General features: G+C 65.0%; 48 protein-coding genes (1 of these 48 running past the window's edge). 14 read left to right on the top strand and 34 right to left on the bottom strand.

Features of this window, described 5'->3' with window-relative positions:
• The 3 genes in view from G3O00_RS00235 to G3O00_RS00225 are tightly spaced (at most 53 nt apart) and all read right to left on the bottom strand, a layout consistent with a single transcriptional unit that may run on beyond the window.
• On the bottom strand, positions 1–370 hold the beginning of the coding sequence (locus G3O00_RS00235; RefSeq protein ID WP_206141616.1) for an acyl-CoA dehydrogenase family protein. It extends 617 nt beyond the left edge of the window; only the first 370 of its 987 coding nucleotides appear in the window; its start codon is at positions 368–370; its stop codon lies beyond the left edge, outside the window.
• Between the two features lie 35 nt (positions 371–405).
• Positions 406–1563 carry an acyl-CoA dehydrogenase family protein gene (locus tag G3O00_RS00230; RefSeq protein ID WP_206141615.1) on the bottom strand — a complete coding sequence of 386 codons (1158 nt, stop codon included), beginning with the start codon at positions 1561–1563 and terminating at the stop codon, positions 406–408.
• 53 nt (positions 1564–1616) lie between these two features.
• A complete protein-coding gene (locus G3O00_RS00225) occupies positions 1617–2414 on the bottom strand; it encodes a crotonase/enoyl-CoA hydratase family protein (protein ID WP_206141614.1) in 798 nt (265 codons plus the stop codon).
• A 394-nt stretch (positions 2415–2808) separates the two neighbouring features.
• Here G3O00_RS00225 and G3O00_RS00220 point away from each other — a divergent pair, with 394 nt between their 5' ends.
• The 3 genes from G3O00_RS00220 to G3O00_RS00210 all read left to right on the top strand — a co-directional run bounded on the left by G3O00_RS00220 (position 2809) and on the right by G3O00_RS00210 (position 6389).
• The gene (locus G3O00_RS00220) at positions 2809–4116 is read left to right on the top strand and encodes an MFS transporter (RefSeq protein WP_174930271.1); all 1308 of its coding nucleotides are present in this window, start codon (positions 2809–2811) and stop codon (positions 4114–4116) included.
• Between the two features lie 41 nt (positions 4117–4157).
• Positions 4158–5462: a CaiB/BaiF CoA-transferase family protein gene (locus G3O00_RS00215; protein ID WP_206141613.1), complete on the top strand. Its 1305-nt coding sequence runs from the start codon at positions 4158–4160 to the stop codon at positions 5460–5462.
• A 93-nt stretch (positions 5463–5555) separates the two neighbouring features.
• Positions 5556–6389, top strand: a complete 834-nt coding sequence (locus G3O00_RS00210) for an IclR family transcriptional regulator (protein WP_241024855.1) — start codon at positions 5556–5558, stop codon at positions 6387–6389.
• A gap of 155 nt (positions 6390–6544) precedes the next feature.
• On the opposite strand, the gene G3O00_RS00205 is transcribed toward G3O00_RS00210, so the two are convergent.
• Positions 6545–7615, bottom strand: a complete 1071-nt coding sequence (locus G3O00_RS00205; protein ID WP_277399237.1) for an FAD-dependent monooxygenase — start codon at positions 7613–7615, stop codon at positions 6545–6547.
• Between the two features lie 461 nt (positions 7616–8076).
• The gene (locus G3O00_RS00200; protein ID WP_206141611.1) at positions 8077–9030 is read right to left on the bottom strand and encodes an aldo/keto reductase; all 954 of its coding nucleotides are present in this window, start codon (positions 9028–9030) and stop codon (positions 8077–8079) included.
• Between the two features lie 172 nt (positions 9031–9202).
• On the opposite strand from G3O00_RS00200, the gene G3O00_RS00195 reads away from it, so the two are divergent.
• Complete coding sequence (locus G3O00_RS00195; RefSeq protein ID WP_206141610.1) at positions 9203–10099, top strand: AraC family transcriptional regulator; 897 nt, start codon at positions 9203–9205, stop codon at positions 10097–10099.
• Between the two features lie 409 nt (positions 10100–10508).
• On the opposite strand, the gene G3O00_RS00190 is transcribed toward G3O00_RS00195, so the two are convergent.
• Both G3O00_RS00190 and G3O00_RS00185 read right to left on the bottom strand, forming a co-directional pair.
• A complete protein-coding gene (locus G3O00_RS00190; RefSeq protein ID WP_206141669.1) occupies positions 10509–12479 on the bottom strand; it encodes an FAD-dependent oxidoreductase in 1971 nt (656 codons plus the stop codon).
• A complete protein-coding gene (locus G3O00_RS00185; RefSeq protein WP_174930345.1) occupies positions 12476–13258 on the bottom strand; it encodes an SDR family oxidoreductase in 783 nt (260 codons plus the stop codon). Before G3O00_RS00185 ends, G3O00_RS00190 begins: the two co-directional genes overlap by 4 nt.
• Before the next feature lie 774 nt (positions 13259–14032).
• On the opposite strand from G3O00_RS00185, the gene G3O00_RS00180 reads away from it, so the two are divergent.
• Positions 14033–14773 (top strand): carboxymuconolactone decarboxylase family protein, encoded by a 741-nt coding sequence (locus G3O00_RS00180; RefSeq protein ID WP_206141609.1) that lies wholly within the window; start codon positions 14033–14035, stop codon positions 14771–14773.
• 10 nt (positions 14774–14783) lie between these two features.
• Here the strand turns inward: G3O00_RS00180 and G3O00_RS00175 are convergent, their stop codons facing one another.
• From G3O00_RS00175 to G3O00_RS00170, 3 genes are all read right to left on the bottom strand, one after another.
• Positions 14784–15695, bottom strand: coding sequence for an NAD(P)-dependent oxidoreductase (locus G3O00_RS00175; protein ID WP_206141608.1), 912 nt, complete (start codon positions 15693–15695; stop codon positions 14784–14786).
• Between the two features lie 63 nt (positions 15696–15758).
• The gene (locus G3O00_RS43850; protein WP_277399236.1) at positions 15759–15893 is read right to left on the bottom strand and encodes a hypothetical protein; all 135 of its coding nucleotides are present in this window, start codon (positions 15891–15893) and stop codon (positions 15759–15761) included.
• Between the two features lie 6 nt (positions 15894–15899).
• A complete protein-coding gene (locus G3O00_RS00170) occupies positions 15900–17567 on the bottom strand; it encodes an NAD(P)/FAD-dependent oxidoreductase (protein ID WP_206141607.1) in 1668 nt (555 codons plus the stop codon).
• 12 nt (positions 17568–17579) lie between these two features.
• On the opposite strand from G3O00_RS00170, the gene G3O00_RS00165 reads away from it, so the two are divergent.
• Positions 17580–18704: an IclR family transcriptional regulator gene (locus tag G3O00_RS00165; RefSeq protein ID WP_241024853.1), complete on the top strand. Its 1125-nt coding sequence runs from the start codon at positions 17580–17582 to the stop codon at positions 18702–18704.
• Between the two features lie 36 nt (positions 18705–18740).
• Positions 18741–19523 (top strand): IclR family transcriptional regulator, encoded by a 783-nt coding sequence (locus G3O00_RS00160; protein WP_206141606.1) that lies wholly within the window; start codon positions 18741–18743, stop codon positions 19521–19523.
• Positions 19524–19584: 61 nt separating this feature from the next.
• Here the strand turns inward: G3O00_RS00160 and G3O00_RS00155 are convergent, their stop codons facing one another.
• Positions 19585–20700: an acyl-CoA dehydrogenase gene (locus G3O00_RS00155; protein ID WP_206141605.1), complete on the bottom strand. Its 1116-nt coding sequence runs from the start codon at positions 20698–20700 to the stop codon at positions 19585–19587.
• Between the two features lie 9 nt (positions 20701–20709).
• The gene (locus G3O00_RS00150) at positions 20710–21906 is read right to left on the bottom strand and encodes an acyl-CoA dehydrogenase family protein (RefSeq protein ID WP_206141604.1); all 1197 of its coding nucleotides are present in this window, start codon (positions 21904–21906) and stop codon (positions 20710–20712) included.
• A 4-nt stretch (positions 21907–21910) separates the two neighbouring features.
• On the opposite strand from G3O00_RS00150, the gene G3O00_RS00145 reads away from it, so the two are divergent.
• Both G3O00_RS00145 and G3O00_RS00140 read left to right on the top strand, forming a co-directional pair.
• Entirely contained in the window at positions 21911–23407 is a 1497-nt protein-coding gene (locus G3O00_RS00145; RefSeq protein ID WP_346778944.1) for a nitronate monooxygenase, read from the top strand.
• A 493-nt stretch (positions 23408–23900) separates the two neighbouring features.
• A complete protein-coding gene (locus G3O00_RS00140) occupies positions 23901–24815 on the top strand; it encodes a transporter (RefSeq protein ID WP_206141602.1) in 915 nt (304 codons plus the stop codon).
• A gap of 336 nt (positions 24816–25151) precedes the next feature.
• Here G3O00_RS00140 and G3O00_RS00135 read toward each other — a convergent pair whose 3' ends face one another.
• The 9 genes from G3O00_RS00135 to G3O00_RS00095 form a co-directional block, all read right to left on the bottom strand.
• On the bottom strand, positions 25152–25598 hold the full coding sequence (locus G3O00_RS00135; protein WP_206141601.1) for a nuclear transport factor 2 family protein: 447 nt from the start codon (positions 25596–25598) through the stop codon (positions 25152–25154).
• Between the two features lie 170 nt (positions 25599–25768).
• A complete protein-coding gene (locus G3O00_RS00130) occupies positions 25769–26986 on the bottom strand; it encodes an acetyl-CoA C-acetyltransferase (RefSeq protein ID WP_206141600.1) in 1218 nt (405 codons plus the stop codon).
• Between the two features lie 76 nt (positions 26987–27062).
• Positions 27063–27269 (bottom strand): hypothetical protein, encoded by a 207-nt coding sequence (locus tag G3O00_RS00125; protein ID WP_174930283.1) that lies wholly within the window; start codon positions 27267–27269, stop codon positions 27063–27065.
• A gap of 114 nt (positions 27270–27383) precedes the next feature.
• Positions 27384–27836, bottom strand: a complete 453-nt coding sequence (locus tag G3O00_RS00120; protein ID WP_011349840.1) for a MaoC family dehydratase — start codon at positions 27834–27836, stop codon at positions 27384–27386.
• Between the two features lie 20 nt (positions 27837–27856).
• On the bottom strand, positions 27857–28732 hold the full coding sequence (locus tag G3O00_RS00115) for a CoA ester lyase (RefSeq protein WP_174930348.1): 876 nt from the start codon (positions 28730–28732) through the stop codon (positions 27857–27859).
• Positions 28733–28769: 37 nt separating this feature from the next.
• Positions 28770–29057, bottom strand: a complete 288-nt coding sequence (locus G3O00_RS00110) for a hypothetical protein (protein ID WP_206141599.1) — start codon at positions 29055–29057, stop codon at positions 28770–28772.
• The gene (locus G3O00_RS00105) at positions 29054–31060 is read right to left on the bottom strand and encodes an AMP-binding protein (protein WP_206141598.1); all 2007 of its coding nucleotides are present in this window, start codon (positions 31058–31060) and stop codon (positions 29054–29056) included. The genes G3O00_RS00110 and G3O00_RS00105 overlap by 4 nt, the downstream gene beginning before the upstream one ends.
• A gap of 315 nt (positions 31061–31375) precedes the next feature.
• Positions 31376–32860 carry an aldehyde dehydrogenase family protein gene (locus G3O00_RS00100; protein ID WP_174930285.1) on the bottom strand — a complete coding sequence of 495 codons (1485 nt, stop codon included), beginning with the start codon at positions 32858–32860 and terminating at the stop codon, positions 31376–31378.
• Positions 32861–32918: 58 nt separating this feature from the next.
• Complete coding sequence (locus G3O00_RS00095) at positions 32919–33197, bottom strand: hypothetical protein (RefSeq protein ID WP_206141597.1); 279 nt, start codon at positions 33195–33197, stop codon at positions 32919–32921.
• 339 nt (positions 33198–33536) lie between these two features.
• On the opposite strand from G3O00_RS00095, the gene G3O00_RS00090 reads away from it, so the two are divergent.
• Positions 33537–34697 carry a CaiB/BaiF CoA-transferase family protein gene (locus G3O00_RS00090; protein WP_206141596.1) on the top strand — a complete coding sequence of 387 codons (1161 nt, stop codon included), beginning with the start codon at positions 33537–33539 and terminating at the stop codon, positions 34695–34697.
• A complete protein-coding gene (locus tag G3O00_RS00085) occupies positions 34694–35935 on the top strand; it encodes a CoA transferase (RefSeq protein WP_011349846.1) in 1242 nt (413 codons plus the stop codon). The genes G3O00_RS00090 and G3O00_RS00085 overlap by 4 nt, the downstream gene beginning before the upstream one ends.
• Positions 35936–36010: 75 nt before the next feature.
• Here G3O00_RS00085 and G3O00_RS00080 read toward each other — a convergent pair whose 3' ends face one another.
• The 6 genes from G3O00_RS00080 to G3O00_RS00055 form a co-directional block, all read right to left on the bottom strand.
• Positions 36011–36769: a glucose 1-dehydrogenase gene (locus G3O00_RS00080; protein ID WP_174930288.1), complete on the bottom strand. Its 759-nt coding sequence runs from the start codon at positions 36767–36769 to the stop codon at positions 36011–36013.
• Positions 36770–36868: 99 nt separating this feature from the next.
• Positions 36869–38239 (bottom strand): MFS transporter, encoded by a 1371-nt coding sequence (locus G3O00_RS00075; protein ID WP_206141595.1) that lies wholly within the window; start codon positions 38237–38239, stop codon positions 36869–36871.
• Positions 38240–38615: 376 nt separating this feature from the next.
• Positions 38616–39569 carry a LysR family transcriptional regulator gene (locus G3O00_RS00070; protein WP_206141594.1) on the bottom strand — a complete coding sequence of 318 codons (954 nt, stop codon included), beginning with the start codon at positions 39567–39569 and terminating at the stop codon, positions 38616–38618.
• Between the two features lie 333 nt (positions 39570–39902).
• Positions 39903–40370, bottom strand: a complete 468-nt coding sequence (locus G3O00_RS00065; protein ID WP_174930291.1) for a MaoC family dehydratase — start codon at positions 40368–40370, stop codon at positions 39903–39905.
• Positions 40371–40850: 480 nt separating this feature from the next.
• On the bottom strand, positions 40851–42548 hold the full coding sequence (locus G3O00_RS00060; RefSeq protein ID WP_206141593.1) for a M4 family metallopeptidase: 1698 nt from the start codon (positions 42546–42548) through the stop codon (positions 40851–40853).
• A gap of 612 nt (positions 42549–43160) precedes the next feature.
• A complete protein-coding gene (locus G3O00_RS00055) occupies positions 43161–44750 on the bottom strand; it encodes an MFS transporter (RefSeq protein WP_241024852.1) in 1590 nt (529 codons plus the stop codon).
• A 14-nt stretch (positions 44751–44764) separates the two neighbouring features.
• Here G3O00_RS00055 and G3O00_RS00050 point away from each other — a divergent pair, with 14 nt between their 5' ends.
• On the top strand, positions 44765–45295 hold the full coding sequence (locus G3O00_RS00050) for a toxin (protein ID WP_206141592.1): 531 nt from the start codon (positions 44765–44767) through the stop codon (positions 45293–45295).
• A gap of 18 nt (positions 45296–45313) precedes the next feature.
• Here the strand turns inward: G3O00_RS00050 and G3O00_RS00045 are convergent, their stop codons facing one another.
• Positions 45314–46063 (bottom strand): SDR family oxidoreductase, encoded by a 750-nt coding sequence (locus tag G3O00_RS00045; protein WP_206141591.1) that lies wholly within the window; start codon positions 46061–46063, stop codon positions 45314–45316.
• Between G3O00_RS00045 and G3O00_RS00040 the strand changes: the two genes are divergently transcribed.
• Positions 46063–46293, top strand: coding sequence for a hypothetical protein (locus G3O00_RS00040; RefSeq protein WP_206141590.1), 231 nt, complete (start codon positions 46063–46065; stop codon positions 46291–46293). The two genes, G3O00_RS00045 and G3O00_RS00040, sit on opposite strands and share 1 nt — an antisense overlap.
• A gap of 23 nt (positions 46294–46316) precedes the next feature.
• Here G3O00_RS00040 and G3O00_RS00035 read toward each other — a convergent pair whose 3' ends face one another.
• From G3O00_RS00035 to G3O00_RS00015, 5 genes are all read right to left on the bottom strand, one after another.
• Positions 46317–46724 (bottom strand): VOC family protein, encoded by a 408-nt coding sequence (locus tag G3O00_RS00035; protein WP_206141589.1) that lies wholly within the window; start codon positions 46722–46724, stop codon positions 46317–46319.
• A 209-nt stretch (positions 46725–46933) separates the two neighbouring features.
• Positions 46934–47455 (bottom strand): hypothetical protein, encoded by a 522-nt coding sequence (locus G3O00_RS00030; RefSeq protein WP_206141588.1) that lies wholly within the window; start codon positions 47453–47455, stop codon positions 46934–46936.
• A 58-nt stretch (positions 47456–47513) separates the two neighbouring features.
• Positions 47514–48437, bottom strand: coding sequence for a hypothetical protein (locus tag G3O00_RS00025; protein WP_206141587.1), 924 nt, complete (start codon positions 48435–48437; stop codon positions 47514–47516).
• 160 nt (positions 48438–48597) lie between these two features.
• A complete protein-coding gene (locus G3O00_RS00020) occupies positions 48598–48738 on the bottom strand; it encodes a hypothetical protein (RefSeq protein ID WP_206141586.1) in 141 nt (46 codons plus the stop codon).
• 503 nt (positions 48739–49241) lie between these two features.
• Positions 49242–53561 (bottom strand): YadA-like family protein, encoded by a 4320-nt coding sequence (locus G3O00_RS00015; RefSeq protein ID WP_241024867.1) that lies wholly within the window; start codon positions 53559–53561, stop codon positions 49242–49244.
• A gap of 1171 nt (positions 53562–54732) precedes the next feature.
• Here G3O00_RS00015 and G3O00_RS00010 point away from each other — a divergent pair.
• Positions 54733–55539: a response regulator gene (locus tag G3O00_RS00010; RefSeq protein WP_174930302.1), complete on the top strand. Its 807-nt coding sequence runs from the start codon at positions 54733–54735 to the stop codon at positions 55537–55539.
• Positions 55540–55560: 21 nt separating this feature from the next.
• Here the strand turns inward: G3O00_RS00010 and G3O00_RS00005 are convergent.
• On the bottom strand, positions 55561–57671 hold a 2111-nt coding region (locus G3O00_RS00005; protein ID WP_206141584.1), incomplete at its 5' end, for a TonB-dependent siderophore receptor.

Below are 57671 nucleotides of genomic sequence, written 5' to 3'. Positions count from 1 at the left end.
CGTCGGCGATCGTCCCGTACGGCACGATCGGACAATACGTCGCGCCGTCACGGTCCGCCTTGCATGCGGATGAAAACGTGATCATGCCGTCCGGCACCGGTACATCGTGTTCGGTCAGCAGCGCGCGGGCGAGGATGCTCTGCGCAACGGGAACGGGCACCGCGTGGCGGCCCAGGCATTCGATCACCGGAAACACCGCGGCCAGCGACAGCCCAGCGCCACCGGCGGCTTCCGGGGTCAGCATTTCCAGGAAACCCGATTCGGCGATCGCGCGCCACAATGCCGCCGGCGACGCGCCGGCCTCGATGTTGCGGACGATCGACGGCGTGCAGCAGTCGGCCAGAATGGCCTCGATAGCTTCGACAAACATAGGCTCTCTACTCTCTCTGTGCGTGGTGGGCGCGTTCAACGCAGGCCGAGCCCGCGGGCGATCATGCCGCGCAGGATTTCACGGGTGCCGCCGCGCAACGAAAAGGTCGGCGAAATCTGGCTGAGATACGCGACGGTCCGATACAGCTCGGCATCGATGTCCGCGCCCGGCTGCGCCGCGAGCGCGGCCTCGATCGCCGCGGGAATTCCCTGCTCGAACTCGGTCCCGATATCCTTGACCAGCGCCGCCTCGACGACGGGGCTTTCACCACGCGCGAGTTTCGTCGTTACCGCGATCGACATGTTGCGCAACGTCGCGAGATGCGTGGCAAAGCGTCCCGCAACGGCCTTGTCGGATGCGCTTGCGCCATGACGCCGCAGGAAGGCAAGCCAGCAGTCCAGCAGCACGACGCTCGAATAGATCCGCTCCGGGCCGCTGCGCTCGAACGCAAGCTCGGCATTGACCTGCGCCCAGCCGCTGCCTTCCTCGCCGATCAGTGCGCCTTCAGGCAGCAGCACATCGTCAAACGTGACTTCGGAGAAGTGCGCATCGCCGGTCAGATCACGGATCGGGCGGACCTCGACGCCCGGCTGCTTCAGGTCGATGATGAATTGCGACAGCCCCTTCTGGCGATCCTCCGGCGCGCCGGATGTGCGAACCAGCGCGATCATGTAGTGGCAGTGATCCGCATTCGTCGTCCAGATCTTGCGGCCGTTCAGACGCCAGCCGCCGTCCACCCGCAGCGCGCGGCTGCGCACGCTCGCGAGGTCGGAACCTGCATTCGGTTCGCTCATGCCGATGCAGAAGAATGCGTCGGCCGCGCAGATACGCGGCAGGTAGAAGCGCTTCTGCGTATCGCTGCCGAACTTGAGAATCAGCGGGCCGCTCTGCCGATCGGCAATCCAGTGCGCGGAGACCGGCGCTCCCGCCGCGAGCAATTCCTCGACCAGCACGAAGCGGCGAAACGCATCCATGCCCGCGCCGCCATACTCGGCCGGCAGCGTCAGGCCGACCCAGCCCCGCTGCGCGAGACGGCGGCTGAATGCCGCATCGAATCCCATCCAGGTCCGGGCGCGCACGTCGGCGGGTGTTGCCGGCATGTGCTCGTGCAGGAACGCTTTGACGTCACTGCGAAAAGCTTCGGCATCGGGCGGCAGCGCCGCCAGACGAAATACATCCAGTACGTTATCCAAAACCGCTACTCCTGAGTCGGAAGATCACGGGCATGCCGCCCGCGTTGTCGTGACTAGTTGCCGGAAAACACCGGCGGGCGCTTCTCGAGAAACGCGGCGACCGACTCGCGATGGTCTGCTGTCTGATGCGACAGCGCCTGGTACGTCGACGACAGTTCGAGCAGCGTGTCCAGCCGCGAATGCAGCGCCTCGCGCAGCAGACGCTTGGCGAGCCGCACCGCATGCGGCGGATTCGCGGCGATGCGTGCCGCGATCTCGTTCGTGGCCGGCAGCAATTGCTCGTGCGGTACGACGCGCGACACGAGATTCCATTCGAGTGCGGTGGCCGCATCGATGGGATCGCCGGTAAACGTGAGTTCCGCGGCGCGTGCGAGTCCGATCACGCGCGGCAGCAGCCACGCGCCGCCGTCGCCCGGAATGATCCCGAGCTTGACGAAGCTCTCGGCGAACCGCGCCTGCTCCGATGCGATACGCAGGTCGCACATGCACGTCAGGTCGAGACCTGCGCCCATCGCCGGGCCGTTCACCGCGGCAATCACCGGCACCTCCAGATTGAACAGCGCCAGCGGCAAACGCTGAATGCCCTGGCGATACTCTTCGCGAATCTGCAATCCCGGCACCGTGCCGCTCGCCTGCCGCTCCATGTCGCGGATATTGCCGCCGGTCGAGAACGCCTTGCCCGCGCCCGTAATGATCACCGCGCGGACGCTCCGGTCTCCCTGGATGCGTTCGATCGCCGCCAGAAATTCGGCCACTGCCGTATTGCCGGTCAGCGGATTGCGCCGCTCCGGATCATTCATCGTGAGGGTTACGACGTGACCTTCTTGTTCGTAAAGCAGGAACGGGTTCATGGATGCCTCTTCATAGGATTGACTGACGATTCTTATGGATGACGCACGCAGGGAGGCGCGCTTTGCGGTCCCTGCCACACATGCATCGACGCCCGGCAACATCTGCACCACTACCGGATGTCTGTTCGTATTTTAGAACCACATTCTTATATCGGCAAAGCAGATTGCGCTCGAATCGACTGCCGAAAATCTCGAAATGTCGCTTTATATCGTTGATAAATATAGACAAAGTCCGGATTTACTCGCTGTGGTAAGGGTAAACATCACCCATCATGTCGTTCGTATTTTCGAATACTATTCCGATGTCGGAACATAAGGCGACTGATGGCAAGCTGCCTGGATCGATGAGCAGCGTTGTCGCATACAACAACCCAGATACCGGAGACAAACCTGGATGAGCGCAACTCCCGAGATCACGCAGGCGCTTGCGGGCACGCGAGGCACCCCGCGACAAACCGCGAAAATCATCTTCGCTGGCAGCGTAGGCAACGTGGTGGAATGGTTCGACTGGTCCGTGTACACGGCCTTCGCGATCTATTTCAGCAAGCAGTTCTTTCCGGCGGATAACGAAACGGCGGCCCTGCTCGCCACCTTCGCCGTGTTTGCCGTCGGTTTCGGCATGCGCCCGCTCGGCGGCTGGGTCATCGGCGCGTTTTCCGATCGCTTCGGGCGGCGCAACGCGCTGACGTTGACCGTCATGATGATGGCGGGCTCATCGCTGCTGATCTCGATCCTGCCGACCTACGCATCGATCGGCTGGCTGGCACCGGCATTGATGACGGTGCTCCGGATGATCCAGGGGCTGTCGGTCGGTGGCGAGTACGGCGCGGCGACAACCTTTCTCACGGAATCGGCGCCGCCGCACCGGCGCGGGTTCTACGGCAGTTTCCTGTTCTTCAGCATCGCCGCCGGATTGCTGATCGCGGCGGCCGTCGCGAGCGCCATGACGCACTGGATGCCGAGGGCCGAACTCGAGGCATGGGGATGGCGCGTGCCGTTCTTCATCGGCGGCTGCGGGTCGCTGATCGGTTTCTGGATGCGCCGCAACGTCGGCGAAACCGAAGCATTCGAAAACCTGCGCCGCAAAGGCGAAATCGAAGCTCGCTCGCTGCGCTGGACCTGGACCCATCACCGCGATGCGCTGCTGAGGCTTGTCGGCATCAGCGTGCTCGGCGCGTTCAGCTTCTATCTGTTCATCAGCTTCATGCCGGTCTACGCCATCCGGCACGCCGGTGCGCACCCGGAAGACGCATTCGCGGCCAGCACCGCCAGCATTGCGATCTTCATGCTCGCCCAGCCGTTGTTCGGCGCCTTGTCCGACCGTCTGGGCCGGCGTCCGCAACTGATCGTGTTTGCGGCGGCCTACCTGCTGCTCCTTTATCCGGTCGTCACGTCGATCGGCCCCGGCTTCCGCTCGATGCTGCTCGTCGAGTGCTTCGGATTGCTGACCTATGGCCTGTATTCGTCGATCGCGCCCGCCGTGATGGCCGAACTGTTCAGCACCGAAGTGCGTGGCATCGGTATCGGCACCGCATACAACATCGTCGTCGCCCTGTTGGGCGGAACGACCCCGTACCTGATGACGTGGCTGCAATCACAGCATCGCGAAGGCTGGTTTCTCGCCTATGTCTGCGTCGGCGCTGCGATCAGCCTGATCACGTTCCTGCGCATGCCGGAAACGCGCGGCGCCGGGATCGGCTGAATTCCACGGGCATCAAGCAACACCGCACAACAGGAACCTACATGCAAGACACCGCCATTCGCACTCCGTCCACCGGCGACACGCCGGCCGGGCATCGCCCGAAGCCGCTCGCCGGCATCAACGTGCTCGACCTGTCGCGCATCCTCGCCGGCCCGTGGTGCACGCAGAACCTTGCGGACCTCGGCGCCGACGTGACCAAGATCGAACGCCCGGGCACCGGCGACGACACGCGCACGTGGGGGCCGCCCTTCCTGCACGATGGCGAAGGCCGCGCGACGAGCGAAAGCGCGTACTACCTGTGTACGAACCGCGGGAAGCGATCGGTCGCGATCGACATCGCGTCGCCCGAGGGCGCGGCGTTGATCCGTTCGCTCGCGGAGCAGGCGGACGTCCTCGTCGAGAATTTCAAGGTTGGCGGGCTCGCCAAGTACGGGCTCGACTATCCGAGCCTCGCCGCCGTGAACCCGCGCCTCGTCTACTGTTCGATCACGGGCTTCGGCCAGACCGGGCCGCTCGCGCATCGCGCAGGCTACGACTTCCTGATTCAGGGGATGGGCGGCCTGATGAGCTTTACCGGCGAGCCGGACGAAGCGCCGGGCGGCGGCCCGGAGAAGGTTGGCGTCGCCGTCACCGACCTGATGTCGGGCATGTATGCGACCACGGCGATCCTCGCGGCGCTGATGGAACGCGAACGCAGCGGCCTCGGCCAGCACATCGATATCTCGCTGCTCGACAGCCAGTTCGCAATGCTCGCCAACCAGGCGTCGAACTACCTGACCACCGGCGTCGCGCCACGGCGGCTCGGCAATGCGCATCCCAACGTCGTCCCGTATCAGACGTTCGCTGCCCGCGACGGCCACCTGATCATCGCGTGCGGCAACGACGGCCAGTTCAAGGCATTGTGCGCCGCCATCGGGCTTCCGGGGCTCGCCGAGGACAGCCGGTTCGCGACCAATTCGGCCCGCAGCGTCAATCGCGCGCTGTTGCTGCCGACCCTCGTCGATGCGTTCCTCGCCCGCCCGCGCGACGAGTGGATCGAGATCTTCGAATCGTGCGGGGTACCGTGCGGGCCGATCAATGACGTCGCGCAAGCGCTGGCGTCGGAGCAGGCGCGTGCGCGCGAGGCCGTCCGCCATATCGCTCACCCGCTGGCCGGCAGTGCGCCGGTGGTCGCGAGCCCGCTGCGCCTGTCCGCCACGCCGGTCGAGTATGATCGCGCGCCGCCGCTGCTCGGCGAGCATTCGGCCGAGGTGCTGCGGGAACGACTCGAGTTGAGCGACGCACGCATCACCGCGCTGGCCGAAGCCGGCGTGATTGCGCTGCATTCGGCGCCGCAATCCGCCTGACGCCGCCGGGTGGACGTTTGCGGTGCCCTCCGGGCCGGTGGCGGTAGTGCATCTGGCTATAATCGTTGCCTTCTTTCACCTGCGATGACAGACATGCATTCCGCCACCGACCCTCAGGACGCGACCCCGGCCACCGAACTGCCCGGGCCGCGCGCGACCACGCGCATCGTGCATATCCTGCGGCTGCTGGCCGAACTGCCGGACGGCGCGACGCTGACCCATCTGTCGGAACTGACTGCCACGCCGAAGACCAGCCTGCTGGCGCTGCTGCGGGCGCTCACGTTCGCCGAGTATCTCGTGCACGCCGATGGCAAGTATTCGCTCGGGGTCGAGGCGTTCAAGCTCGGCGCGGCGATCGTCGCGCAGCGGCGCTTTCCGGAAATCGCGCGGCCCGTGATGGAGCGCATCGCGCTGGAAGCCGGCGAGACCGTGCTGATCGGGCAACTGGCCAGCGACCGCCCGTCGCTCGTGTACATCATGTCGGCGGAAAGCCGTCACGCCATCCGCTTCATTGCCGGCATCGGCGAGCGCCGCGAACTGTACTCGTCGTCGGGCGGGCGAATCCTGCTGGCGTTCATGCCGGCGGAAAAGCGCGAGCAGTACCTGAAGTCCGTCACGCCCACGCTGCTGACACCCTATACGACCACCAACAAGCGCGACCTGCGCCGCTTGGTCAGCGAAGCAGCCAGCTCGGGCATTGCGATTACCGTCGATCAGAACGATCTCGACGTGGTGGGATTCGGCGCGCCGATCTTCAACGAAGCCGGCGAAGCGATCGCCACGCTCGTGATGGGCACCCCTAAAAGCCGGGGCATTCCCCAAATGGATCGATTCAAGGGCTTGATTCTGGACGGCGCGCGCGAAATCTCGCAGATGCTCGGCTTCGACCCGTCGCCGGCCGCCAGGAGCAAGCGCCAGACGTCTTGAGCGGCTTCGCGTGCGGTGAGCACGCGCGGCCCGGTGCCCATGCCCATGCCGGTACCGCTACCGGCGCCGGTGACGATGGCAACTTTGCCTGCGAGACGATTCATGAGGAGCATCCTGTTGGGTGAAGTGAATGTGCGAAGGCGTGACGGACGCCTTCACGCGATCAGCGAGCGGCTGAACGCTTGCCCGTCTTCGACGCGCTGTCGCATCGCGTCCAGACGCAGCGATTCGTAACGCTGTAACCCCTGCAACACATCGGGTTGCGCGTTCAAAACATCGGCCAGTGCGGCGGCATCCAGTACGGCCGCTTCGAAGCCTGCTCCCGTCATCGGTGTCTGTGCGTGGGCGGCATCGCCCACCAGCACGACCCGGCCGCGCGTCACGCGTGACGGGACGTATTCCGAGATGGGCGTAGCGATCACTTCGCGCCGGCGGATGGCGTTCACGATGCCCGAGCGCCACGGCTCCTTCCAGCGTCGCCCGGCCCGCTCGATCAGCGATTCGTAGATCGCATCGGGGATGACCTCGGCACGCGGCGTATACATCACGTGGCCGCCTTCGACCGCCCCCGTCTCGCGCATCAGCGCGTTGTGCCCGGCGTCGAACCAGGCCCAGCCGACGCGCGTGAGCGTCATGCTGCTGTCGATCAGCGGATAAACCGCAAGCAGTTCGTTGTCCTGCGGGAAAAAATCGACACCGCGAATATGCCGTCGATCGGCTTCGGGAATTTCGGACTGTCCCAGCCATGCGACATAGCCTGCGTAACGCGCGTGGCATTGGTCGGCGGCCACATGACGGCGCACCACGCTGCGGTATCCATCCGCGCCGATCAGCAGATCGCCGTGCCAGATCTCCCCGCCTTCGCTTCGCGCCGACACCGTATCGCCGTCCTGCCCGATCCCGACCACCTTGACGCCTTCGACGATGCGGATTGCCGGTTCTGCATCGGTGGCAGTACGGAGCGCGGTGTACACGTCCCACCATGCGTGCGGCAAGGTGCCCTGACGGATCGCGGCATCGCCCAGCACGTCGGCCACGCGGCGATAGGCGGCACGACCGATGGTGCGTTCCAGCGGCGCGCCGGCGGCACGGATGGCCACGCCGCGCTGCGTGCGGCCGGCGGTGCGTTCCAGTACGGTGGACGAGATTCCGACGCGCGCCAGCGCGAGCGCGGTGGACAAGCCGCCAAGCGACCCGCCGACGATCAATGCTTCACGACGGCTCATGTTGCGGTGTTGCCTGGCGTCATGCGTGCTGCCGGCGCGGGTTGTCTCACGGTATGTCGAGTCATCGGGTCTTCCAGGGGATGTCGAATCGGAACCGGAACACATCGGGATCAAATGGCCGTGTAACCACCATCCTCTTGGCGATCGTTCCAGACACAACGAACGGCTGGAGATCCGTGCGGCACCTGCCGTTTCCGTTGATGTCACCCAGATTAGCTGTTGAACCCTGGACAATCCATGCGATAACGTCTGTCATTTTTTGTAGATCGTCCGGGAGGGCCGGCCGGCGGATCGATGCGGCCATTCGCGCGGTCCATGCCGATCCGGCCCATCCGTGGACGCTCGCGGAACGGGAAACGATCGCCGGGAAGTCACTATGGTTCAGAGATTTCATCGCGGAACAAACCGCATCGCTGTAGATGTCTTCGATCAGACGGACGCAGTACAGCGAAGCGACCGCGTTACATCGCTTGTTCCCACCAGCCGCGCGTGTTCACGTCAGCGGCGTCGGCCAGCGCTTCCAGCTCGGCAATTTCGTCTGTCGTGAGCGTGATCCTGCCGGCCCGCACCAGTCCGTCGACATGACGGGGCTTCGTCACACCGATGATCGGCGTCGCCCCCTTGGCGATGGCCCATGCCGTCGCGACTTCGGGTGCTGCAGCACCCCGCTTGCGACCGATCGATGCGAGCGTGTCCGTCAGCACCTTCAAGCGAGGCAGCATGCCGTTGTAAGTTTCTGCCCGGTTGCTGCCTTCCGGCAGCGGGTGCTCCGGACCGTACTTGCCGCTCAGGGCACCCTGTTCAAGCACCATATATGCGAAGAACGGGATGCCCTGGTTGCGGCAGTAGTCCAGGATGCCGGCATGTTCGGCGCCGCGGTAGAGGAGGCTATAGTGGTTCTGGATGGCCTCGACCCGAAACCCGGCTTCCCCGAGAATGCGGTTGGCGCGTTCGATCTCGCTCAGGTTGTGATTCGAGACGCCGACGTGTTTGACCTTCCCGCTCTTCAGCAACGGGATGAGGTGCGGCGTCCACCGCGCCACATCCGCTGGATTGTGAATCCAGTACAGGTCGATGTAGTCGGTGCCGAGGCGGGCCAGGCTCTGCTCCAGCATGTCCGCCACCGGATCGGCGCCGGCTCCCGCGGCCTGCGGGGTAAACTTCGTCGAGAGCTGATAGTCGCTGCGCGCGAAGCGCTTCAGCACCTCGCCGAGTACGGTCTCCGAACGGCCCATGCCGTACACGATGGCGGTGTCCCAGAGGCTGAACCCGGCCGCATGTGCGTTGTCGGCAACCTCCTCCAGGCCAGCCCGCGTGTGGCTGCTGCCGAAGTAGCCATTGCCGGTCTCGCCGCTGTCGCCCCAGGCCCACGTGCCCATTGCAATGATGGGCGGCGTCAGATTGTCAGGTGTCATGTTTGCTCCATATCGGTTACGCGGCCGGGGTTGGCGTAACCCCGGCGCGGCTGACACTGTGATGTGCCGCACCGCCGTCCCGTTAGCCTGATGCCCCAGGATTGCTGCTCGATCGTCCAGAAGCCGCGGTGCGCATTGCGTGCGCTTCGACGCTCGTGCGATAGTCCGTCTCATGGAAACACTGGCGGAAATTGCAGCGATCATTGGCCGAAACGTCTCGAAGGATGGTTTCCACGCCACGCCGATCGAACGCATGACGCTGGTTCGGTCGTCCACGGTGACGATGCCCATGCCGAGTGTTTGCCGGCCGCAACTGTGCCTCGTCGCGCAAGGGCACAAAGAGGTCACGCTCGACGACCGCGTCTTCAGATACGCGCCGGGTCGCTATGGGGTCGTCACGTACGACCTGCCGGTGACAGGCAAGGTGGTCGAGGCAACGCCTGACAAGCCCTACCTCTGCCTGTACCTCGATTTCGATCCGGTCATGCTGGGACACATGGCGTTGCGCGTGCCGCCGCCGGAAGCGCCTTCCCCGCCCATCGGCAAGACCGTGTCCGACGCCAGCGCTGGTCTGCTCGACGCCGCGCTACGCCTGCTGCGCCTGCTCGACGATCCGGCGGCGCTTCCCGTGCTCGGGCCGCTTGCGGAGCAGGAAGTTCTGTACCGCCTGCTCGCCGGCCCCGATGGCGCCAGAATGCGCCACATCACCTCCAGCAAAGGGCCGGTCGCCCAGGTCGGCCGTGCCATCGCCTGGATCACGCAAAACTTCCGGGAGCGCTTCAGCATCGAGCAGCTTGCTGCTGAAGCGGGAATGAGTCCTTCGAGCCTGCACGACCATTTTCGCCGCGTCACGGCAATGACACCGCTGCAATTCCAGAAGCAACTCAGGCTCCAGGACGCCCGCAGCCTGATGCTGGTGCAAGGCATCGACGCTACGACTGCCGCTTTCTGCGTGGGTTACGAAAGCGCGTCGCAATTCACACGCGAATATCGACGTCACTTTGGAGAACCGCCGGCGCGTGACATCGCCCGTCTGCGCGCTTCGCCGGGGTGGGTCGGGGTCACTTGAGTCGTGATCGCCAGGACTCGATCTGGCGGGTAGTCGGGTCTGCAAGGAATCAGCCATCGCTGGGGAACGCGTTTCTCCCTGGCGAGTTCGAGCGAATCGAGGAAAGTACGTATCGGCGTCTTGCCATGACACCAACGCGCATGATGCGCTCGTTCATCGTTGTACTGATCGAGCCACGGATCAGGATCCATCCGCAATGTTCAGGCTGACGACGCACGTCGCCAAACATGTTCCCGGCAATCGGAAAACCGGCCGACCGCCACCCTCTACGCAAGTCACGTGGCGAGACGTGCCTGCCGCTTTCGCCGGCACGCCAAATAAAACGGGCGAGAGGATGGCCCGTCGGACCTTCCTCTCGCCCGCCCCCGTGCAGCACGACCGGCCTTGCAACGATTGATATTTTGCTTTCCTACTTGATCGATCGTCCGGCAATGTGACCTTCACGAATCGACGGCTGGATATCACGCGCCGACCGCGCATCGCCCACCAGATGCAGTTGATCCACACGCCCCCGCAGCGCTGCCCAGATTTCGTTCTGCGACTCCCGGTAGCCCACCAGCACCACCGTGTCGGCCGGGATGCGCTCCGTCTCGGTCCCGAAAAGCGGCCTGATCTCGGCACTGCCGCTATCGATCGACACCAGTGCCGACTGCGTGACGATGCGCAGCCGGCCCGCGCTGTACAGCCGGCGCAACGCGGCCTGCGTGCGCCCGGTGGTCTCGACGGCCGGGGCGAACATCAGGTGGCGCGTCACATAGGTCACCTCGACGCCGCGATTGATTAGCGCTTCGCAGCAGCCGATGGCTTCGTAGTGCCCGACATCGTCGAAGACCAGCGCCGTGCGCCCCAGGTCCTGCGGCGGTGCCATCGCCAGATCCAGCGACGTCAGCACCGTCGCTTCGCGCGCAATCGGCACCTGCGCGGCCGGGTCGGCCGTCTGCCGGAACTCGCGCACGTCTGCAGGCTGCGAGCCCGTTGCCACGATGACCGCGTCCGGTTCCTCGGCCAGCACGTCGTCCGCATCCACGTACGTCGACAGCCGCACGTCCGCACCGAGGCGATAGATCTCGTTCTCCAGCCAGATCGCAATGTCCCCGATCGGATGAAGTTTCGGCAGGTGTTTCGCGCAGTTCAGCAGGCCGCCCAGGTCGGACATCGCCTCGACCAGCGTCACACGGTGCCCGGCGAGCAGCGCCGTGCGCGCGGCTTCCATGCCCGCCACACCGCCACCGACCACCACCACCTTGCGCGGCGTCCCGGCTTTCTCGATCGTCTCGTCCGACAGCGTTTGCTCGTAGCCCACCGCCGGATTCACCGCGCAGCCCATCCGGCCGGCGAACGCGCCGCCCAGGCACCCCTGGTTGCAGCCGATGCACGGCCGTACCTCGGTGCCGCGCCCTTCCCGGCTCTTCACGACCAGCAACGGATCGGCGATCATCCCGCGCACGATGTTGATCATGTCGGCCTGCCCGGTCTTCAACGCCTGCTCGGCGTCGTCCAGCGTCGCATAGCGGCCCACGATGATGCGCGGCACCGTCACGCCTTCCGAAATGCGCTCGACGTGCGGCAACTGGTAGCCGACCGGCGCGTCCATTCCCGCATAGCGGTCGACGTGAAAGTAGTAGTCGCCGTGCGTGATGTTGACGAAGTCGATCAGCCCCTCGGCCTGCGCCCGCAATGCGATCGCATTGACGTCCTCGTCGGTGAGAATGCGCGGGTCCGAGCTGCCGCCGATGCGCACGCCGAGCGCGAATTCCGGCGACGTGGCCGCGCGAATCGCGCGCAATGTCTCCATGAACGCGCGGATACGGTTGTCGAAGCTGCCGCCGTACGCATCGGTACGCTGGTTCAGCACCGGCGAGAAGAATTGCGAGAACAGGTAGCCGGCGCCGGCCAGCACCTCTACGCCGTCCAGTCCCGCGGCCTGCATGCGGACGGCCGCCTTGGCGTACGCATCGATCACCTCTTCGATCTGGTCGGTGGTCATCGGAATCGGCGGTGCAACCGAGTAGCGCCCGGCCAGTGCCGAGACCGCCCACGGCAGGCCACCGTCCGCCGCCGGATCGGTGTAGCCGCCGTGCCAGAGTTGCGTAAACAGCTTCATGCCGGTCGGAGCAATGGCATCGACCAGCTTGCGCATCGGTGCGATCGATCCATCGTCGCTCGCCGTGAGCGAAAAAGTCGACGACGGGTGAACCGACGTGCTTTCGATGATCGACAACCCGGCGCCGCCTTTCGCGCGCGCCAGGTGATAGGCGATCAGGTCGTCGTTGACGTACCGGTCGGCCAGGCGCGTCGCATGCGCGGTGCGCACGATCCGGTTCGGAATCTCGACGGCGCCGATCCGAAGCGGTGAGAAAACATGCTTGTACATGGTCAGGCCACCGAACGCTTGGACGTGATGCCACCGTCGACCGTGACGATGGTGCCGCTGGTGTAACCCGAACGGGGCGACGCCAGATAGACGAACAGGTCGGCAACTTCCTCGACCGTCGCCGCACGCCCCAGCGGATAGCCCGCCATCAGCTCGTCGGAACGCGCTTCGTCGCCGAGCAGGCGCGCCGCGTGGTTGCGCAGCACCTTCGCGATGCGCTCGGTGCCGACCGGCCCCGGATTGACGCCCACCACGCGGATGCCATCCTCCAGGCTGCGGCCGCCCAGCGCACACGTGAACGCCATCAACGCGGCATTGCCGGTCGAGCCCGCGATGTAGTTGAAGTCGAAGTTCTGGCCGCCATTGCCGATGTTGTTGAGAATCACGCCGCCGCCGCGCGCCTTCATCCCGGTGTAGATCGCGCGCGTCAGGTTGATGTAGCCGAACACCTTCAGCTCCCAGCCCTTGCGCCATGCTTCTTCATCGACGTCCCACAGCGTGCCGCCCGGGATCGCACCGGCGTTGTTCACCAGGACATCGACGTCGCCGGCGAACGCGACGACCTCGTCGATCGCGCCGGGCGCCGTCATGTCCAGTGCCAGCACGTCCACGCGCACGTCATGCGCGGCACGCAGCTCGGCCGCCAGCTGTTCCAGCTTGTCTGCCGAGCGTGCGGTCAAGACGACGTGGCATCCCTCTGCGGCAAACGCCTTCGCGAGACCTTCGCCGATGCCCTGTGATGCGCCGGTGATCAGGACTCGCCGGCGTGCAAGTTTCATGTCCATTTTGGGTTTCCGTACTTTCACTACACGAAATGCGTCATTCCAGTTTCGACCCGGGGCGTGTGAGCGATGCAGCGACGTCCCTGCAGCCTTCTTCGAATATTGAACGCGGAACCGGGGTCCGGAGCCCCAGGCCGGCGCCACTATTCCGTACTTTGATCAACCGGCAGGAACCGCTCCGTACGCGTCAGCGGATGCACCGTCAGGCTCTCCCGAACGACGTTTCACCGGCACCACCCGGATACGCTCACGACGGCGATCTGCCGCTTCGTTACGCCGAATCAATGGCACGCGTTTGCGCGGACATCGGCGCGAACGACGGCTTCGATCGAGAAACGGACGTGCCGGAAATCGAATGACTCGAATGCCGTTAGCCCCGTGCGCCCGCGCGCGGCAGCACGATCTAGCCGATCGGCAGAACGACCGACATTAGCTGGTGGGGATTCATGAAATGCGTCTCCGGAATTCTTGTGCTCGTTCATTCATGGTCGAGCGTCGGGATAGCGTCGTCAATTGAGCGATGCGCTCTGTCCCGTGCTTTGGAAGCCCCCGCTCTGCAGACGCGTACGCGGTCATCCCGCGTTGCGGATGCTTTCAAAGTACGGAAACTTGAGCGCGTTTCAATTGCGGCACCTTCCTCCCGTACTTTTCAATCAGGACTGACGTGATGCAAAACAGGCGCGGCAGCGGACGCATCTCGGCCGCCACCGGAAACGCTTCGATTTCCCGGGCACACGTCGATACGCGCTACCTGACACGCTTCCAGAGGAGACACTCATGACAGACAAATCAGCGCTCAAGGCCGAGTTCGAACGACTGCACGGCTACTGGAGCGACGTGCACGACCAGGCGCTCGCAGAGGATCCCGTCTTCTTCAACGATTACCTGGTGATGGCCCGCGCCGCACTGGATGCCGGCCATCTCGAGCCCAAGCTCTGCGATCTCGTCATGATCGCCGCCAGCGCGAGCGTCACGCACCTGAACGGCGACGCGGTTGCGCTGCACATCCAGGGCGCGCTGCGTCACGGCGCCACGCGCCGGGAAATCGCGGAGGCTTTGCAGATCTCGTCGGTGCTCGGCATTCACTCGTACATGGTCGGCGTACCCGTGCTGTTCGAAGAAATCGAGGCAAACGGGCAGTCGGTCGATTCGGCATTTCCGCTCGACGAGAAATTCGAGCAGGTCAAATCGGCGTTCACTGCCAGCCGGGGCTACTGGAGCGATCAACTGACGTCGATGGTCCGCAGCTCACCGGCGTTTTTCGACGGCTATACCGCGTTCTCGTCCACGCCCTGGCGCGAGGGCACGCTGGCGCCCGTCGTCAAGGAACTGCTGTACGTGGCGATCGACGTATCGACCACCCACATGTTCGAGCCGGGCGTGCGCATTCATACGCGCAATGCGCTGCGTTACGGCGCGACACCGGCGCAGGTGCTCCAGGTCATGCAGATCGTCAGTTGCCTCGGCATGCAGAGTTTCCTGCTCGGCGTTCCGCCGCTGCGGCGGGCGGCGGCGTAGCCTGCGAGCATCACGCTGGAACGGCACGCCCCCGAACGCGCGTGCCGTTCTGCTCCTCGACGTACCGGAGGATCGACGTAAAGTCCTCGCCGCCCCGGCCGGCTTCATACGCCGCGTGCCAGACGTCCCGCGCGCGTTCGATGGCCGGCATCGCCACGTCCATCAGGCGCGCCTCGGCCAGGCCGAGCGCCATGTCTTTCTCGATCACGGCGAGCGCGGCACCGAAGTCGAATGCCCCCGACACGGCCCGGCTCATGATCTTCGAGCACGCGAAACTCTGGCCGGAACCGGAATCGATCAACCGCATCATCCTGTCCGCGTCGAGGCCGGCTTTCGCGCCCATCGCGAGCCCCTCGGCACAGACCACCAGGTTGGCGGCCATCACGACGTTGTTCACGATCTTCATGATCTGCGCCATGCCGGGGCGGTCTCCCATCGGAAACACTTCCTTGCCGATGCGCTCCAGCAGCGGCGACACCTGCTCGACCGCGGACGGCATGCCCGACACCAGCATCGCGAGCGTGCCGGCCCGCGCGGCGGACGGGCCGCCGGAGACCGGCGCGTCGACGATATCGATCCCGCGTGGCGCGAGACCTTCGCCGATTCGCTCGATCATGTCCTGGCCGATCGTCGACATCTCCACGTAAAGGCGAATCGCGGACCCGTGCATGACGCCGTCCGGACCGAGGCCGACCGCTAGCGACACGTCCCGGTTCGGCAGACAGGCGAAGACGATACTCGCCGCGTCGGCGACCGCGCGCGGCGATGCGTGCGCGACGGCGCCACCGTCGACGAACGGCGCCAGCGCTTGCGCGGACGGATCGTACACATGCAGCCGGCAACCGTGCCCCAGCAGGCGCTCAGCCATCGGCGCGCCCATGTTCCCCAGCCCCAGAAAGCCGATGTCCTGTACTGATGTCATGACTACCTCGAACAAGCTCGTGAATGGTCGATGAAGCCGCACGCACTGCGGCGGCGGTACATCTCATCGTCGTGCGTCGTTCCCGTGTAGCGGAGGACCGAAGCGGCTCGCGCGCCGCGCGTCGACGGAAAAGCTTTCCATCGGCGCGGCGAATTCGAGCCCCTGCCGGATCACGCCGGCATAGGGATCGATCGGCATCGACCGTCACGCCTCCGCTGCCTGAACATCGGCGATCACGAAGCCACGATAGTCATCGCGGACGACGTCGTCGCAAATCGCGCGGTACCGGTGAAATCCGCCCACATACGGCATGAACACACGTGGCTTGCCCGGCACGTTCGCGCCCGTGTACCAGGATTCGGCCAGCGGATACAGCGTCGCGTCCGCCACCTCGTTGACATGCTCGACCCAGCGCGTCTCCGCGTCGTGATCCGGCTCGATCGTCGCGTTGCCGTGTGCGGCGAGCTTGCCGATGCAATCGGTGATCCAGTTCAGGTGCTGTTCGATCGCGCACACCATGTTCGACTTCACGGACGGGCTGCCCGGGCCGGTCACGATGAACAGGTTGGGGAAACCCGTCGTCATCAGCCCGAGGTAGGTGCGCGGCCCGTGCGCCCATTTCTGCTTCAGCGGCAGACCGTCGCGGCCGCGGATATCGATGTCCGCCAACGCGCCGGTGATCGCATCGAAGCCGGTCGCGAACACGATCGTGTCGAGCGCGTATTCCCCCGTGGTGGTCTTCACGCCCGTTTCCGTGATTTCGACGATCGGCGCCGACTTCGTGTCGACCAGCGTCACGTTCGGCAGGTTGAAGGTCTCGTAATAGCCGGTGTCGAGGCACAGGCGCCGCGCGCCGATCGGGTAGTCCTTCGGCACGAGCAGCTCGGCGGTCGCCGGGTCCTTCACCGTGCTGCGGATCTTGCTGCGCACGAACTCCGCGGCCGTGTCGTTCGCGGCCTGGTTGGTCAGCAGGTCCTTGTACGCATACAGGAAGCTGATACTGCCGCCGGCCTTCCACTTTTCCTCGAACGTGGCGAGACGATCCTCGGGGGTATCGTCCAGGGCGTTCTTCGTCGGCGCCGCGTGCCCGGCGATACCGAAGGGCGTGTTTTGCGCCTCGGCTCGCCAGAATTCGTAACGTGCCTTGTGCCGGCCAAGGTCGTCGCCGGACAGCGCACGGTTGCGAGCCGGCAGCGTGAAGTTGGCGGTGCGCTGAAACACGAACAGCTCGCTCGCCTGCTTCGCGACGATGGGAATGACCTGGATGCCGGACGAACCCGTACCGATCACGCCCACCCGTCGCCCGGTGAAGTCGACCGGCTCGTCGGGCCAGAGGCCGGTGTGATACCACTCGCCCTTGAAGGTATCGAGCCCCTTGAATTCCGGCACGCGCGGCAACGACAGATTGCCGGTCGCCATCACGCAGAAACGTGCGGTGACCACCTGCCCGTCGACGGTCTCGACACGCCAGATGCCGTTCGACTCGTCGAAGCTCGCCGACTGCACGCGCGTGTTCAGCCGGATGTCACGACGAAGATCGAAGCGATCGGCGACGTGATTGATGTATCGGAGAATATCGCCCTGTGCGGAGAATCGCTCCGGCCAGTTCCATTCCTGCTGGAGGTCGTCGGAAAACGAATACGAGTACTCGACGCTGTCCACATCGCATCGGGCCCCGGGATATCGGTTCCAGAACCATGTGCCGCCGATGCCGCTGCCGGCTTCGAGCGCTTGCGCACGCAGGCCCAGCTTGCGGAACTTGTACAGCGCGTAAAGGCCGGCGAATCCGGCGCCGACGACGATCACGTCGAGATCCGGTGCGGCAGGTGCGCCGTCGCGACGCGTCGAACCGGTTTCGTCAGGGTATTGCATGGCGTGTCTCCAATGTTGTCATCCCGTGCGGACACCATTGGAGACCTGCCTCCCCTGCCCGACAATCGCGAGCGCCACGCCTTCCCGTGCTTTGAAAGTTCGCGCGGCAGACAGCACAAATCCGGTGCAGTAGAATTTCAAAGCACGGGAGCCCCCATTCTTGTCGACCGGATCGGCATGACCGATGCGCGCGGTTTGCCTCGGCAATCTCGCGCCTGCGACGCACGATCCGACGCGCCACTCAACCATCGACTCGACACCACGATGCAACCCGAAAGATCGCTGCCCCGGCACGCGGGCAAGAAGTCCCTCAGCGGACCCTATGGAATTGATCTGGCGTGGCCCCGCACATCGGGCAGCAATCAGGCCGATGGCACCGTCGTCGTGGCGCCGGTCGCGCGCGGCTTGTCGATTCTTTCCGCGTTTACGCCGGACAAGCCGTCGCTCGGCAACCAGGAAATCGCGGACGCGACCGGCATTCCCGCACCGACCGTGCTGCGTCTGCTGCGCTCGCTGGTGACGCTCGGCTACCTGCATCGCGACGACAGGAGCAAACGGTATTCGCTGGCATCGGCTTCGCTGGCCTTGGGCTATGCCGCGATCGCCGACCCCGAGATGCTGCGGCTCGCCAGCATCGAAATGCGGGCATTCGCCGAGGCGACGGATACGTACGTCCTGCTCGGCACACGTGATCGACTCGATGTGATCCTGCTGGAAACGCACGTCAACCGCCGCTCGCTGCTGGAATTGCAGCTGTCGCCCGGCATGCACGTGCCGATCGCGTATTCGATGATGGGCTGGGCGTTGCTGGCGGCGCTCCCGGAAGACGAACGGGAGTATCTGCGGACCCAGGTGGAGCGCCATGCCGGCGCCACGTGGCCGCCGGCCATTCGTCACCGGATGAACGACAAGATCGCGCAAGTGCATGAACTCGGCTTCTGCATGCTGCATGGCGAATGGGAGCCCGAGCTGACCTGCGTGGCCGCGCCGCTGACACTGCCCGGCCGCCCGCCCCTCGTGCTGTGCTGCGTCGGCCGCACTGCGCGGGTTGCGCAGGCGGCCGTCGAGCGGGAACTCGGATCGCGGCTCGTCGCATGTGCCCGCGTATTGCAGGAACGCCTGCCCGCGCGCCGCTGACCCTACTCGCCGCCCCATACGACTGCAGGTGCCGCCATGCCTCACGAAGCCGAAAAAACGACGATGACGCTCGAACGCGGGATGCAAGTGCTCAATGCATTTCATGCGGAGCGCATCGCGCTGACGAACGGTGACCTGGTACAGCGAACCGGCCTGTCGCGCTCGGTCGTGTCACGCCTGACCTCCACGCTGATTCAACTGGGATTCATCCGCCGTGTGGCGGGCGGCCCCCGCTTCGAGCTGGCGGCCGGCATCTTCGGCATCGGTCACACCTACCTGGAAACCAATCCCGTCACGCGGCTGGCGCAGCCGCTCATGCAACGGCTGGCCGACACGCTCGGCGCGGCGGTCGCGCTCGCCGTGCCGCACCGGCTTGAAATGCTGTACGTCGCCCATTGCTACAGCGTGCGGAATTCGACGCTGCAGCTCGGCGTCGGGTCGCTGCTGCCGATGAGCACGACGTCGATCGGCAAGGCCTGGCTGTGGGGGCTGCCGGAAGACGCGCGCAACGACTATGTCGCGCGCTTGCTGAACGCGGCGGACGCTCGTGCGCCCGCGTTGAAGGCCAGTTTTGACGCCGCATTCGACGAACTCGATTCGACCGGCGTCTGCACGTCGATCGGCGAGTTTCAACATGACGTGTACGGCATCGCGTTGCCGATCAGCGTCGGATGCTACGCGACGCCGATGGCCCTGAGCTGCGGCGCGGTGGATCTGCATCCCGACATCGACGCGATCAGGAACCGGATCGCGCCGCCGCTCAAGCTGGCCGCGGCCGAGCTCGCCGCCGCGCTTCGCGACGTGCCGTTCGTGCCTTGAGACCGGGCGCCGGCGAGCCAGGCCGCGCTTCGGACGCGTGCCGGCGCCGGCGCCGGCCTCGCTACGCCATCGCCGCCGTGTCGCGGGCCATCTGGTAGTCACTGTCGCCGAACAGCGGATCGAACATCGCCAGTCGCTTGAAATAGTCGCCGACCTCGAGCTCGTCGGTCATCCCCATCCCGCCGTGAAGCTGCACGGCCTGCTGGCCGACATAGCGCCCGGCTTTCGCCACCATCACCTTCGCGGCCGCGATCTTGCGCGTACGTTCGTCCGCCCCGGTTTCGTCGAGCGCCTGGGCCGCGACGTAGGCCATCGACAGCGCGATCTCCTTCTGGATCAGCATGTCGGCCATCCGGTGCTGCAACGCCTGGAACGCGCCGAGCGGCTTGCCGAACTGCTGGCGCGTGCGCAGATACTCGGCGGTGATCTCGATCAGCCGCTCCATCGCGCCCGCTGCCTCGGCACACAGCGCCGCGATGCCGTGGTCGATGCCGTGCTGCAGCGCGTCGAGGCCGCCTTCGATCAACGCGTCGGCAGCGACGGTCACGCCGTCGAGCGCGATATCCGCCGCACGCAAGCCGTCCATCGTCGGATAGCCCGTCACCGTCACGCCAGCGGCGTCGCGCGGCACCACGAACAACCCGATGTCGCCCGAGCCCGCCATGCGCGCGGTCACGAGCAGCGCGTCGGCCACCTCGCCATGCCACACGAGCGCTTTCCGGCCGGTGATCACGTAGCCGGTGCCGCTGCGTTCCGCTGACGTCTGCACGTTTTCCGGCTGATAGCGCGAGTCGCGCTCGAGATACGGCATTGCGACGATCCTGTCGCCGCTCGCGATGGCCGGCAGCCATGCCTGCTTCTGCGCGTCGCTGCCGTACCGGCCGAACACCGCACCCGCTACCACCGCCGACGGCACCACCGGCTCGAGTGCGAGCCCACGGCCGAGTTCGCGCTGCACGACGAGGCGGCTCGCCGGCCCTTCGCCGAAGCCGCCATGGTCGGCGTCGATCGTGAGCCCCAGCACGCCCAGTTCGCCGAGCGACGACCATACCGCGCGATCGAACGCGCCGGCTTCGCGCGAGCGCTTGCGGCGCCGCTCGAACGCATACTCGGTCTCCACGAACCGGCGCAGGCTGTCGGCCATCATCTGCTGCTCTTCGCTGTAGGTAAAGTCCATGCCTGCTCCTTAGAAACCGAGAATCATCTTCGAGATGATGTTCTTCTGAACCTCCGTCGCGCCGCCGAAGATCGAGATCTTGCGCATGTCGAAGTACGTCGATGCCGCGGGCGCGGCCCAGTCCGGCCCGCTCACCGGCTGAATGGCGCCGTCGAGCAGCCAGTCCGGCGAGTACGGCCAGCCGTGCGGCCCGGCCACCTCCTGCTGCAGCATCGCGATGTCCTGCTGGATCTCGGAGCCGCGAATCTTCAGGATCGACGCTTCCGGCCCCGGCGCCTTGCCGGCACCCTGCGTGGCGACGCGCAGCAGCAGCATCTCGAGCGCCATCACGTCCATCTCGATCCGCGCGATCTTGTCGCGCATCCGGACGTCGTCGATCATGACGCCGCCTTTGCCGTCCGGCGTGACCTGCGCGTAGTGCTTGAGCTGGCGCAGCTCGCGGTAGCAGTGGCCGATGCCCGCGATGCCCGTGCGCTCGTGCCCGAGCAGATACTTCGCGTACGTCCAGCCCTTGTTCTCATCGCCGACCAGGTTCTCGACCGGCACCTCGACCTCCTCGAGCCAGGTCTCGTTGACGTCGTGGCCGCCGTCGAGCGTCACGATCGGGCGCACGGTCACGCCGGGCGACTTCATGTCGATCAGCAGCAGCGAGATGCCTTCCTGCGGTTTCGCGTCCGGATCGGTGCGGACCAGGCAGAAGAGCCAGTCGGCGAAATGCGCCATCGTCGTCCAGGTCTTCTGGCCGGTGACCACGTACTTGTCGCCCTTGCGCACCGCACGCGTCTTCAGCGATGCGAGATCGCTGCCCGCGCCCGGCTCGGAATAGCCCTGGCACCAGAAGTCGTCCATGTCCGGAATGCGCGGCAGAAACCGCGCCTGCATCTGCGGCGACGCGTATTTCATCAGCACCGGCCCGATCATCAGCAGACCGAACGGCAGCAGGCGCGGTGCGCCGAGCTTGAACGACTCGATCTCGAAGATGAGGCGCTGCAGCGGGCTCCAGCCGGTTCCGCCGTGCTCCTTCGGCCATGCGGGCGCCCCCCAGCCGTGGGCGTTCAGGATCCGGTGCCATCGCACGTAATCGTCCTTCTCGACGCGGCGGTGCCCCAGGACCTTGTCCCGGATATCGTTCGGCAAGTTCGCGTCGACGAACGCGCGCACTTCTTCGCGGAATGCGTGTTCCGCCGCGGTGTAACGCAGGTCCATCCTGATGTCCTCCTCGATGCTCGACGGGCGCGCAACGACAGCACGCGCAATCGGTTTGTTTCTGTCGCTATCGAGTGTGTTGGACCGCGATACGCGGTGCAACTGGTATTCGGCGAACGCGGCATTCGGCATCCGCGAACAGGCCGGCTGCGTTGGTTGGCTGCGTTGGTTGGCTCCGTTTGCCGGCCGTGACAGGGCGCGGCCGATGCGTTCGGAAAGCGCGAACGCTGCCGTCGCGACTTGCGATTTGAACCTGCCCGGAGCCCTTGTTACATTGAATTCACCGAAACCCGCACGCCTGCACGCATCGCGCAACCGGGCTTCTCCGCGACGACGACGCCACCCCGGCACGCGGGCGGCAACCGTCGCGCGGCGCGATCGAACGGTCGTCGAACATCCATCAAAACAGGAGGCAGACTTGTCCAGACTGAAAACCCCGTTGTGCGAACTGCTCAACATCGAATACCCGATTCTCCAGGCCGGCATGGGCGGCGTGGCGTTCGGCCCGCTGGCCGCCGCCGTGTCGAAGGCCGGCGGCCTCGGCACGATCGCCGCGATCTCGCCGACGCCCGAGCGCGTCGAACAGGAAATCAAGCTCGTACGCAGCCTGACCGACAAGCCGCTGTGCGTCGATATCGGCTTTCCGCTGCGCGCGCCCAAGAACCTCGCGTCGATCAAGATCGAGAACCTGCCGTCGCCGATCGTTCAACTGCAAAAGGAAATCGAGGCGCTCGGCATCGAGGTGAAGCCCGTCGACGACCAGGCGATGGGCATCGAGGACGCGAAAACCAAGCTGGAGATCTGTTTCAAGCACAAGGTCGAGGTCATCGCGTGCGCGCTGGGCACGCCGGCGTGGGTGGTCGATGAATGCCACGCGCGCGGCATCAAGGTCGTCAGCATGGTCGGCTCGGCCCGGCATGCGAAGGCCGCGATCAAGGCCGGCACCGACGTCGTCGTCGTGCAAGGCACCGAAGGCGGCGGCCATACCGGTGACGTCGGCCTGATCACCCTGCTCGCGGAAGTGCTCGAGTTTTCGCCGGTGCCGGTGGTTGCGGCCGGCGGCATCGTGACGGGCTCGCAGATCGCCGCCGTGCTGACCCAGGGCGCGCAGGGCGTGTGGGTCGGGACGCGCTTCATCGGCAGCCAGGAGGCGACGGTCGGCCCGAACTACAAGCAGTCGATCGTCGACGCCGGCTACGACCAGACCATTCGTTCGCTGCTGTTCGACGGCCTGTACGTGCGCCAGCTCAAGAACCGCTACACCGAGGTGTGGGAAGGCCACGAGGACGAAATGCTGCCGTATCCCGAGCAGCGCGTCGCCATCGGGCCGGTTCGCTTCGCATCGGTGGAGGCGGACCTGAAGGATCATCAGCCGCTGCCGGCAGGCCAGGGTTCGAGCCTGATCCGCGACGTGCCGCCGGCCGGCGACGTGCTGCGCCGCCTGGTCGATGAAACGGTGGCGACGCTCAAGGACTCACGTGGCCGAGTCGAATTCGCCTGATCGGCAGCACTGAAAATGCCGGACCGGCGACAACGCGGTCCGGCACTTCACTATCGGCCGCGCGCCGAAATACCTCGTGCGGGCCCGGTCTGGACTGGCCCGACACGAAGAGACTCAAGCGACACAGTCAGACTGGCGACTACCTGGATCGAGCAACGTCAATGTTGTGCCGGGCAATCAATCGCGCCCTCACGCTCGTCGATATTTCACAAGCCGTCCCTCAGACAGACTCGCTGACCATGCGAACTCCGGATCGACGACCATCCGGACGAAAAATGAACACGACAGAAGTCCACCTAGAAGGAGGAAGTCCGCCTCCTCCGACTTGATCACGAAAATCAAACACTCATATCCGTGATCAAAATATCCAAAAAATCAAATCAATCCGGAGACCAACACAATAAATAGATAATCACCAATCCGCACTTCACCGCCGAAAGCATATCAAACCGACCCAAACAAGAAGTCGAGAAGAATCAAACGGAGACAAGTGATGTGGAAGCTACTTTCAGCCAGCCTGCTGGCGTGCCTGATTTCGTCCGAAGCTTTTTCAGCGCAAGGTGTTGCGTACGGAGGGCCGGTCGGAGGAACCGACATACAGAATGCAGTCTTGCCGGACAAAGCCGGATTTTACGGGGGGCTGGTTGTCGGTTACGTGAAATCCTATTCGCTCATGGGGAATGGCGGCCAGAATTCCATTGCCGATTTCTCAACGTCGAGCGGCCTGAGCGAATTCGCGCTTCTTTACATCTATCCGTTCAAGTTGTTTGGGGGAACGCTGGGTACGATGGTCGCGGACGGCGGCGGCATCGGGCGGGTCAAGCTCAACGACCGATACGAGTCATGGCGGGGATTCAATGACGTCTACTCCGACATCCTGATGTGGAGCACCCATGTCGGAGACAATCCGGTGAGAGGGCTGACGGTCAAACTGGCGTACTCGATGATGCTCGCGGCAGGTACCTACGATTCCAGGCGGATTGTTTCGACGGGTCAGAACACGTTCTACTACATCCCGAATTTCGCGCTCACCTACCTGACCGGCCCCAACCGCCTGGGTGATGGCCTGGAACTCGACGGGCATGTCTTCTTTGATATTGCGGGCAGAAACCCGACGACGAATTACAACAACGGGCTGGTCATCGATATCGACGCCGCGATCAGTGAAATAATCGGGCGCTGGCAGATTGGCGTTGCCGGTTATTATGCTCGCCAGGTCACCGAGGATCGACAAAACGGCCAGATCGTACCCGGAGACCGCTTTGGCATTGCGGTGGCCGGCCCGGTAATCGCGTACAGCATCCCGGAATGGGGCGCGAGCGTCAAACTCAAGGCTCAATTTGGAATCTGGGCGAGAAACACGGCCAAGGCAAATGGCTTGCTGCTGTTTTTCAGCAAAGCGTTCTGATCGAATCGATTGTTCCTGACTGGAACGATCACGGGGCGCGGACATACTACTGGCCGCGCCCGATTTTGCGTATGACTCGATCGAAATCGCAGGACTGGTAACGTCAGCCGGCGTCCCGGTCTCTACGGGGCGCCGACGCGGGAACGATAACGGCCATGCGCCGACGTCCATCTCGTAGAACGGCTCGACGTGACGTTCGACGCGGGTGACGGGTCTCGCAACCTCCACCGGGCACCCGGAAGCGTTGAATCTGGTCCACCGCAACGTGCCCTTCTGCCGCGACGACCTGTGCACGGGCACTCGCCAACGTACGCTCCGGGTGACGGATTCAACCGGTCACATGTGTACCTGAATTCGAGCCGAGAGGCTCGAGATCAACCACTTGCCGTCGACGCGAACATAGTCGCATTCCATCGTTTCAAAACCCAGGTCGATCTTCAGGCCGCGCGCTTTGGGATCCGTGCCTACGCCCTGAATCCACCAGATGCCATTCGCCTTGTCGGCACTGTCGAACTCGATCTGCGGCATGAGTCCGAGGTGAACCGAGCGCTCTGCGCCGACGAACTGCTTGAGGAATGACACGAACGTATCCGGCCCGTTCAGTACCACAGGTTGCGTCAGTTTCACGGCTTCCGCCGGTGTTTCGTCCGAGAACGAAATCCTGACATCGTGCGTGAGCAGCCCCGCGATCTTGTCTTTTTCGTAATCGACCGCCCTGAAAAATTTGTACTGAAGCGTCTTGATATCTTCAATGGCAACCAGTCGATCAATATCTGAAATCACTTTACGTCTCCTTTGGATTATTCAATTTTTAATAAAGGCGATGTTGCGCAAGCGTTTCTGCATTTTATTCAACCAACAAACTGCTTTCGGATCGTATAAGCCGCATGTCAAACATTCAAATCGTCATCCGCGAAGCGCGTGTTCTCCTTTCGCGAACCGGATGATTGCCGTTACGCGGCAACGCGCTCGAATACCGCCGCGAGCCCCTGGCCGCCGCCGATGCACATCGTCTCCAGCCCGTAGCGCCCCGCGCGGCGATCGAGTTCGCGCAGCATCGTCGCGAGAATCCGCACGCCGGTCGCGCCGACCGGATGGCCGAGCGAAATGCCGGAACCGTTGACGTTCAGCCGCTCATAATCGCCGGCGTCGAATCCCATGCCCGCCGTACAGGCGAGCACCTGGGCCGCGAACGCCTCGTTCAGCTCGATCAGGTCGAGGTCCTTCAGCGCGAGGCCCGCGCGCCGCAATGCGAGCTCGGTCGCGGGCACGGGGCCAATCCCCATCCGCTCCGGCTCGACGCCCGCAACCGCCCACGTGACGAGGCGCGCCAGCGGGCGCAGGCCGAGTTCAGCCGCCTGCTCCGGCGTCGTCACGATGCAGACGGCCGCACCGTCGTTCTGTCCGCTCGCATTGCCGGCCGTCACCGTCGATTCCGCGTCGACCTTCTGCCGGACCGGGCGCAGCGCCGCCAGGCTTTCCATCGTCACGTCCGCGCGCGGATGCTCGTCGCGATCGACCAACGTAGTGCCGCCTTTCGTCTTCACCTGCACCGGCACGATCTCGTCGCCAAAACGGCCGGATTCGTGCGCGGCGATCGCGCGGCTGTGCGACCGGTACGCGAGCGCGTCCTGCGCGTCGCGCGTGATCCCGTATTCGCGTCGCAGGTTCTCGGCGGTCTCGAGCATCCCGCCTTCGACCGGATGATGGCGGCCGCCGGACGTGATGCGCCCGCGTGCGATGCGGTCCCACATCGGCGACGAATCGCCGCGCAGGCCGCCCCAGCGTGCGCCGAGCATGTAGTGCTCCGCCTGGCTCATGCTCTCGGCGCCGCCGGCGAGCACCAGGTCGGCCGCGCCGGTCTGCACGCGCATCGCCGCGTCGATCACCGCCTGCAGGCCCGATCCGCACCGGCGGTCGAGCTGCAACCCGGGCACGCGAATGCCGAGGCCCGCGTCGAGGCTCGCGACGCGCCCGATCGCCGGCGCCTCGCCGTTGGGGTAGCACTGGCCGAAAATCACGTCGTCGATCCGCGCGGGGTCCAGCGCCGTGCGCCGCACCAGCTCGCGGATCACCGTCTCGGCCAGCGTCGCGGCCGGAATGTCCTTGAACACGCCGCCGTAGCGCCCCACCGGCGTGCGCACCGGTTCGCAGATCACTGCTTGTCTCATGAGAACCTCGTTTCGATTGAATGAAGCGGGATGAGCCGACGGCGATCGTCGCGCATGGCCGTTCGGTCGCCCTAGATTACGCGCCAATCCCGCCCTCTGCGATCTCGCACGCATCGAGCACGAGCAGGCGGCTATCGATCTCGTCGTTCGCGTCGCCCGGCGCCAGCGCCATCACCGGCCGGTCGAACTGCGAAAGCGTGGCCGAGAAGCGGATCGGCAACCCCATGCCTGCCGCGTCCACCTCGTCGTGCAACGCATGTGCGCGCCGCTGTCGTGCCGTCACTTCTGCGCGATGCGCGTGAACGGCGCGCGGCCGCCGCCGGCCGCATTCGCTTCACGTTCCTTCCCGGCTGCGCGGCAAACGCGACACGCGTCTGCCGCGCGCGAAGCCGTGCGCTTACTTCGGGCGCAGCATCATCAGGCCGGTGCGCACCGCCGTGCAGACTTCCTCGTCGCGCTGGTTCAGCGCGACGTGGCGGAACACGACGATGCCCGAGTCGCTGCGGCTTTTCGACAGCCGCGCGCTGACGATCTCGGTCCGCACGCGAATCGTGTCGCCGTGGAAGGTCGGCTTCGGAAACTTGATTTCCTGGAAACCGAGGTTGCCGAGCGTCGTGCCGAGCGTCGTTTCATACACGGTGATGCCCGCGACGAGCGCCAGCAGGAACATGCTGTTGACGAGCCGCTGCCCGTAGATCGAGCCCTTGCTGTACTCGGCATCGATGTGCAGCGGCGCGCAGTTGTACGTCATCGCGGAGAACAGCACGTTGTCGGTTTCCGTCACGGTGCGGCGGATCGCGTGTTCGACCACGAGGCCTTCACGGCAGTCTTCGAAATAGAGTCCGGGCATTTGTCTGGTTCCTTGTTCAGTCAGTGATTGAGGGATTTCGCCCGCGCGACGATCTCGTGCGCGGTCTTGACGTGGGCGATGTCGATGTGTTCGCCGTCGTAGATGCACGATGCGCGGCCGCCGGCCTGCGCCTCGTCGAGCGCGGCGATCATGCCTTCGTAGTACGCGACTTCGTCGGGCGACGGGCTGTACACGTCGTTGATCGTCGCGACGTTCGACGGATGCAGCGCGAGCTCGCCGGACATGCCGAGATTGCGGTCGAGCAGCGACGACTTGCGCAGCCCGTCGAGATCCTTGACCTGCTGCCACACACCGCCGATCGCATGCTTGCCGGCCGCACGCGCGGCCATCACCGCGCGCGACTTGAAGTACAGGCTTTCGCGGCCGTCCGGCGTCCACACGTAGCCGAGTGCACGTGCGACGTCCGCGTTCTTCGCGGTTGCGCCGACGATCGCGCCGACGCGCTCGCGCGACGCGATTTCATACGCGAACTGCAGCGAACGCGCGGTCTCCAGCAGCGGTATCACGCGTGTCGAGCCGAGCGCCGCGCCGTTGCGGAATTCCGCCTCGGTGAGCATCATCGACACGCAGTCGATGTCCTCCGGCCCGACGGGCTTCGAGATCACGATCCCCTCCACGTGCGGCCCGACCACCGCGAGGATGTCGTCGAAGTCGTACAGGTACGGGCTGCGGTTGATCCGCACATACACGCGCTGCTGCTGTTCGGCGAGCCACGCCAGCTTCGAGCGGACGACCGCGCGGGCCTCGACCTTCAGCGGCACGGGGACGCTGTCTTCGAGATCGAGAATCAGCGCGTCCGCTTTCGCGGTAATCGATTTCTCGATCCAGTCCGGCTTGTTGCCCGGCACGAACAGCAGCGATCGGGCCGGCCTCATGGCATTCGTAGTCACATTTGTCTCCTGGTTGCCTGGTTCATGCGAAAAAAAAGTGATTCGGGACGTCGCAACGGCGTTGCTTCTGCGTCGCTCCGTGCGGCGATGGAAATCCGGCTGACGCGTCTCGGAAAACGCGCACGCGTGCTTGCGATTCGTCGGTGTCGTATGCAGTCGAACTCACCGCGTTCCACGTGTTGGCGGTTGCATGCGCCAAGGGCGCCGCCGGTGCGGAACGCATGGCGCTCGTCACGTTCGACCGATCAGTCGTGGTCGTTGCGACGCAACGAGGGTTCGGCAGGATGAGGTCGTCGTCGCGTTCGCTCATCTGCTGTCCGTCATCTTTGAAATGCCGTGCCGGCTTGCCGCCGCCGCGATCGCATCCAGCGTCTCGGGGTTGGCCAGCGAAGACAGGTCGCCGGGCGGCAGCCCGAGGCATGCGGCACGCACCGCGCGGCGCATGATCTTCATGTTGCGGGTCTTGGGCAGATCGTCGACGAACAGCACGAGCGCCGGCCGAAACGCGGTGCCGAGCCCCGACACGACGGCCGCGCTCAACGCGTTCTCGACGTCCGCACCGGCCGTCACACCCGGCATCAACGTGACCACGAGCGCGACGGTCTCGCCCTTGACGCGGTCGGGCACGCCGATCGCCGCCGCTTCGGCGACGCGCCCCGTCGCCATCACGAGCGTCTCGATCTCGGCGGGCCCGGTGCGCTTGCCGGCGACTTTCAGCGTATCGTCGGCGCGGCCGAGCACATACCAGAACCCGTCCGCGTCGATCGCGGCGCGATCGCCATGCCGCCACATTCCGGATGTCGTGCCCCAGTAGCTGGCCAGATAGCGTTCGTTGTCGTGCCACAACCCGCGCGTGAGGCCGATCGACGGCGCGCGCAACGCGAGCTCGCCGGTCCCGCCCGGCCCGACCGACCGGCCCGCGTCGTCGACGACATCGGCACCCATGCCCGGAATCGGGCCTGCAAATGCGCACGGCTTCAACGGATGGATCACAGTGCCGGTGACGATGCCGCCGCCCACTTCCGTGCCGCCCGAATAATTGATGATCGGCCGGCTGCCGCCGCACACCTTGTCGAACATCCAGCGCCACGCATCGACCGTCCACGCCTCGCCGGTCGACAGCGCGATCCGCAGCGCGGAAAGATCGTAGTTCTCGATACCCGCACCGCCCGCCTGCATGAAGCTGCGCACGATCGTCGGCGCGATGCCGAGCACGCTCACGCGATGCTGATCCATCAGCCGCCAGAACCGCCCGGAGTCGGGGAAATCGTGCGCGCCCTCGGCCATCACGATGGTGCCGCCGAGCAACGTGGTGCCGTAGATCAGCATCGGCCCGACCAGCCAGCCCATGTCGCTCAGCCACATCAACCGGTCGCCGGCGCGCATGTCCGCGCACAGCCCCATGTCCAGCGCGAGCTTCGTGATCAATCCGCAGTGCGAATGAACGGTTCCTTTCGGCTTGCCGGTCGTGCCGGACGTGTACATCAGCATCATCGGCGCGTCGGCCGGCATTTCGGTGGTCGGCGCGTCGATCGGCTGGCCGTCGATCAGGTCATCCCACCCGTGATCGACCCGTGCATCCCATTCGGTGTCGGTGCCGCGGTTGCGCAGCACGACGACGTGCTTCAGCGTCGGCACGTCCGCGCGCGCCGCATCGATCGTCTGCTTCATCGGCGTCACCTTGCCGCGACGCGTGCTCGCATCGGCCGTCAGCACCGCCACCGCGCCCGCATCCTGCAGGCGGCTCGCGACGGCCTGCGCGCCGAATCCGGAAAACAGCGGCAGCACGATCGCGCCGATCTTCGAGATCGCCAGCATGCCCGCCACGGCCTCGGGCACCATCGGCAGGTAGAGCGCGATGACGTCGCCGCGCTGGCAGCCGAGCTGGCGCAACCCGGCCGCGAGGCGGCTCGTCTGCGCGTCGAGCTCGGCGTACGTCCAGCGGCGCACGGTGCCGTCCTCGCCTTCCCAGACCACGGCCTCCTGCCGGTCACGTGCGGTGCCGCGATAGCGGTCCAGGCAATTCAGCACCGCATTGGTCGTGCCGCCGACACACCACTTCGCCCACTCGATGCCGTCGCGCGTATCGACCACCGATTCGTAAGGCTGATAGAAACGCAGGTCCATGTGCCGGATCAGCGCGTTCCAGTAGTCATCGGGACGAGTCTCGGCGAATTCCAGCAATTGCTGGTACCCGGCCGGATCGGCCTGCTCGATGCCGACGTACCGCATGAACGCAGCCAGGGTACTGGCGCGTGCCGCCTCCGGTTCGGGGCGCCACGCCACGTCGTACACCTGCCATGCAGTTTCCATTCACGTCTCCGGTTTGACCTGGCATTGCTTTGATTCAATGCTAGTCGTGCGCACCGGCCGCACTCAAGTTTTCACTCGCGAACCCGCGATTCGCATTGCGCGAATCGTTGCGTCGGGCATGTGTACGCACGTGCCGGAGGTACCGCGTTTCGAGCGGGACGTGATGGCGGATGCGGCGAACGCGCATCCGGTGGATAGCCCTCTTTTCGACGTGTTCGCACGTACTTGATGCGGGGCTTTCGCACAAGTTCGAGCAGGCAAAAGAGCGCGGGCCGCTGCCGATATCGCTCAGGATTCCGACCGGCCCGCGTCAGATCAATACCGGAGCATCACCGACTTCGCTTCCGTGTAGGTCTGGATCGACTCCGCGCCGAACTCGCGGCCAAGCCCCGACTGCTTGTAGCCACCGAACGGCATCACCGGATCGGTTTCGCCGAACGTGTTGATCCAGATCCGGCCACCCTTCAACGCCGCCGCGATCCGGTGCGCCCGGCCGATGTCGCGCGTCCAGATGCCGCCGGCGAGCCCGTAAGTGGAATCGTTGCCCTGCGCGATCACGTCTTCTTCGGTATCGAACGGAATCACGCAGACGACCGGGCCGAAGATCTCCTCCTGCGCGATCCTCATTGCGTTGCTTACACCGGAGAACACCGTCGGCTCGACGTAGTAACCGGCATCGCACGCTTGCCGGCCACCGGTCAGCAACGTCGCGCCTTCGTCGTTGCCTGCGTCCACGTACGACATCACGCGATCGCGCTGCTTCGACGAAATCAGCGGGCCGAGTTTCGTATCGGCGTCGAACGGGTTGCCGACTTTCAGGCTCGCGGCGAGCTTCGCCACTTCGTTCGCGAATTCATCGTGAATGCTGCGATGAACGAACAGGCGCGTGCCGGACGAGCAGATCTGCCCGGAATTGCGCGTGAAGCCGTTGACCGCGGCAGCCAGCGCCTTGTCGAGATCGGCATCCGGAAACACGATATGCGGGCTTTTCCCGCCAAGCTCGAGCGTCACGCGCTTCAGGTTGCCGGCCGACGCGAGCAGGATCTGCTTGCCGATTGCGGTCGAGCCGGTAAACGCGACCTTGTCGATACCCGGATGCTCGGAGATCGCCGCGCCGACCGTCTGCCCATAGCCGGTTACCACGTTCATCACGCCCGGCGGCAACCCCGCTTCGTGAAAAATCTCGACGAGCCGCAGACAGGTCAACGACGCGAGTTCCGACGGCTTCGCGACGATCGTGTTGCCGCATGCGAGCGCCGGCCCGAACTTGACGCCGGCCAGCAGCAGCGGCACGTTCCATGGGTTGATCTGGCCGCAGACCCCGATTGGCTCGCGCAGCGTGTAAATGAAGGCCGACGGGTCGGTCGGCACGGTCGTGCCGAGAATCTTCGTCGGCCAGCCCGCGTAGTAACGGAACGTGTCGACGGTCATCTTCACCACCGCCGCGCTGAACCAGGCCGGCATCCCGTTATCGAGCGTCTCGAGTGCGGCCAGTTCGTCCGCGTGTTGCTCGATCGCGTCTGCAAGGCGCAGCAGCACGGCGGTGCGCGCATGCGGAGACATGTCGCGCCAGCCCGACGATTCGAACGCGCGCCGCGCGGCGGCCACCGCAAGGTCGACGTCCGCCTTGTCGCCTTCGGCGATGTGTGCGAGCACGTCCGCCGTCGCCGGGTTCAACGTCTCCATCGTCCTGCCGGACGCGGCCGGCACCCACTTGCCGTCGATGAAGTGCTGCTTGGCGCCGGAGCGGCACCACGCAAGCGCCGCGGCCAGGCCGGGATGTTCGGATTCTGACTTCATGGAATGAGCGGTCACTGACTGTCTCCGTTAATGATGGTTCTTGATGTTTCGCTGCGCGTCATCGACGGGACGATCCTCGTCCCTGTTGCGTGCAGCGTCGGTTGCGTCGGCCGCTCGATGCGGCCTTGCGATGGAACTGGTGAGCGATCTTGCTGTTGAAGCACAGGCCGTCGCGTCTGTCGCGTGCTTGTAACGCGTCGTCGATGGTCAGGCCGGGCGCCGACCGGCCGCAGGTGTTCGTCACGCCAACATGCGTGGAAAGCGCCCCGCTTTCGCGCAGCAGGCGACGCCAATGATCCGAAACAATGCGTTTCACCCTCCATGCTTTTTCAATCATTTGTATTTCTAATTGTTCGCATAATGCAGTGAAGCACCCTGCGACCGCCTGCGCCTGATTCGTTCGATCCGTGGCCCGATGCATGCGACGTAGTAACGAAGATGGTAGTCATCGCGTCCGGCAACGCTCAAGTCGTGACTCGCGAATCCGCGATTCACGATGCACGAATCGTCGCGTCGCGATGCCATCGCGACGCGTTCGTATTCCGGAACTCGTGCGCTCACGAATCGTCACTTGAGGCGCTCATCGCGCGCTTCTAGTATTTCCGCATGGCCCGCATCCGGGCCGGCACGCTCCGGGCCGGACGGCTGCGCGACAGAATCACACCGGGAGACAATCTTGAAAGACAACGCAGGAGCCGGACCGCTTGCCGGTCTGAAAATCATCGAACTCGGCGGAATCGGGCCGGGCCCGTTCTGCGCGATGCTGTTGGCGGACATGGGCGCCGACGTGCTGCGCCTCGACCGCATCGTGCCGTCGGACAGCGGCGTGCACATGGATCACCGCTTCAATCTGCTCAACCGCGGCCGCCGCTCGGTGGCGATCGACCTGAAGCGGCCGCAGGCCGTCGAGCTGGTCAAGCGGCTCACCGCATCCGCCGACGCGGCGCTCGAAGGCTTTCGCCCCGGCGTGGCCGAGCGGCTCGGCCTGGGCCCCGACGACCTGCTGGCGCACAATCCGCGCCTCGTCTACGGTCGCATGACCGGCTGGGGCCAGGACGGCCCGCTTGCGCAGGCGCCCGGGCACGACATGAACTACATCTCGCTGAGCGGCGCGTTGCACACGATCGGCGAACGCGACGGGCCGCCGGTGCCGCCGCTCAACCTGGTCGGCGATTTCGGCGGCGGCGCGATGTATCTCGCGTTCGGCATGGTCTGCGCGATGCTGGAAGCCGCGCGCTCCGGCACCGGACAGGTAGTCGATGCGTCGATGGTCGACGGCTCCGCGCATCTGATGACGCTGATCTACGGCATGTACGCAGCCGGCGCATGGAGCGACCGGCGCGGCGACAACCGGCTCGATTCGGGCACGCCGTGGTACAGCGTCTACCGCACGCGCGACGATCGCTACGTGTCGCTCGCGTCCAACGAGCCGCGCTTCTATCGCGAAACGCTCACGCTGCTGGGCCTCTCCGATACGCCGCTCCCCGATCAGCACGACCGCCAAGGCTGGCCCGTCCTGCGCGAGCATTTCACTCGGGTGTTCGCCACGAAGACGCGTGACGAATGGTGCGCGCTCGCGGCCGGCACCGACGTCTGCCTGGCCCCCGTGCTGTCGCTCGCCGAAGCGCCGCATCACCCGCACAACGTCGCCCGCGGCACGTTCGTCGAAGTCGACGGCATCGTGCAGCCGGGGCCGGCGCCCCGTTTCAGCCGGACAAAGCCGACGCTGCGCGGCGGTGCACCCGCACCCGGCACCCATACGACGGATGCATTGCGCGACTGGGGCATCGACGCTCGCGAAATCGATGCGCTGCGCGCCGAGGGGGGCCTGCAATGAACGCAACCGACAACACGCAGGCGAACACCGTCGACCGGCCGCTGGACGGCGTACGGGTACTCGCCATCGAGAATTTCATTGCGGGCCCCTATGCGTCGATGTGGCTCGCCGACGCCGGCGCGGAAGTGGTCAAGGTTGAATCGCGCGAAGGCGGAGATTTTTCCCGCAGCACGAGCCCCGTCAAGACCGACGCGCACGGCGTCGCGCACGGCCTGTCGTTTCTGCGCTCGAACCGCAACAAGAAGAGCGTCACGCTCGACCTGAAGCATCCCGACGGCAAGCGGATCTTCATCGAGCTGGCGCGCGAAGCCGATATCGTCGTGGAAAACCTGCGCCCCGGCGTCATGGATCGGCTCGGCATCGGCTACGACGTGTTGCGCGAACACAATCCGCGCCTGATCTACGTCGCGATCTCCGGGTTCGGCCACACCGACGTGAAGCCCAGCCCGTATACGGATTACCCGGCGTTCGACATCGTCGGGCAGGCGATGAGCGGGCTGATGTACCGGCCCGAGCGCACCGGCGATCGTCCGACCTATCTCGGCTTTTCGCTGGCCGATCTGCAAGGCGGCATCCTCGCGATGCAGGGCGCGCTGCTGGCGCTCTATCAGCGCCAGCGCACCGGCCGCGGCAAGAAGGTCGACATTTCGCTCTACGATGCGTCGCTGATCCAGAACGAGATCTCGGTCGCGATGTATTCCGCGCTGCGCCAGCCCACGCCGCCGGGCGTGCATGCGGTCACCGCGCCGTTCGGCACGTATCGCGCGAACGACGGCTATATCGTCATCGCCGTGCTCGGCGAGCATATCTGGCGACGCTTCTGCGACGTGATCGGCCGGCCGGAACTGCCCGACGATCCGCGCTTTGTCGACGGCATCTCCCGCCGTGCCAATGGCGACGTGCTCAACAGCCACATCGATGCATGGCTGGCCGCACGGACCCGCGCGGACGCCGTCCGGATGTTGCGTGACGGTGGCGTGCCGGCCTCGGTGGTGAACGATGTCGCCGACCTGTTCGACTGCCCGCACGTTGCCGCCCGCGACATGCTGATGACACTCGACGACCCGGTCTGGGGGCCGATCCAGGTCGCCGGCAACCCGATCAAGATGTCGGACGTGCCGGAACCCGAAGCCGGTCTGCCGCCGCAACTGGGCCAGCACACGCAGGCCGTGCTCGAGGCGTGGCTGCAGATGGACGGCGACGAAGTCGCAGCGCTGCGCTCGCGGCAGGTCATCTGAAACCCGGAAGCACCGAGGGCATCGCGCATGGGTTAGCGCGATGCCCTCGGTCGAGCGTGCCGTCGACGGTTTGCGTCAGAGCGCGGTAAAGCCGCCATCGACGACGAGTTCGGCACCGGTCATGTACGACGATTCGTCGCTGGCCAGGAACAGCACCACGTTCGCGACTTCCTCGGGCCGCCCCGCGCGCGCCAGCGGAATCTTCGAGTGGATGACCTTGATGACGTCCGGATCGTCGAACAGGTATTCGCTCTGCGGTGTGCGGATCACGCCCGGATGAACCGAGTTCACGCGAATCCCGCGGCCGGCCAGATCGATGGCGGCACACTTGGAAAGCAGCCGGTTCGCGCCCTTCGATGCGCCGTAGCCCGGGTGGAGACCCGGAAACGCGATCATGCCGGCGATCGACGACATGTTGACGATCGATCCGCCGCCGGTGCGCTCCATCGCCGGAATGACCGTCTTGATCCCCAGGAACTGGCCGTTGAGATTCAGCTCGATCAGCTTGTTCAGGCTTTCGAGTGTCGCCTGCTCCCAGGTATCCGGCGTGCCGGGCAACCCGGCGTTGTTGACGAGCACGTCGACTCGCCCCCACGCCGCGAGTGCCTTGTCGACGGCTGCCTGCCATTGCGCCGCATCGGTGACGTCGAGGCCGCAGTGTTCGGCGCTCAGCCCCTGTTCGCGAATCCCGGCGGCCACCTGCGCCGCGCCGTCGGCGCGGATGTCGGTCACCAGCACGTTGGCGCCCTCGCGCGCGAGCAATCCGGCCCCGGCCGCGCCCATGCCGCTCGCGGCGCCTGTAATGATGACCGTCTTGCCTTTCATGCGATTCATTTGAAACTCCCGTTCGATTGGTTTGATTGTCGACTTCACTGGATCTTCGGCGTACTGATTCCCTGCAACATCGCTGCGCCTCTGCATACGCACCGTACGCTAGGCGCTGCCTTCGCCGACGGCGCCCAGCTCGCCGGCGCGACCCTGCGCCGCACCGCTCCTGACGCGGTCGGACAACCGGTCGTTGACCAGCGCGACGGCGAGTGCGCCGATCACCGCGGGAATCGCCATCGCATAGAAGTTGAAGCGCAGCGGAAGCGCGAGCCCCACGATCACCCCGATGAGGATCGGGCCGAACATCGCACCGAGGCGCCCGATCCCCGCGGCCCAGCCTACGCCGGTCGAGCGCACGTTGGTCGGGTAGAACTGGCCCGCGTAGGCGTAGACCACGATCTGCGTGCCGATCGTGCAGGCGCCGGCAACGGTCACGACCGCGTAGAGAACCGCGGTGGGCGCGTTGTAGCCGAGCAGCGCGATCGAGACGGCCGCGACCAGGTACATGCCGATCAGCACGCGCTGGATATTGAGGCGATCGGCCAGCCAGCCGCCGCCGATCGCGCCGACCACCGCGCCGAGATTCATCGCCATCACGAACGTCAGCGCCGAGCCGAGGCTGTAGCCGGCGGACGCCATCAGCTTGGTCAGCCACGAACTCAGCCCGTAGACCATGAAGAGATTGGTGATGCAGGTCACCCAGAACATCAGCGTGCTGAACGCACGCCCTTCGCTGAAGAGCGCGCCAAGCAGCCTCGTCGGGCCGGCCTCCTCCTTCGGCATCGCGAAGCGGTCGCCCGGCCGGGGAACCTGGCCGGGCATCAGCCGTTGCGCGATCCGGCGCACGTCCGCGTCACGGCCCTTGAGCACCAGGAACGACAGCGATTCGGGCAACGTGCGCCAGATCACCGGAACCAGCACGATCGGCACGGCCGCCGCGTAATAGATCGACCGCCACCCGTAGTTTTCCAACAGGGTCTTGCCGAGCAACGCCGCCAGCACGCCGCCGCCCGAGTAGCCCGCGAACATCAGCGACACGAGCATGCTGCGCATGCGCCGCGGCGAATACTCCGTCATCTGCGCGGCGCACGTGGGTGCGATACCGCCGAGGCCCAGTCCCGCGAGGAACCGCAACGCGCAAAACGCGACGGCGCTCGAGACTGCGCCGGCCGCCGCGCTGAATACGCTGAAGAGCAGCACGCACAGCACGATCGCCGGGCGTCGCCCGATACGGTCGGCGATGCTGCCCAGCAGAATGCTGCCGACCATCATGCCGAACAGGCTCGAACTGGCGATCACGCCGGCCGTGACGGGTGAAATGTGCATCGCCTTCATGATCAGCGGCAGCGAAATGCCGACGATCGCGAGGTCGTACCCGTCGAGAATCATGATCAGGATGCACCAGCAAAGCACGACGGCGTGGAATCGACCGAATCGGGCTTCGTCGATCACCGCCTGCAAATCGAATTGACGCATGGTTCCTTTGTCTCCGTGTCTGGAAGGTCGCAGTGCCTTTCCTTTTTTCATTCAGCATGGCTCGTGGTCCGGGCCGCCGGCGGCCGCCGCGCATTCGCACGGTGTGCGTTGCATCGGTGGCGCCATCAATGCTATGAGGCGCACGCCGCATCTTCAAATCACGAATTGCGAGGCCGCCGTTCGCCGTTCACGAACGTCGGGCGCAGCGGCCCATGCGGTGTCTGGAACCAGTCAGGATGACGGAGGACGCGGTGCCGCCCGCGATGAGACGCCCGAGGTCGGCGGCCATGCGGCGGAGCACCGGAAAGGTGGTGTGGGAGTCGGGGAAACGAAGCGCTGCGCGCGCGGCGCGATACGGCCGCACCCCGCCTATCGATCAATCGACCAGCGGGCCGGACGACGGCGCGGCCTTCGGCCGCCCGGTAAGCTGGTCGATCAGCGCGCGCGTGGCCGAAGTCGTGGCCTTGCCTTTTCGGGTACCGACCCGCAGCACCCGCTCGGCCCACGGCTCCTGGATGTGCAGGACCGCACACCGTTCGTGGCTGTCCATCGGGACCATGCATTCCGGGAGCACCGTCACGCCAAGGCCCGCCTGTACGAGACTCAGTGCGACGTCGGCGCCCGACACGGTAAACCTGGCGCGAATCGTCTCCCCGAGCGCATGCGCGGCTTCATTGACCTTGAACATCAGCGTCGTATTGACCGGTTGCGCGATGAACGGCTCGCGAACGAGATCGAGGGTTTTCACCGTGCGTTGCTCGGCGAGCGGATGATTGCGTGGCACGACGGCGACGAAGCTGTCGGTACGATAAGGCAGCGTATCCAGCTGCGAGTCGTCGACGTCGGCGCTCACCACGTACACGCACAGATCGACGTCGCCCGTCATCACCGCTCGCACGAGGTTCGTGTTGGGCTCCTGCTTCAGCTCGAGTTCGACCTGCGGAAAACTGCGTGCGAACTCGCCGAATTCGCGCCCCAGATACTGGACGACGCTGGCACCCGTCGACGCAACGCTGACGTGTCCGCGCACACCCGCCGAAAATTCGGAGAGCTCGCGCCGCATGTCCTCGAAGTTTTCGAACATCTGCCGCAGGTAGCGTGCAAGCACTTCACCTGCCGCATTCGGAACGACCCCGTTCGGAATGCGTTCGAGCAATTGCACGCCGGCAATGTCCTCGAGGTCCTGGACCCGCTTCGTCGCGGCGGATGGCGCGATGTTCTCCCGCGTCGCGGCACGCCGGATCTGGCGTTCCTCCACGACCGTGAGAAACAGGCGCAACGTAAAGAGGTCGACCCGGCGGGTCAAACCGTGCACGCTCAACGCACTCATGATGTCTCCTTCCGTCCGGTCGCCCGATCGTACGCTCGCGGCAGCGATCGACTGGCGGCGACACGGCACTGTGCTCGCTCCACGATGGCGCAGGTTGACCCGTCGCTTGTCGGGGATGCACGTTTTTATGGGAATCCTGTCCGGGAAACGAACAGTTGAAGCCGTCTTTCCTGATCACCGGTTGCACGGCCGATGCATCGGATCGGCAGCGTGACGACGGGCGACTTTCCACGGATGTCAGGTGCACACGGTAGCATCAACGCGCACGGCCTGCTCGCGAGTCGCGTGTTCGCAGCCGGTCGTGCGGGATCGGCCGCCACGCGCCGGCGTTCGTCACTGGAGCGGCAATGCGGGCGTCGACATCGACCATTGGCTCCGAAACTTGATAACCAGCTCGTTGCGCTGATTGTAGACACGACATTCGAACTCGATCACGGCGCCTTCGCGACCCGCATCGCACCGGTCCACGGTCTCGCTTTCTGCCCAGATCGTATCGCCGACGAAAACGGGCCGGACGAATCGGACGTCCGTGCAACCCAGTCCGATGGAGCGAATGGTCTGATTCAGTTCGTATGCGTGCGCACCGCTGGCCACGCACAATACGAACGTGCTGTTTGCCACCCGTGCGTGGTACGGGGACGATCCGCCGTGCTCGACATCGAGATACAACGGCTCTGCGTTATGCGTCAGCGTGCTGAACAGCAGGTTGCAGGCCTCGGTGAGCGTATGCTGAATCGGGTGCCGGTAAGTCGCACCGATCACGAATCGGTCCAGGTAGCCGCCAGACATGGCTTCCGTCATGATGCCCTCCTCGTCTCCCTCTTCCTGGCTTCCCAAATTCGATGTCGCGGCGATACTGCGAATGCTTCACCAAGGGTAAAGGCCCGGCACACGTGCGCCAAGTCGCGTTCGGCGCATGGGCGATTCGCGAACGGCGATTTCGTGCGGGCAACGGCATGCCGCTGTCGAGGTTTACCCGACAACCGGGGGCGACATTGGATGGCGGTGGACGGATCGGAAAGTGATCGGTCAGACGGGCACGTGCATTCCGGCGAACGGTTCGACCGGTGGCGAGGTGAGGCGCGGCGAGATCAGCGCAATAGACGGCGGGCGTGATGAAATCCGGATGCAAGAAAATCGACCGCCTGCAACCGCAGGCGGTCGATCAACCTCTGCCCGTCGTTCGCCCGGGCACCGCGTGGCTTCGATCGGCTCGCACTTCTCCGAAGCGAAGGTCCGCCACGCGATCTCCGGGCGTTCAACGCACTCACCCAGGCGCCGTCAATTCACCCCGACGGCACTCCAGGCACGCGCGACCGCCGTGCTTTCGGCCGAATTCGCACCGTACAGGTCGTTGGCCGCCTGGATCGATGCACGACGTGCGTTCGGGTAGCTGGAGTTGGCGTTCAGATACACGGTCAGCGTCCGGTACCAGATCTTGCCGGCCTTCTCGCGGCCCACGCCGCTGAAGGTCGTGTCGCCGTTACAGACCAGTTGCGCCTTCGTCAGGCCGGTATCGGTCGACGGCACCGTCGGGCCTTCTGCGAGCAGGTAGAACAGGCGGTTGCCGACACCCGACGTGAGGTGCGGGTCGTGGCGCGGATTCGACCACGAGAATCCGCCGGACGGGTAGCAGCTGAACGACCGGCCGTCGAGATCCTGCTTGTACATCTTGCGCAGGCCGCCGCTCACCACGCGCGCACCGATCACGTAGTTGCCGGGATCGTTCGGATTGTTGGCGTAGTACTTCACGAGCGTGCCGAAAATATCGGACGTCGACTCGTTCAAGCCACCCGCGTCGCCCGAATAGTTCAGGTTGGCCGTGGCCTCGGTCACGCCGTGACTCATCTCGTGTCCGGCGACGTCGACCGACACGACCGGTTTCGGCAGGCTGGTGCCGGGTTGGCCGTCACCGTACACCATCACGTGCGAATTCAGCCATGCCGCATTCGCGCCGGTCGTGCCGCTGCCGGTGTTGAACACGACGTGTGCATAGCTCTTCACGCCGCGGCCGTCGTTGAAGATGCCGTTGCGGTTGTGCATCGTCTTGTAGTAGTCCCAAGTGAGCGCGAGACCATAGTCGATGTCGGCGGCGACCGTCTGCCGGTCGGTCGTCGTATTGTTGCCCCACACGTTCGTGCTGCTCGTGAAGATCGGCAGGTCGGTCGCCTGTTCGACGTCGTCCGAGGTCAGGCCGCGGCCGTCGTAGACCGAGCCCGAGCCGCGGCTCGGATCGAGCATCCGGTACGCGTTCGTGCCCGTCTGGTCCGTGGTGAGCGTCAGGTTGCCGTAGTACAGCGAGCGGCCGGTGCCCGTTGCGGCGGCGGTCTTGATCAGGTCCTGCGCGTCGAGCACGGTGCCGTTACGCGCATCGACGTAGTACAGCACGGCATCGCCGTGCGCATCGGTCGCCTTGCCGTAGACGCGTACCGCGTAGGCCAGCGTCGGCGTGACGTCGCGTGCGAACACGACGAGTTCAGCGTCATCGACGCGGCGCACGTCCGAATTGAAACGCGCGGCTGCGATGCGCTTGACCCGGGCAGCGCCGACGTCGGGTGCGTTGCGTACCACCGAGCGGTCGCCGACCTTGCCGATGTTCCCGGCGAGATTGATCGGTGCGAGCTGGGTCACGCTCGCCTGCTTCAACTGCCCGTTGCTCGAATGGACGACAACGTCGCCCCCGATCACGGGCAGGCCCGCGTAGAAGCGGTCGAAGCGCACGTGCTCGGTGCCGTCGGGGTCGACGATCACGTCGCGTACCTGGAACTGATCGCCGTCCGCCGGCGCGCTTGCCTGCGGCCCTGCGAACTTCAACGTGCGTGCTGCGCCGCCAACGGCAAGGCTGAAGGCAGACGGGTTCTGCTGGATCAGTTGCAGTGCCTTGTCGACCGTAGCCGACGGGTCGCCGGCCTGGGCAAAAGCACTGAGACTCGCGACGGTAATCGCGGAGATGGACAGCAGACGAGACAATTTCTTCATGTAATCCCCCGGGTTATAAGTGGGTGATGTTCGAGGAATGCATCAAGTACAGACTTTGATGTAAGACATGTCACGAACCGCAGAGGGATGCTAGAAGGTCATATTTATAATTACAAGATATTTTCTGCGAGTTTAATTTTTTCTGTCATCGATGTTAATCGAGTCATGGTTTGGTGAGAAATTTGAAATGATCTCGTCGGTCGCGATGCCGGGATCGGCAACGTTGCATCGGTGGAACGGGCCGGCGAGCCCGGTGCTGCCTGGGCGAGGCAGCGCATGGCGTGGGTTGCGCAGGATGGAAGATGTGACGCCGGGGTAAATCGGCCGATACTACTTGCCTTATTAAATATTTATTTTGATTGTTACCATTCCCGGCACGTCAATGCGCCTTTAATGCTTTTCGGTTCTTGCTTTTGATGGCGACACCTTTGAATTCGTAGTGAAAGCCTGCCGAGCGACACATGAGTTAATGCTTTCTACGAATCGTTCGCTTGAGCGGCACGGCGCGACCTGTCGCAAATCGCGTCATGTTTTTGCTGGTATTGGAATGCCTGCGCTCAGCCATCGGTTGGCCCGCTGCTGCGTCCGGGTGAGACGCATGCGGCCGACGAATCATCCGGTGACGTTCGCTGCCTGGCGGGCCCTCACCTTCAAGCGCACCACCAGCCACGTGAGCGCCCCCAGCACGAACACGGCGAGCGTCCACGTGCCGCCGTGGTGCTGCAGCACTGCGGCCGTCGCCGCGATGCCCGCCAATCCTTGCTGCAGGAAGCCGCACAAGGCCATCGCATGCGCGCCATGTTCGTGCGCATCGCTGACGGCCGTCGCCATGCTGTTCGGAAACAGCACCGCCTGCCCGAAAATCGCGAGGCAATACAGCGCGATGAAGATCCACAGGCCGGTGAAATGGGTCAGCAGGCCGCCCAGCCACGACGCCAGCATCAACGTGGTTGCGAGCGCAACCAGCGCGGCACCGGCGTGCATCAGCCGCACGCCGCCCAGCCGCTTCACGAGGCGATTGACCAGCATCGCGCCGCTGAAATAGGCGACGCCGAGCAACAGGCCGATACTGCCGAAGCTCGTCACGGCCAGCTTGAAATGCGTCTGGAACACGAACGGACTCACTTCCTGCAAGGTCACGGTCGTCGCGAAACCCAACCCGCCCGCGCAAGCCGGCCAAAGGAAACCCGGGCGCCGCAGCAGGGCCCGGTATGTGCCGGCCATGCCTGACGTGACCGCGGCGCGGCTTCCCGCCTTCAACGGCAACGCATACGACAGGCCGATCGCCAGCGCGGCGATGACGGCCATCAGCACGAAACCCGTTTGCCAATGACTGTATCGGCCGATCAGCCCGCCGACGAACTGGCCGCCGCCCAGCGCCGTGATGAAGGCGATCGACAACACGGAGAGCCGTCGTGCCAGTTCGTCGCCGCGCCAGTTGTCGCGGACGATGATTCTGGCGATGATCGCTGCGCCGCCACCGCCGATGCCCTGCAGCGCGCGCAACACGAGCAGCGCCGGTGCGGCCGTGCAGATGGCAAGCAGCAGGCTGCTGGCGACGAACAGCAGCAACGAAATCAGCAGCGGGCCGCGCCTGCCCCAGCGTTCCGCGGCAGCGCCCCAGAACGGTACCGGCAACGCTGCGCCGATCACATACGCGGAGATGGAGAACTCGGCGCCGCCTTGCGTCATCGTCAATTCGCGCATGACGACAGGCAGTGACGGCAGGTACACCGTCGTCGCCATTTGCGCCATGAAGACGAGCAGGCACGCCAGCGCCATCAGGGGTGCAGTCGACGCGACAGGTTCGCACGGTGCGCCGGCGGCAAGAACGGGTTTGTCACTCATGCGCGGTGCCGATCCGGTTGAGACGCGCACGCCGCCTCTACCCTGCCGCGCACCCATCGCGGGGTACCGTTGCAAGCGCCGCACGCGTACCTGCTCACCCTCAACCCGAGTTCGGTCGCCATCGTTTCTCTCTTTCGATCTTGTTGACGTACGTGATGGCCGTGCGCTGCCCGACCCTCGCGCGAGATTGTACAAAACGCGCGACAGGCCTGCACGAGGCGCCACGCCTGCCGTTACCGTCGCATCGAGTACATCCGGACGCGCATGGCGGCCGGTGTGCCGGCGGCCTCGATCCGATCGAAGATGCAGCGTCGTTTCTGCGCATGAGGCAGAATACGCGGCTTCAAACTTCAACCGCGGTCAAACACATGCGCGTCGTCGTCGTTGGAACCAGCGGAGCGGGGAAATCCACTTTTTCCAGCGCACTGGCGGCAGCAGCAAACTGCCCGTACATCGAGCTGGATCGACTCTACTGGGGCCCCGACTGGACCGCCGTGCCGCCGGAACAGTTCGAGAACGCCGTGCTGGCCGCGACCGCCGGCGACCGATGGGTCGCCGACGGGAACTACAGCGCCGTACGCGACGTGCTCTGGTCGAAAGCCACACACGTGATCTGGCTCAACTTCGGGCGACGAACCGTATTCTCCCGGGTGCTCTGGCGCACGTTGAGCCGCGGGCTCATGCGCACCGAGCTGTCGCACGGCAACCGGGAGTCGCTGCGGATGGCATTCTCCCGAGAGTCGGTGCTGCTGTGGTCATACACCACGTTCGCCAGGAATCGCATCAAGTTCGCCGCGCTGCGCGACGACCCGAAATTCGCGCATCTGCACTGGACGGAAATCACCCAGCCTTCGCATACCCGCGCAGTCATCGACCGACTGACCCGCGCCGGCGGTTGAGCTTGCGCCGACGGGACGTCACTTCACGGCCGCATTGCCGCCGTCGGCGAACAGCGCCGAGCCGGTGACGAAACTGGCCATCGGGCTCGCCAGGAACAGCGCTGCGGAGGCGATCTCGTCGGGGCGCGCGATTCGCTTCATTGCGTGGAGCCCGGCCGCCCATTCCTTCTGGTCCCGGTCGCCCCCCATCGCGGTATCCACACCGCCCGGCAACAGTGCGTTGGCCCGAATCCCGCGTGCCGCATAGTCCGCGGTGATGCCCTTCACCAATCCCATCAAGCCGGCCTTGGACGCGCCATACGCAGCCATGCCGGGAAGCCCGGCACTGGTCCCGACGAAGCTGGACGTGAAGACGATCGAACCGCCTCCGCGTTCGAGCATCGCGGGAATCTGGCTGCTCGCTCCGAGGAAGGCGGCCGTCAGGTTGGTCGACAGCGTCTGCTGCCACTCGTCGAGCGAGAGGTCGGCGAGCGGCTTGAGCGGCCCGACCGTTCCCGCGTTGTTGATCGCGATATCGAGGCCGCCGAACTCGCGCACGGCCGTCGCGACGAGCCTTCGATGCGTATCGACGTCACCGACGTCGCCGGCGCATGCGCGCGCCTGCCCGCCCTGACGACGGATTTCGTCGGCAACCTGATTCAGCGGGGCTTCGCTGCGCGCGCCCAATACGACTGACGCGCCGTGCGCCGCGAACATCACCGCGACCGCACGGCCGATGCCGGTCGAGGCGCCGGTGACGATGGCTACTTTTCCTTCGAGCAAGGTCATTGTTTTTACATCCCGTGAGTGAGGTTCATCACGGCAATGTAGGCGGCCCGGCGCAGGCAGGCACTCCGTTTCTTGCTGTTGAAGTCCTGCGCGACGGCAAACCGCTCGTCGGGTTGTGGGGGGTGCAGATCCGCCATCTCGTGCTCTGCAACGATCTGCGCACGACGAAAATCACCCAGCCTTCGCATCCCCGCGCAGCCATCGACAAGCCGACCCGCGCCGGCGGCTGAGCGCGGCGCGACGCGTACCTGCGTCAGTCGTCGAAGGTGCCTTGATATTCCGGCGCGGCATCCGCGCGCGTGTTCAGTTCGAACATCACGCCGCCCGGTGCGCGGCAGAAGAAACGCGAACCGCGCCCGTTATTGAAGACGTCCGTCACCATCTCGACGCCCTCTTCCCTGAAGCGCTCGAACAACGTGCGAACGTCGTCGAAGCTCGGCAGTTCGAACCCGACGTGGAAATTGGTCGGCCATGCCGGCGTGTCGTCGCTGACGTGATCGATCACCACGTCGAAGCCCGGGCGCTTGAGGATCCAGGATTGGTCCCAGCTTCCGGCGATCGTGAAGCCGAGGTGCCGCTCGAAGAATCGGGCCGTCGCCAGTGTGTCGGCCGAGGGGAAGCTCAGGTGGTTGAGCTTCATGGTTTGCGTAATGGCAGTCATTGCGAGTCTCTGTCATGCGTGGATCGGCGGAGGCCCCATGCCGTTCCGCCCCACGCATTCAGAATACGAGCCGGCGCTCACATTCGACTACTCGCATTGGACGCACGTCCGGACCGCGCGCGAACCCGCGTGAAACCGTGGGCCGCGGCGCAGTTGCGATCGCTGCGGATCGCGCTACTCGCATTCGGCCTGGATGGGCCGGAGCCCCGTCATTTCCGGCACCCGCCCACCTCCACCTTCGTGATGATGTCGGCATGATTCGTCTTGATCGTGATCATGCACACGTAGTCGAGCACGGTTTCGTGGTCGTAATAGCCGGTCGCTCGATAGTCGTCCTGATACACCGGCATTTCCGCTACGCCATTTCCACCCGGAATCACCCCGGCCACATGACTGCCGACGTACTGGCTGCCGGTCTGGACGAACGACAGGTTCGGGCTCACGTGGACCCGCGAGTTGTCCCAGAAGTAGTTCCCGGTATAACTGGCCGACTCCGGCGACTGCGCTAGCGGCGGATGATTGATGAACGGAGGGCCGAACGCCTTGAACGCCACCGAGATCGGCTGCCCCACCATGGCCTTGGCCGCCTTCTGAACCGGGCCGGGATACATCGTCGCGCACACCGGGCTGGAATCCAGCGCGGAACAGACATTCGCGCAACCCGCAATGAACGGTATCGCCAAACACGCCCACACCATCGACATGCTGTTTCTCGAGACGGGCTTCGTCATTCGATCCTCTTCGTGGACAAGTGAAACCATCGTTGAATGCGACATGCCGCATGCCGCCCTACGTCTTCGCCGCTTCGTAAATCTTCGTCTTCGGATTGAACCGGTATTCGACGACATCCGCCGCGCCGTAGGTTTTCTTCTGACCGGCGTGGTCGATGCCCGTCCCCTTCATCGCCACGCGAACGCGCGGAAAATCGCGGCGATCGGCCGACACGAAGGTCAGGGTCGACGAGCCGGCCACGCACGGGACGTGATTGCCGGTACCGTCGGCATCGCACGCCGCGCCGTTGTCATTGCCGCGAAACACGTTGCCGGCATAGGTCCAGTCGGTATCGTCAGGATTGCTTGACGCATGGGTGCGCTGGTAGACGAACAGGCTGAACGACTTGATCCGGGTACCGGAGGCCAGATACCAGGTCGGGACCGCCAGCACGATCTGCCCGTCCGGCGTTGTCGTGCTCACGGCCGGTTCCTTGTCGTCGATCGTGTCGGCCTTCTCGTAGCCGCCGAACTCGCCGATCGAGCGTTCCGACTCGACCATGTTCCAGCCGGCCACGCCGCTGTCCGTGGTCCATTCGAAGGTGGCTTCGGTGAGGGTCACCCTCGCGTCGGGCGCCGGGGCGGCGGTTTTCTCCTGTTCGGCGTACTTGTTCGGCGTGTCGTAAGCAAAGCCGGTGAAGTAGTGATTGCCGTTCAGATCGAACGCGTGCCCGTACCAGTAAGAGGCCTGGCTTCCATTGGCGATCTCCATCGTGCTCTCGCCATGCGCGTCCTTCTGGTAAATGCCCTCGAGCACCTGGCCGGGCCTCGGCGGCACGGGTGCCGGGATCTGCTCGCTCCCCCCGCTCTGCGCGGCGACGGCGTGTGTCGCCGAAGCCCCCGCCGACTGCGCATTCGATGCAGCATCGGCCAGCCCCGATCGATCCCCGCATGCCGCGACCAGAAGTGAAGCGACGGACAGCCACGCAAACTTCCCGATCATGTGTTGTTACCCCTGTGTGCGATTCCGTGATGCGTCGTCATGTGACCCGATGCGACTTCACGGGATGCACCGACGGGTATCGCCGTGCGATACCGATTACCCGGACGATCGATTCAAGCGCCGGGTCTGGTTGAACGAATGGAGCGGCGTGTCCGGGCGCTCAGCGGCACCGGGTGTCGTAATCCGCGAGAAAAGCGGACGGCACGACGGCATGTGCTGCGCAGGCAGGCAACTGAATTTGACGCGGCAACGCAAAGCGCTGCACGGGAAGCATCTTGTTGACGGGTTTCATCGTTTTCATTTGTCGTTGTCGGCGCCAATACGGGCTTGGAAGACGTGCTCGGACACGCTCAACGCGGGTTGCGTTGCACCAGTCGACGATTATCACCACTATCGACGAATAAATCATCCATCGACGGTGTTGGCGGGCGTTGTTTCCTGCCTTGGTGGTAACGCTTTAAATGCGCCGGCACCTGGCATCGGTCACACGATTGCTTTCATATGCATTACACAACCTACTGGATCGCCAGTCACACTTACCGATTTGCCGTGGCCGGTTACCGGAATCGATGGCTGCGTCCTGCCGATTCCATCGTTACGGTGTTTGCCGCGTGAGACGCGAGCGCAGTGCAAACGGCAAGTACTGCCGGACACGCTCGGCGCAGCCACGTCGATCTTCGTGGCGAACCAAACGTCGATGGCCCGGGGTAGACGAATCCACCCCGGGCCACGGATTTCCCGCCAGTGCCGGACCTCACCCCCCCTGCCCGGCACCCCCGGTCAATCGATGCTGCGTGGACGACGTCAGAACTGGTAACCCGCGCCCACCACCGCGCCGAAGTCCGAACGCGTGTTGCCCGTCACCGACGCCTTGACGACCCAGCGGTTGCTTTCCGTCACGTACGAATAACCGGCGGCGAAACCCTGCTGGCCGTGATAGTTCGACGTCGCCGCCGAGACCATCGAGCGGCCCGCGCCCGTCGGTTGCGGCAGGCCGGCCACGGCCATGGCCGATGCCACGCCGCCATACATGTCCTTCTTCAGGTCGTTGAACGAGTTGTACACCTGGCCGATGCGCTGGTCGGTGTAGCCCTTCGCCTGATTCGACGCGGCCGACAGGTTGTCGTTCAGCTGCTGCACGTTCACCGCATCGGTCGGCGCCGTGCCGGCCGCGACGTTCGTGACCTGGCGTTCGCTGCCCTTCGCACCCACCGAGAACGAATTGTCGCGATCGGCAACGGAGCCCTGGCCGACCGCCACCGCGTTCTTGCCGGTCGCGGTTGCCGTCGAGCCGATCGAACCCGCATCGGCACGCGCGATCCACGTGGTGTTCGCATCGGTCGCCGCCGCGCGGATCTGGTCGTTGGCCGCCGCGTTCTTCAGCGCATTGTTGAACTGGCCCATGTTGACCGCGTCGTTCTCGTTCACGCCCGCCGCAACGCCGGTCAGCACACGGTCGCCCGCCGTGCCGGAGAAGTTCACGCGGGTCCCGCCGGTGTCCTTCCCGACCGTGATCGCGCCGTTCGGGTCCTGCTGCTGCACGAGGCCGGCCTTGCCGTTCGCGATGTTGGTCACGTTCCCCTGCAGGTTCGTGATGTCGGTCGTGTTCTTCGCGACCTGCTGGTTCGTCGCGTAGAGCTGCGAGCCGTTCACTGCGTCCGTGCTGGTTGCGCTGAGCGCGCCTGCCTGCACGTTGGTGATGCGCGTGCCGCCGGCGCCGCCGAGCGTGATCGAGCTCTTCGAGCTGTCGTCGTACTGCACCGCGAGCGCGCCGAGCTGGTTGAGACTCGACTGCACGCCCTTCAGCTGCTTCACGTTCACCGCGTCGGTATCGTCGGTGCCCGCGGCGACGTTCTTCAGCACGACCGCCGCATTCGTGTCGCCGCCGATCAGCGATACCGAATTCAGCCGGTTGCCGTTCGTGTCGACATCGTATTTGACGACGTTCTTCACGGCCTCGCCCGCCTGGTTGGACACCTGCGTGATCTGCTGTTCGAGCGACGACTTCACGCCCGACAACTGGCCGCCGTTCACCGCGTCCGTGCTGCCCGCGGCGATGTTGCCGTCGGCCACGTTCGTCAGCTTCGTCGGTGCACCGCCGCGCGCCGCGTTGTAGGCACCGGCCTTCGGGTCGAACTGGAGCGCGTCCTGCTGCAGCCCGGCAATCGCGGCCGTGTTGCCGGCGATGTTCGTTTCGGCATTGCCGATGCGCGTTTCGTGATTCTCGAGCGTCGTCGTGTTGCTGCCGACGCGACCGTCGAGGTTCGTGAGCGCGTCGCCGACGTTGTTGAATGAACCGCCGCCGACTTTATAGGCCGGCGCCGTGATCGAGCCGTCCGGATTCGCCGTTGCGCCGCCGCCCAGCGCGGCTGCCGTGCCGTCGGTCGCGCGGCGCAGTTGCGCGCCGTTCACCGCGTCCGTGCTGCCGGACGCAACGTTGCCTTCCGCGACGTTGGTCAGGCGCACCGGGCTCCCGCCGTTGCCCGCGCCGAGCGAAACCTGTTTCTTGCTCGCGTCGTCGTACTTCACCGCGAGCGCATCGAGCTGGCTCGTGCCGTCCTGAATCGCCGCGTTCAACTGGTCGACGTTGACCGCATCCGTTCCGTTCTTGCCGGCCGCGACATTGCCGATGCGTTGCGGGCCGTTGCCGCCGTGGCTCGCATCGTAGGTGCCGAGGTTCGCGTTCCACTGGAGCGCGTCCTGCTGGAGCGCCGCGATGTTGCCCGTGTTCGTCGTCACCTGGTTGCCGAGCGTGGTCACGCTGTTGCTGACGTTCGTGATCGACTGGTTCAGCGTGTCGGTGGCCTTGCCGAGCTGGCCGACGTTCACGGCGTCGCCCGTCGCAACACCGTCCGCGACGTTGTGCAGCGCGACCGGCGACTGCGCACCCTTGCCGCCGAGCGTCACGCCGCTGTGCGCGTCATCGTCGTACTGCACCGCGTTCTTCGTCGCGTTGCCGATCTGGTTGTTGATCGACGTGCTGAGGCTGCCGAGCGTCGTATTGATGTTGTTCGTCACGCTCGTGCTGAGCGACGACAAGCCGCCGTTCAGTTGCCCGACGTTCACGGCATCGGTGTTCGCGACACCGGCCGCGACGTTGTGCAGCGTGGTGCCGTTCGTGCCGGCGAACGTCACCGAGTCGAACCCGCTCTGGCCGTCGTACTTCACGTTGCGTGCGTCGGCCGCCTGCAGGTTGCTGATGTTCGTGGTCGCCGTGCTCAGCGATGCATTGATGCCGGTGACGTTACCCTGCAGGTTCGTGATGTTCGACGCCGCCGTCGAGATCGACGATTGCAGCGGTGCGACCGTGCCCGTCAACTGACCGACGTTGACCGCGTCGGTGTTGGCGACGCCGGCCGCGACGTTGCCGATGCGTTGCGGACCGTTGCCGCCATGGCTCGCATCGTACGCACCGAGGTTCGTGTTCCACAGGAGCGCATCCTGCTGGAGCGCGGCGATGTTGCCCGTGTTCGTCGTGACCTGGTTGCCGAGCGTCGTCACGCTGCTGCCGACATTCGTGATCGACTGGTTGAGCGTGTCGGTGGCCTTGCCGAGCTGGCCGACGTTCACGGCGTCGCCCGTGGCAACACCGTCCGCGACGTTGTGCAGCGCGACCGGCGACTGTGCGCCCTTGCCGCCGAGCGTCACGCCGCTGTGGGCATCGTCGTCGTACTGCACGGCGTTCTTCGTCGCGTTGCCGATCTGGTTGTTGATCGACGTGCTCAGGTTGCCGAGCGTCGTGCTGATGTTGTTCGTCACGCTCGTGCTGAGCGACGACAGGCCGCCGTTCAGTTGCCCGACGTTCACCGCGTCGGTATCCGCGACACCGGCTGCGACGTTGTGCAGCGTCGTGCCGTTCGTGCCGGCGAACGTCACCGAGTCGAATCCGCTCTGGCCGTCGTACTTCACGTTGCGTGCGTCGGCCGCCTGCAGGTTGCTGATGTTCGTGGTTGCCGTGCTCAGCGACGTGTTGATGCCGGTGACGCTGGTCTGCAGGTTCGTGATGTTCGACGCCGCCGTCGAAATGGAGGTCTGCAGCGGTGCGACGGTGCCCTTCAGCTGACCGACGTTGACCGCATCGGTGTCGGCGACGCCGGCCGCGACGCCGTTGATCGTCGTGCCGTTGCTGCCGTCGAGTGCGATCGCCGCATGCGAATCGTCGGTGTATTTCACGACGTTCTTCGTTGCGGTCACGATGCTGGTGCTGAGGCTGTTGCCCACGTTGGTCACGCGCTGGTCGACGTTCGAGATCGTGGTCGACAGCGAATTGCCGACCGACGTCACGCGCGCGTCGACCGTGGCGATGCTCGTGCTGAGCGTGCCGTTCACGTTCTTCAACTGCTGGACGTTGACGGCGTCCGTATCGGCCGCGCCTGCCGCGACGTTCTTGAGCTGGCGCTCCTTGCCGATTGCGCCGAACGACACCGCACCGCCAACCGGCGCGGCCGTGCCGCCGAACACCGGCGTGCCGCCATTGTTCGCACCGACGCTGCCCGAACCGATCGCCACCTGGTTGTTGTCGTTCGTCTGCGCGCCCGCACCGATCGCCACGGATTGCGTGCCCGCTGCGCGCGTTTGGGTGGCCGCGTCATACGACGCGCCGGCCGAGACGCCGTCGCTCGTCGTCGGGTTGGCGCCGCCGATCGCAACCGAGCGATCGCCGCTTGCCAGCGCCGAGTGGCCGAGTGCGATCGAGCTCGTGCCGCGTGCGTCCGCGACGTTGCCGACTGCCATCGAGAAGTCGCCGACCGCGGCCGACTGGCGGCCGATGGCGAGCGCCGTATTGCCTTGCGCGACGGCCACCGTGCCGATCGCCGTCGCCGAGTTCGCCAGCGCCTGCGCGCCGACGCCGACAGCAATCGAACCGCCGCTGCTGGTGCCGCCCTTGCTGGCCGCATTCGACTGGTCGCCGATCGCGATGCCGCTGGTACCGGCCCGGGCATTCGTTCCCATCGTGACGTTCGTCGAGCTCACCGCGGCGTAGGTCCCGCTCTTGGTCGACACGCACAGCGGGTTCGTGCCGTCGATGCACTGACCGCTCAGCGCGTTGTCCGGGTTGCCGCGGTCGACGAAATTGTCCGCATGCGCGGCGCCCGAGATCAGGACACCTGCACCCGTGAACATGGCGGCGGCAAGCGCCGAAATCTGCTTCCTCTTCATGGCCTTCTGCTCCGTTTTTTTGCGTTTGGTTTGAATACGGACTACTTACTTTTGTTGAAGACTTCAGCTGCGGTTACGATTGCGACTTCAGTGCGGAACCCGATTCCCATGCCCGGCCCGAGCGTGTCGAAGGCGACACGCATCGTCCGCCCGTAACGATGGGACGTTCGAAAGCCCGGGCACGCCGTTCGTGTGACGGCCCGTTCCGTTAATCCAGGTAATGCATTAGGAATGCATATCGTTCTATATGGGCGAATTCGCCCAACGACTGAATCCGGAGATTCAACCCGCCGTTATGGACACCCCTGATTTGATGTCGCGTCGACCGCGACCAACCCCGCTTCTTTTATTTCATCCACGGCAACCGGATTTGCGCTTGTGCGCGACGGACATGCGTTCGGAGTCACATCAATTGATGCCATCGGACCCGAATCGCACAACGTCCGTCCCAACCCGCCGTGCCTTGTATTGCTTGGTGCGACCCTGCATTCAAAGTTCGGACGAATTATGAGACACGGCCGAAAATTATTGAAGGCGACATTCTTTATAGATTGTAAAATTCAATATATTCAAGGCGTTACGTTAAGAATTCGCATCTCGCAAACGATTTCGCGCAATTGAAATTAATGAGAATGTTTTGTCGGGCGGATAAAAGCTTTGCCGAGGCGGATTAAGGGTAAATTCCGGGAAGAAGTTTTTGCCAAAAACATGCGCGATTGCGCGATTGTATGTGGCAGCGCAAATGAAAATGGCGGAAATGGACAGGCACCGGCGTGCCGCGCCGCAAACGAAAATCACAATACACGATGAAGAATCCGAAAAGCGAAATGAAGCAGATAGCGTCAATGCGTCTGGCAAGAATCGAAATATGCCCCTACAATTCGGCTCGCATCGATACCGGCAGTCGCGCACTTTTCGGCGCGCGACAACGGAAACGCTCCGCGCCAATACCGGATCAGTGATCAAAACAAGCCATGCCGGGTATTGCGCCGGCCGGTTGTCTGTCGCGTAGTTGGGCGAAATCCGAATATCGAAGCGTTGGTGCGTCGCCATAGAGCGGCTTCCGACGATTATTCCGAACCGGGCCGGCCACCCGCAGGAACGCAGCCAGCAGCCATTCCATAACAGGTGCACGATGCATCCATCGATCTCCGCATTGGGCGACGCCCATATCCTGATCGTCGACGATCAGCCCGACCAGCTTCGCTTGCTGATCGACATCCTGCGCGGCACGGGCTGCCGGATCAGCATTGCATCCGACGGGCTGCAAGCGTGCCAGCGCGCGCAGGCGCTCATGCCCGACCTGATCCTGATGGATGTCCGCATGCCGCGCATGGACGGCTTCACCGCGTGCCGGCTGCTTGCCGCCGATCCGCTGACGTGTGCGATTCCGGTGATCTTCCTGACCGTGGCCGGCGCCTTGCACGAGCGCCTCGAGGGATTCGAAATCGGCTGCGTCGACTATGTGGTGAAGCCGTTCGAGCCCGCCGAAGTGCTCGCGCGGATTCGCGTGCAGATCGCGCGGGAGAAGCGCGAGCGGCCCGTCGACATGGAAAGCCCGTTCGTGGCCGGCAAGGACGACGACATCATCGTGCGCGCGGCCATCCGCCACCTGGCACGGACGCTGAACGATCCGCCGACGGTGGAGCAACTGGCCCGCGCGGTCGGCACCCACGAAAAGCGGCTGTCACGCGCGTTTCGCGACAATCTCGGCCAGACGGTGTTCGAGTACCTGCGGCACGAGCGGCTGCGGATCGCGCAGGATCTGCTGGATTCGACATCGCTCAGCATTGCCAGCATCGCGAAGGAAATCGGTTTTTCCACGCCGGCGAATTTCGCGACCGCCTTCCGCGAACGTTTCGGCCTCACGCCGACCGAGTGGCGACGCCAGCGTCAAGCCGGCGAACGCACCGCGCGTCGGGAACCGCAACGCGACGCGTAGGACCGCGCCGCGCGTGCGCGGTTACCAGTTGTATTTCGCGGTGGCCAGCACGGTCCGCTCGTTGCCGAACACGCAGACGGCGTACGACTGGCAGCCGCTGACATAGCTCCGGTCGAACAGGTTCGCGACATTCAGCGCGAACCGCCAGTGCGGCATCTCGTAGTGCAGCGCCAGGTCGACCAGCGTCACGCTCGGCACGGTCAGCGTGTTGTCGGGCGCGCCGGCCGACGCGCTCTGGTAGCGCACGCCGCCGCCGATCCCGAGGCCCGACAGCACACCCGTGCGCCAGGTCCAGTCGGCCCACATCGACGCCATCTGCCGCGGCAGCGGCACCGACACCGGCCAGTTGTTCAGCGACGCGTCGTTCGCCTGCACGTTCTTGACGTCCTGATACACATACGACGCGACGACCGACAGCTCACGGCTGACCTTGCCGACCGCGCTCAGCTCGATCCCGCGCGAGCGCACCTTGCCGGTCTGCACCGACGTCGTGCCGGTCGGGTCGAGATTCACCGGTGTCGGCGTCACGACGTTGGTCTGGTCGATCTGGTAGACGGCCGCACTCAGCATCAAGTTCTTGCCGGGCGGCTGCCAGCGCAGCCCGGCTTCCGTCTGCTTGCCGCGCGTCGGTTTAGGCAAGCCGCCGCCGAACATCCTGACGCCGATGACGGGATCGAACGACGTCGAATAGCTCAGGTACGGCGACAGCCCGGCGTCGCCCTGATAGGTGAGCCCGACGCGCCCGGAGAATGCACTGACGTCCTGCTGCGCCTGCGTGCCGGCCGTCCGGTCGTCGAACCGAGCATTGACGAAATCCTCGCGGCCGCCGAGCGTCAGCGTCCAGCGCTTCCAGCGGATCTGGTCCTGCGCGTACACGCCGAACGCGTTCATCGCCGTGTACTGGTCGACGTGGCCGAGCGACGTCGGGCCGGAGAAAATCGCGTCCGTGACGGGCCGGTAGACCGGGTGGTACAGGTTGAGCGACGGCGCCAGCGCGAGCCACACGCTGTTGGTCGTCGTCTGCCGGTCATATTGCACGCCGAGCAGCAGCGTATGTTCGAGCGGGCCCGTGCCGAAGCGCGCCTGCGCATGGTTGTCGATATCGAGCCGGCTGTAGTTGAGCTGGAACAGCCCCGCGAAACGCATCATGTTGGTGGTACTGCGGGGCACGAGGCCGATGCCGAACACTGTCGCGTCGTCGAGCGACAGGTGCGACCAGCGCACGTCCTGGTGCAGCGACCAGATCGCATTCACGCGATGCTCCAGCGCGTAACCGAGCGACCACTGCTTCTTCCGGTAGTCGTTGAACCCGGGGGCGCCCATGTAGATGTCCTGCGACAGCCGGCCGTTCGGGTTCGGCAACACCGTGCCCGACGCGGGCAGGAAGTTCGACGAAATATCGCCGCTGTCCTGCAGGAACGTCGCGGAGAGCGTCAGTGACGTGTCGGCGTTCGGCCGCCAGCGGAACGACGGCGCCAGCGCGACGCGCCGGTCGCCGTTCGGGCCGGTGACCGCGTTGCCGTCGCGGGCAACGCCGACGAAGCGGTAGGCATAGCGGCCGTCCGGATCGAGCGTATCGCCGACGTCGACCATGAATTGCTTGCGTGCGTCATTGCCGATCTGCACGCCGGCTTCGCGGACGCGCTCGCCGTCGGCGAGCTTCGTGTGTGCGTCGACGATCGCGCCGGGCTCGCCCGCGCCGTACAGCACCGACGTCGGCCCGCGCAGCACGGCGATCGAGTCGATCGTGTACGGGTCGACGCGCCAGTTCGCAATGACGGCGGTATTCGGCGCGGCCACGCCGTCGACGTACAGCGTCGGCGTGAAGCCGCGCAGCGCCGCGTACCAGTCGGTGCGGCTGTCGGCGCCGAACGTCGCGAATCCCGGCACGTAGCGCAGCGCCTGGTTCAGGTCGGCCGCGCCGGTCATCTCGATCTGCTGCGCGGTCACGAGATTGATCGTTTGCGGGATCTCGGCCACCGGCGTGTCGGTCTTCGTGCCGGCCGTGGTGCGCAGCCCGACGAGCCCGTTCGACGTGCCGTCGGCCTTCCCCGTCACGTCGATGGTCGGCAGTACGGCCGCCGCCGCGCCGGCCGGCGGCGTGGCGGCCGCACCCGACGCCTGCGCAGACC

The organism is Burkholderia sp. Ac-20384, assembly GCF_017104605.1.
GTDB lineage: Bacteria > Pseudomonadota > Gammaproteobacteria > Burkholderiales > Burkholderiaceae > Burkholderia > Burkholderia lata.
Note: the sequence above shows the minus strand (reverse complement) of the source record. Positions and strands in the feature narration are given on the sequence as shown.

What these genes read in the sequence shown, in the direction of transcription:
- G3O00_RS00225 (WP_206141614.1), bottom strand. Translation starts at nt 2,414, where the DNA reads ATGAACCCGTTCCTGCTTTACGAACAAGAAGGTCACGTCGTAACCCTC.
- G3O00_RS00220 (WP_174930271.1), top strand. Translation starts at nt 2,809, where the DNA reads ATGAGCGCAACTCCCGAGATCACGCAGGCGCTTGCGGGCACGCGAGGC.
- G3O00_RS00215 (WP_206141613.1), top strand. Translation starts at nt 4,158, where the DNA reads ATGCAAGACACCGCCATTCGCACTCCGTCCACCGGCGACACGCCGGCC.
- G3O00_RS00210 (WP_241024855.1), top strand. Translation starts at nt 5,556, where the DNA reads ATGCATTCCGCCACCGACCCTCAGGACGCGACCCCGGCCACCGAACTG.
- G3O00_RS00205 (WP_277399237.1), bottom strand. Translation starts at nt 7,615, where the DNA reads ATGAGCCGTCGTGAAGCATTGATCGTCGGCGGGTCGCTTGGCGGCTTG.
- G3O00_RS00200 (WP_206141611.1), bottom strand. Translation starts at nt 9,030, where the DNA reads ATGACACCTGACAATCTGACGCCGCCCATCATTGCAATGGGCACGTGG.
- G3O00_RS00195 (WP_206141610.1), top strand. Translation starts at nt 9,203, where the DNA reads ATGGAAACACTGGCGGAAATTGCAGCGATCATTGGCCGAAACGTCTCG.
- G3O00_RS00185 (WP_174930345.1), bottom strand. Translation starts at nt 13,258, where the DNA reads ATGGACATGAAACTTGCACGCCGGCGAGTCCTGATCACCGGCGCATCA.
- G3O00_RS00180 (WP_206141609.1), top strand. Translation starts at nt 14,033, where the DNA reads ATGACAGACAAATCAGCGCTCAAGGCCGAGTTCGAACGACTGCACGGC.
- G3O00_RS00175 (WP_206141608.1), bottom strand. Translation starts at nt 15,695, where the DNA reads ATGACATCAGTACAGGACATCGGCTTTCTGGGGCTGGGGAACATGGGC.
- G3O00_RS43850 (WP_277399236.1), bottom strand. Translation starts at nt 15,893, where the DNA reads ATGCCGATCGATCCCTATGCCGGCGTGATCCGGCAGGGGCTCGAATTC.
- G3O00_RS00170 (WP_206141607.1), bottom strand. Translation starts at nt 17,567, where the DNA reads ATGCAATACCCTGACGAAACCGGTTCGACGCGTCGCGACGGCGCACCT.
- G3O00_RS00165 (WP_241024853.1), top strand. Translation starts at nt 17,580, where the DNA reads ATGTTGTCATCCCGTGCGGACACCATTGGAGACCTGCCTCCCCTGCCC.
- G3O00_RS00160 (WP_206141606.1), top strand. Translation starts at nt 18,741, where the DNA reads ATGCCTCACGAAGCCGAAAAAACGACGATGACGCTCGAACGCGGGATG.
- G3O00_RS00155 (WP_206141605.1), bottom strand. Translation starts at nt 20,700, where the DNA reads ATGGACTTTACCTACAGCGAAGAGCAGCAGATGATGGCCGACAGCCTG.
- G3O00_RS00150 (WP_206141604.1), bottom strand. Translation starts at nt 21,906, where the DNA reads ATGGACCTGCGTTACACCGCGGCGGAACACGCATTCCGCGAAGAAGTG.
- G3O00_RS00145 (WP_346778944.1), top strand. Translation starts at nt 21,911, where the DNA reads ATGTCCTCCTCGATGCTCGACGGGCGCGCAACGACAGCACGCGCAATC.
- G3O00_RS00140 (WP_206141602.1), top strand. Translation starts at nt 23,901, where the DNA reads ATGTGGAAGCTACTTTCAGCCAGCCTGCTGGCGTGCCTGATTTCGTCC.
- G3O00_RS00130 (WP_206141600.1), bottom strand. Translation starts at nt 26,986, where the DNA reads ATGAGACAAGCAGTGATCTGCGAACCGGTGCGCACGCCGGTGGGGCGC.
- G3O00_RS00120 (WP_011349840.1), bottom strand. Translation starts at nt 27,836, where the DNA reads ATGCCCGGACTCTATTTCGAAGACTGCCGTGAAGGCCTCGTGGTCGAA.
- G3O00_RS00115 (WP_174930348.1), bottom strand. Translation starts at nt 28,732, where the DNA reads ATGAGGCCGGCCCGATCGCTGCTGTTCGTGCCGGGCAACAAGCCGGAC.
- G3O00_RS00110 (WP_206141599.1), bottom strand. Translation starts at nt 29,057, where the DNA reads ATGAGCGAACGCGACGACGACCTCATCCTGCCGAACCCTCGTTGCGTC.
- G3O00_RS00105 (WP_206141598.1), bottom strand. Translation starts at nt 31,060, where the DNA reads ATGGAAACTGCATGGCAGGTGTACGACGTGGCGTGGCGCCCCGAACCG.
- G3O00_RS00100 (WP_174930285.1), bottom strand. Translation starts at nt 32,860, where the DNA reads ATGAAGTCAGAATCCGAACATCCCGGCCTGGCCGCGGCGCTTGCGTGG.
- G3O00_RS00095 (WP_206141597.1), bottom strand. Translation starts at nt 33,197, where the DNA reads ATGATTGAAAAAGCATGGAGGGTGAAACGCATTGTTTCGGATCATTGG.
- G3O00_RS00085 (WP_011349846.1), top strand. Translation starts at nt 34,694, where the DNA reads ATGAACGCAACCGACAACACGCAGGCGAACACCGTCGACCGGCCGCTG.
- G3O00_RS00080 (WP_174930288.1), bottom strand. Translation starts at nt 36,769, where the DNA reads ATGAATCGCATGAAAGGCAAGACGGTCATCATTACAGGCGCCGCGAGC.
- G3O00_RS00075 (WP_206141595.1), bottom strand. Translation starts at nt 38,239, where the DNA reads ATGCGTCAATTCGATTTGCAGGCGGTGATCGACGAAGCCCGATTCGGT.
- G3O00_RS00070 (WP_206141594.1), bottom strand. Translation starts at nt 39,569, where the DNA reads ATGAGTGCGTTGAGCGTGCACGGTTTGACCCGCCGGGTCGACCTCTTT.
- G3O00_RS00065 (WP_174930291.1), bottom strand. Translation starts at nt 40,370, where the DNA reads ATGACGGAAGCCATGTCTGGCGGCTACCTGGACCGATTCGTGATCGGT.
- G3O00_RS00060 (WP_206141593.1), bottom strand. Translation starts at nt 42,548, where the DNA reads ATGAAGAAATTGTCTCGTCTGCTGTCCATCTCCGCGATTACCGTCGCG.
- G3O00_RS00050 (WP_206141592.1), top strand. Translation starts at nt 44,765, where the DNA reads ATGCGCGTCGTCGTCGTTGGAACCAGCGGAGCGGGGAAATCCACTTTT.
- G3O00_RS00045 (WP_206141591.1), bottom strand. Translation starts at nt 46,063, where the DNA reads ATGACCTTGCTCGAAGGAAAAGTAGCCATCGTCACCGGCGCCTCGACC.
- G3O00_RS00035 (WP_206141589.1), bottom strand. Translation starts at nt 46,724, where the DNA reads ATGACTGCCATTACGCAAACCATGAAGCTCAACCACCTGAGCTTCCCC.
- G3O00_RS00030 (WP_206141588.1), bottom strand. Translation starts at nt 47,455, where the DNA reads ATGACGAAGCCCGTCTCGAGAAACAGCATGTCGATGGTGTGGGCGTGT.
- G3O00_RS00025 (WP_206141587.1), bottom strand. Translation starts at nt 48,437, where the DNA reads ATGATCGGGAAGTTTGCGTGGCTGTCCGTCGCTTCACTTCTGGTCGCG.
- G3O00_RS00020 (WP_206141586.1), bottom strand. Translation starts at nt 48,738, where the DNA reads ATGAAAACGATGAAACCCGTCAACAAGATGCTTCCCGTGCAGCGCTTT.
- G3O00_RS00015 (WP_241024867.1), bottom strand. Translation starts at nt 53,561, where the DNA reads ATGTTCACGGGTGCAGGTGTCCTGATCTCGGGCGCCGCGCATGCGGAC.
- G3O00_RS00010 (WP_174930302.1), top strand. Translation starts at nt 54,733, where the DNA reads ATGCATCCATCGATCTCCGCATTGGGCGACGCCCATATCCTGATCGTC.